The organism is Nonlabens sp., assembly GCF_039941875.1.
In the GTDB taxonomy this organism is placed as follows: domain Bacteria; phylum Bacteroidota; class Bacteroidia; order Flavobacteriales; family Flavobacteriaceae; genus Nonlabens.
Genome location: NZ_JBDVDQ010000001.1, coordinates 1 through 57,671 on the forward strand (window position 1 = coordinate 1; position 57,671 = coordinate 57,671).

General features: G+C 34.3%; 54 protein-coding genes and 1 pseudogene (1 of these 55 running past the window's edge). 13 read left to right on the plus strand and 42 right to left on the minus strand.

From position 1 onward, the window contains the following. The 8 genes and pseudogenes from ABJF08_RS00005 to ABJF08_RS00040 form a co-directional block, all read right to left on the minus strand. Positions 1–385: pseudogene (locus tag ABJF08_RS00005) on the minus strand (IS3 family transposase); the annotation flags it as partial. Positions 386–759: 374 nt separating this feature from the next. Then, positions 760–1,161 (minus strand): hypothetical protein, encoded by a 402-nt coding sequence (locus ABJF08_RS00010; protein WP_348113999.1) that lies wholly within the window; start codon positions 1,159–1,161, stop codon positions 760–762. A gap of 116 nt (positions 1,162–1,277) precedes the next feature. Continuing rightward, the gene (gene purL, locus ABJF08_RS00015) at positions 1,278–4,919 is read right to left on the minus strand and encodes a phosphoribosylformylglycinamidine synthase (RefSeq protein WP_348114000.1); all 3,642 of its coding nucleotides are present in this window, start codon (positions 4,917–4,919) and stop codon (positions 1,278–1,280) included. Between the two features lie 117 nt (positions 4,920–5,036). Then, on the minus strand, positions 5,037–6,359 hold the full coding sequence (locus tag ABJF08_RS00020) for an acyloxyacyl hydrolase (RefSeq protein WP_348114001.1): 1,323 nt from the start codon (positions 6,357–6,359) through the stop codon (positions 5,037–5,039). Between the two features lie 106 nt (positions 6,360–6,465). Next, entirely contained in the window at positions 6,466–6,888 is a 423-nt protein-coding gene (locus tag ABJF08_RS00025) for a response regulator (protein WP_348114002.1), read from the minus strand. A 157-nt stretch (positions 6,889–7,045) separates the two neighbouring features. Further along, positions 7,046–11,029 carry a chemotaxis protein CheB gene (locus tag ABJF08_RS00030; RefSeq protein ID WP_348114003.1) on the minus strand — a complete coding sequence of 1,328 codons (3,984 nt, stop codon included), beginning with the start codon at positions 11,027–11,029 and terminating at the stop codon, positions 7,046–7,048. A gap of 338 nt (positions 11,030–11,367) precedes the next feature. Then, the gene (locus ABJF08_RS00035) at positions 11,368–12,459 is read right to left on the minus strand and encodes an endonuclease (RefSeq protein ID WP_348114004.1); all 1,092 of its coding nucleotides are present in this window, start codon (positions 12,457–12,459) and stop codon (positions 11,368–11,370) included. A gap of 62 nt (positions 12,460–12,521) precedes the next feature. Beyond that, positions 12,522–13,730, minus strand: a complete 1,209-nt coding sequence (locus ABJF08_RS00040) for an RsmB/NOP family class I SAM-dependent RNA methyltransferase (RefSeq protein ID WP_348114005.1) — start codon at positions 13,728–13,730, stop codon at positions 12,522–12,524. A gap of 137 nt (positions 13,731–13,867) precedes the next feature. Here ABJF08_RS00040 and ABJF08_RS00045 point away from each other — a divergent pair, with 137 nt between their 5' ends. Further along, positions 13,868–14,950, plus strand: coding sequence for an exo-alpha-sialidase (locus tag ABJF08_RS00045; RefSeq protein WP_348114006.1), 1,083 nt, complete (start codon positions 13,868–13,870; stop codon positions 14,948–14,950). Positions 14,951–15,260: 310 nt separating this feature from the next. Here the strand turns inward: ABJF08_RS00045 and ABJF08_RS00050 are convergent, their stop codons facing one another. From ABJF08_RS00050 to ABJF08_RS00095, 10 genes are all read right to left on the minus strand, one after another. Beyond that, positions 15,261–17,462, minus strand: a complete 2,202-nt coding sequence (locus ABJF08_RS00050; RefSeq protein WP_348114007.1) for a radical SAM protein — start codon at positions 17,460–17,462, stop codon at positions 15,261–15,263. A gap of 83 nt (positions 17,463–17,545) precedes the next feature. Then, positions 17,546–18,493 (minus strand): tRNA-dihydrouridine synthase family protein, encoded by a 948-nt coding sequence (locus ABJF08_RS00055; RefSeq protein ID WP_348114008.1) that lies wholly within the window; start codon positions 18,491–18,493, stop codon positions 17,546–17,548. Positions 18,494–18,597: 104 nt separating this feature from the next. Further along, positions 18,598–19,479, minus strand: a complete 882-nt coding sequence (locus ABJF08_RS00060; RefSeq protein ID WP_348114009.1) for a substrate-binding domain-containing protein — start codon at positions 19,477–19,479, stop codon at positions 18,598–18,600. A gap of 25 nt (positions 19,480–19,504) precedes the next feature. Beyond that, positions 19,505–21,556, minus strand: a complete 2,052-nt coding sequence (ppk1, locus tag ABJF08_RS00065; RefSeq protein ID WP_348114010.1) for a polyphosphate kinase 1 — start codon at positions 21,554–21,556, stop codon at positions 19,505–19,507. Positions 21,557–21,712: 156 nt separating this feature from the next. After that, on the minus strand, positions 21,713–22,150 hold the full coding sequence (locus ABJF08_RS00070) for a hypothetical protein (RefSeq protein ID WP_348114011.1): 438 nt from the start codon (positions 22,148–22,150) through the stop codon (positions 21,713–21,715). 210 nt (positions 22,151–22,360) lie between these two features. Further along, positions 22,361–23,227, minus strand: coding sequence for a nucleoside phosphorylase (locus ABJF08_RS00075; protein ID WP_348114012.1), 867 nt, complete (start codon positions 23,225–23,227; stop codon positions 22,361–22,363). A 1-nt stretch (position 23,228) separates the two neighbouring features. Further along, positions 23,229–23,627: a Rid family detoxifying hydrolase gene (locus tag ABJF08_RS00080; protein WP_104515945.1), complete on the minus strand. Its 399-nt coding sequence runs from the start codon at positions 23,625–23,627 to the stop codon at positions 23,229–23,231. Positions 23,628–23,765: 138 nt separating this feature from the next. Beyond that, the gene (locus ABJF08_RS00085; RefSeq protein WP_348114013.1) at positions 23,766–24,902 is read right to left on the minus strand and encodes a peptidylprolyl isomerase; all 1,137 of its coding nucleotides are present in this window, start codon (positions 24,900–24,902) and stop codon (positions 23,766–23,768) included. 72 nt (positions 24,903–24,974) lie between these two features. After that, positions 24,975–25,541, minus strand: a complete 567-nt coding sequence (gldI, locus tag ABJF08_RS00090) for a gliding motility-associated peptidyl-prolyl isomerase GldI (protein WP_348114014.1) — start codon at positions 25,539–25,541, stop codon at positions 24,975–24,977. Further along, complete coding sequence (locus ABJF08_RS00095; RefSeq protein ID WP_348114015.1) at positions 25,510–26,535, minus strand: bifunctional oligoribonuclease/PAP phosphatase NrnA; 1,026 nt, start codon at positions 26,533–26,535, stop codon at positions 25,510–25,512. Before ABJF08_RS00095 ends, gldI begins: the two co-directional genes overlap by 32 nt. Before the next feature lie 139 nt (positions 26,536–26,674). On the opposite strand from ABJF08_RS00095, the gene ABJF08_RS00100 reads away from it, so the two are divergent. Beyond that, positions 26,675–27,094 carry a nucleoside-diphosphate kinase gene (locus ABJF08_RS00100; protein ID WP_348114016.1) on the plus strand — a complete coding sequence of 140 codons (420 nt, stop codon included), beginning with the start codon at positions 26,675–26,677 and terminating at the stop codon, positions 27,092–27,094. A gap of 112 nt (positions 27,095–27,206) precedes the next feature. Here the strand turns inward: ABJF08_RS00100 and ABJF08_RS00105 are convergent, their stop codons facing one another. The 4 genes from ABJF08_RS00105 to ABJF08_RS00120 form a co-directional block, all read right to left on the minus strand. Then, on the minus strand, positions 27,207–27,788 hold the full coding sequence (locus ABJF08_RS00105) for a Maf family nucleotide pyrophosphatase (RefSeq protein ID WP_348114017.1): 582 nt from the start codon (positions 27,786–27,788) through the stop codon (positions 27,207–27,209). A 5-nt stretch (positions 27,789–27,793) separates the two neighbouring features. Continuing rightward, complete coding sequence (locus ABJF08_RS00110; RefSeq protein WP_348114018.1) at positions 27,794–28,714, minus strand: geranylgeranylglycerol-phosphate geranylgeranyltransferase; 921 nt, start codon at positions 28,712–28,714, stop codon at positions 27,794–27,796. 116 nt (positions 28,715–28,830) lie between these two features. Next, entirely contained in the window at positions 28,831–29,364 is a 534-nt protein-coding gene (locus ABJF08_RS00115; protein WP_348114019.1) for an HAD hydrolase family protein, read from the minus strand. Then, complete coding sequence (locus ABJF08_RS00120) at positions 29,354–30,112, minus strand: DUF2520 domain-containing protein (protein WP_348114020.1); 759 nt, start codon at positions 30,110–30,112, stop codon at positions 29,354–29,356. The genes ABJF08_RS00115 and ABJF08_RS00120 overlap by 11 nt, the downstream gene beginning before the upstream one ends. Before the next feature lie 87 nt (positions 30,113–30,199). Here ABJF08_RS00120 and ccsA point away from each other — a divergent pair, with 87 nt between their 5' ends. Further along, on the plus strand, positions 30,200–33,529 hold the full coding sequence (gene ccsA, locus ABJF08_RS00125; protein WP_348114021.1) for a cytochrome c biogenesis protein CcsA: 3,330 nt from the start codon (positions 30,200–30,202) through the stop codon (positions 33,527–33,529). Positions 33,530–33,567: 38 nt separating this feature from the next. Here the strand turns inward: ccsA and ABJF08_RS00130 are convergent, their stop codons facing one another. The 8 genes from ABJF08_RS00130 to ABJF08_RS00165 all read right to left on the minus strand — a co-directional run bounded on the left by ABJF08_RS00130 (position 33,568) and on the right by ABJF08_RS00165 (position 40,355). Next, positions 33,568–34,287 carry a hypothetical protein gene (locus ABJF08_RS00130; RefSeq protein ID WP_348114022.1) on the minus strand — a complete coding sequence of 240 codons (720 nt, stop codon included), beginning with the start codon at positions 34,285–34,287 and terminating at the stop codon, positions 33,568–33,570. A gap of 27 nt (positions 34,288–34,314) precedes the next feature. Then, positions 34,315–34,815 (minus strand): DUF1456 family protein, encoded by a 501-nt coding sequence (locus ABJF08_RS00135; RefSeq protein WP_348114023.1) that lies wholly within the window; start codon positions 34,813–34,815, stop codon positions 34,315–34,317. Positions 34,816–34,936: 121 nt separating this feature from the next. Next, positions 34,937–35,440: a DUF6787 family protein gene (locus ABJF08_RS00140; RefSeq protein WP_348114024.1), complete on the minus strand. Its 504-nt coding sequence runs from the start codon at positions 35,438–35,440 to the stop codon at positions 34,937–34,939. A gap of 14 nt (positions 35,441–35,454) precedes the next feature. Then, positions 35,455–35,868, minus strand: a complete 414-nt coding sequence (locus tag ABJF08_RS00145) for a DUF6146 family protein (protein ID WP_348114025.1) — start codon at positions 35,866–35,868, stop codon at positions 35,455–35,457. 152 nt (positions 35,869–36,020) lie between these two features. Then, positions 36,021–36,677: a DUF937 domain-containing protein gene (locus ABJF08_RS00150; RefSeq protein ID WP_348114026.1), complete on the minus strand. Its 657-nt coding sequence runs from the start codon at positions 36,675–36,677 to the stop codon at positions 36,021–36,023. A gap of 395 nt (positions 36,678–37,072) precedes the next feature. Next, positions 37,073–38,026, minus strand: coding sequence for an NAD(P)-dependent oxidoreductase (locus tag ABJF08_RS00155; protein ID WP_348114027.1), 954 nt, complete (start codon positions 38,024–38,026; stop codon positions 37,073–37,075). 73 nt (positions 38,027–38,099) lie between these two features. Further along, positions 38,100–39,161 (minus strand): 3-phosphoserine/phosphohydroxythreonine transaminase, encoded by a 1,062-nt coding sequence (serC, locus tag ABJF08_RS00160; protein WP_348114028.1) that lies wholly within the window; start codon positions 39,159–39,161, stop codon positions 38,100–38,102. A 75-nt stretch (positions 39,162–39,236) separates the two neighbouring features. Next, complete coding sequence (locus ABJF08_RS00165; RefSeq protein WP_348114029.1) at positions 39,237–40,355, minus strand: acyl-CoA reductase; 1,119 nt, start codon at positions 40,353–40,355, stop codon at positions 39,237–39,239. 35 nt (positions 40,356–40,390) lie between these two features. Here ABJF08_RS00165 and ABJF08_RS00170 point away from each other — a divergent pair, with 35 nt between their 5' ends. From ABJF08_RS00170 to ABJF08_RS00185, 4 genes are all read left to right on the plus strand, one after another. Beyond that, positions 40,391–40,741: a 4Fe-4S dicluster domain-containing protein gene (locus tag ABJF08_RS00170; protein ID WP_348114030.1), complete on the plus strand. Its 351-nt coding sequence runs from the start codon at positions 40,391–40,393 to the stop codon at positions 40,739–40,741. 125 nt (positions 40,742–40,866) lie between these two features. Beyond that, positions 40,867–41,583 carry a DUF6503 family protein gene (locus ABJF08_RS00175; protein WP_348114031.1) on the plus strand — a complete coding sequence of 239 codons (717 nt, stop codon included), beginning with the start codon at positions 40,867–40,869 and terminating at the stop codon, positions 41,581–41,583. Between the two features lie 68 nt (positions 41,584–41,651). Continuing rightward, positions 41,652–42,362, plus strand: coding sequence for a hypothetical protein (locus tag ABJF08_RS00180; protein ID WP_348114032.1), 711 nt, complete (start codon positions 41,652–41,654; stop codon positions 42,360–42,362). After that, a complete protein-coding gene (locus tag ABJF08_RS00185) occupies positions 42,346–43,137 on the plus strand; it encodes an outer membrane beta-barrel protein (RefSeq protein WP_348114033.1) in 792 nt (263 codons plus the stop codon). Before ABJF08_RS00180 ends, ABJF08_RS00185 begins: the two co-directional genes overlap by 17 nt. Here ABJF08_RS00185 and ABJF08_RS00190 read toward each other — a convergent pair. From ABJF08_RS00190 to udk, 6 genes are all read right to left on the minus strand, one after another. Next, positions 43,134–44,252 carry an OmpA family protein gene (locus ABJF08_RS00190; RefSeq protein ID WP_348114034.1) on the minus strand — a complete coding sequence of 373 codons (1,119 nt, stop codon included), beginning with the start codon at positions 44,250–44,252 and terminating at the stop codon, positions 43,134–43,136. The genes ABJF08_RS00185 and ABJF08_RS00190 overlap by 4 nt on opposite strands. Positions 44,253–44,434: 182 nt before the next feature. After that, the gene (gene scpA, locus ABJF08_RS00195; protein WP_348114035.1) at positions 44,435–46,561 is read right to left on the minus strand and encodes a methylmalonyl-CoA mutase; all 2,127 of its coding nucleotides are present in this window, start codon (positions 46,559–46,561) and stop codon (positions 44,435–44,437) included. Then, positions 46,561–46,995, minus strand: coding sequence for a hypothetical protein (locus tag ABJF08_RS00200; protein ID WP_348114036.1), 435 nt, complete (start codon positions 46,993–46,995; stop codon positions 46,561–46,563). The genes scpA and ABJF08_RS00200 overlap by 1 nt, the downstream gene beginning before the upstream one ends. Positions 46,996–47,048: 53 nt before the next feature. Next, the gene (locus ABJF08_RS00205; RefSeq protein ID WP_348114037.1) at positions 47,049–48,428 is read right to left on the minus strand and encodes a methylmalonyl-CoA mutase subunit beta; all 1,380 of its coding nucleotides are present in this window, start codon (positions 48,426–48,428) and stop codon (positions 47,049–47,051) included. Beyond that, a complete protein-coding gene (locus ABJF08_RS00210) occupies positions 48,421–48,756 on the minus strand; it encodes a septum formation initiator family protein (protein ID WP_348114038.1) in 336 nt (111 codons plus the stop codon). Before ABJF08_RS00210 ends, ABJF08_RS00205 begins: the two co-directional genes overlap by 8 nt. 18 nt (positions 48,757–48,774) lie before the next feature. Continuing rightward, positions 48,775–49,383, minus strand: coding sequence for a uridine kinase (udk, locus tag ABJF08_RS00215; protein WP_348114039.1), 609 nt, complete (start codon positions 49,381–49,383; stop codon positions 48,775–48,777). Positions 49,384–49,555: 172 nt separating this feature from the next. On the opposite strand from udk, the gene ung reads away from it, so the two are divergent. The 3 genes from ung (at position 49,556) to ABJF08_RS00230 (ending at position 51,486) form a co-directional block, all read left to right on the plus strand. Beyond that, complete coding sequence (ung, locus tag ABJF08_RS00220; protein ID WP_348114040.1) at positions 49,556–50,221, plus strand: uracil-DNA glycosylase; 666 nt, start codon at positions 49,556–49,558, stop codon at positions 50,219–50,221. Between the two features lie 198 nt (positions 50,222–50,419). Beyond that, entirely contained in the window at positions 50,420–50,647 is a 228-nt protein-coding gene (locus ABJF08_RS00225) for a hypothetical protein (RefSeq protein ID WP_348114041.1), read from the plus strand. 308 nt (positions 50,648–50,955) lie between these two features. Further along, positions 50,956–51,486, plus strand: coding sequence for a methyltransferase (locus tag ABJF08_RS00230; protein ID WP_348114068.1), 531 nt, complete (start codon positions 50,956–50,958; stop codon positions 51,484–51,486). A gap of 106 nt (positions 51,487–51,592) precedes the next feature. On the opposite strand, the gene ABJF08_RS00235 is transcribed toward ABJF08_RS00230, so the two are convergent. Next, the gene (locus ABJF08_RS00235) at positions 51,593–51,727 is read right to left on the minus strand and encodes a hypothetical protein (protein WP_348114042.1); all 135 of its coding nucleotides are present in this window, start codon (positions 51,725–51,727) and stop codon (positions 51,593–51,595) included. 313 nt (positions 51,728–52,040) lie between these two features. Between ABJF08_RS00235 and ABJF08_RS00240 the strand changes: the two genes are divergently transcribed. Together ABJF08_RS00240 and ABJF08_RS00245 are read left to right on the plus strand one after the other, a co-directional pair. Then, positions 52,041–53,189: an MFS transporter gene (locus tag ABJF08_RS00240; RefSeq protein ID WP_348114043.1), complete on the plus strand. Its 1,149-nt coding sequence runs from the start codon at positions 52,041–52,043 to the stop codon at positions 53,187–53,189. A 39-nt stretch (positions 53,190–53,228) separates the two neighbouring features. Then, positions 53,229–53,990, plus strand: a complete 762-nt coding sequence (locus ABJF08_RS00245; protein WP_348114044.1) for a helix-turn-helix domain-containing protein — start codon at positions 53,229–53,231, stop codon at positions 53,988–53,990. Between the two features lie 109 nt (positions 53,991–54,099). Here the strand turns inward: ABJF08_RS00245 and ABJF08_RS00250 are convergent, their stop codons facing one another. Further along, complete coding sequence (locus ABJF08_RS00250) at positions 54,100–54,963, minus strand: RNA polymerase sigma factor RpoD/SigA (RefSeq protein WP_015363810.1); 864 nt, start codon at positions 54,961–54,963, stop codon at positions 54,100–54,102. A 330-nt stretch (positions 54,964–55,293) separates the two neighbouring features. Between ABJF08_RS00250 and ABJF08_RS00255 the strand changes: the two genes are divergently transcribed. Then, positions 55,294–55,977, plus strand: coding sequence for a DUF2490 domain-containing protein (locus ABJF08_RS00255; protein ID WP_348114045.1), 684 nt, complete (start codon positions 55,294–55,296; stop codon positions 55,975–55,977). Positions 55,978–56,064: 87 nt separating this feature from the next. Here ABJF08_RS00255 and ABJF08_RS00260 read toward each other — a convergent pair whose 3' ends face one another. The 4 genes from ABJF08_RS00260 to ABJF08_RS00275 form a co-directional block, all read right to left on the minus strand. After that, positions 56,065–56,490, minus strand: a complete 426-nt coding sequence (locus tag ABJF08_RS00260) for a hypothetical protein (protein WP_348114046.1) — start codon at positions 56,488–56,490, stop codon at positions 56,065–56,067. Further along, complete coding sequence (locus tag ABJF08_RS00265) at positions 56,487–56,867, minus strand: hypothetical protein (RefSeq protein WP_348114047.1); 381 nt, start codon at positions 56,865–56,867, stop codon at positions 56,487–56,489. The genes ABJF08_RS00260 and ABJF08_RS00265 overlap by 4 nt, the downstream gene beginning before the upstream one ends. Next, entirely contained in the window at positions 56,852–57,235 is a 384-nt protein-coding gene (locus tag ABJF08_RS00270; protein WP_348114048.1) for an alkyl hydroperoxide reductase, read from the minus strand. The genes ABJF08_RS00265 and ABJF08_RS00270 overlap by 16 nt, the downstream gene beginning before the upstream one ends. Before the next feature lie 130 nt (positions 57,236–57,365). After that, positions 57,366–57,671, minus strand: the 3' portion of a protein-coding gene (locus ABJF08_RS00275; RefSeq protein WP_348114049.1) for a GTP cyclohydrolase. It continues 813 nt past the right edge of the window; the window shows 306 of its 1,119 coding nt (coding positions 814–1,119); its start codon lies off the right edge, out of view — the gene reads right to left on this strand; it ends in the stop codon at positions 57,366–57,368.

Below are 57,671 nucleotides of genomic sequence, written 5' to 3' on the forward strand. Positions count from 1 at the left end.
AATTTTTTCTGATCTCAATGTCGTATTCTTTTTCTGCCATATCAACAAGCATATCAAAAATAATTACTTTCTTATCTGCTCGTTCTACTAGATGTTCTGCTCTTGCTTTCTGCTTTTCAAGCAACTTGACTTTTGCTTCTAATTCGATAATTTTTTGTTCAGGTGTTTTAGACATGCTTACAACGGATAGATTTTCCCAATCAAAGGTACCATATTTACGAAGCCATGAGGTAATTGTTGATCTTGCTTGAATACCATATTTTAAATGAGCATTCAATCTATCGAGTTGTCCTGATTCAATTTCTTCTACCACTTGAAGTTTAAAAGAAAGCGAGTAGTCTTTTTGGGTACGCTTTACATAACTAATGTTTATAGGTGTTTCCATTACACTAAAATTTTAGTGTATCGCTATTCTAGGACGAGACACATCAGTAATAGAAAAAACCACTGCGAGAGCAGTGGTTTTTTTTGTGTTTATAATTTCGCTTTCGCGAAAGCGTAATCCGGTTATTTTATCACGACAGTATATTTAATTTTTAAAAACAAAACTTAGTTGCTTTAGTAAAAAAGTTCTAGAATCAATGAATCGATTTTATGAGCCTAGATAATAATGTGTCAAATTGAAAAAGAGGTAACGTTATTTTTTATTTTAGGTGTTTATTGGGCGTATGTTTTGTTAGTCTGACTATGATAAACCCTATTTTATTATCCTTTATTTAGCTTTATAATATTATGAAAAGGATGATTTTTTGCTCTTTTTTAATTAACATAAGAATTAATTATTCCAAAAAAAACAAGCAACTTTAAGATGTGCCAAAAGGAAACCAAAATTGCAGTTATAATTCCAATTGGTTTAACAACAATATCTACATAGTCAGAAATTTTTTCTGCTATATTTTTTCTTTTATAAATTTCATGTTGAAATGTATAACCTCCATTTTCTAAATAAATTATTCCCTTATATTTAATTCCGTAAAAAGCCTCGGTTGTATGTTCATAAACATAACCGTCATCTAATAACATTTTAAACATCATATATGATTCCGATTTCTCAAAATTTAGATTAGCTTTTTCAACAATTCGATCAGGCCTATTCGGTATGTCTCCAATATTTTCAGACATATATTTTAAAATCGAATCTAATTTTTGATGTTTGTTCATTCCTTAAATACGTTCTAACTGGTGATATCTGTACGAATATAAAACAAATAAGACCAAAAAAACGGATAAGTCCCTACTTAAAAGCGACTTATCCGTTTACCAATAAATGTAAAATATTACTTTTTATCCAACCACACACGAGCATTAACAAATGCTTCTAACCATGGTGTTGCTTCGTCATTTTTACGGTCTGTAGGGTAGTGTGCCCAGTTCCATGAGAATGTAGATCGCTCTAGGTGTGGCATCATTACTAGGTGACGTCCATCTTCACTATTCAGCATCGCTGCGTTATAGTCAGATCCATTAGGATTTGCTGGATAACCTTCATAAGCATAGGTTGCAGGGATTTGGTAATCGCTGCGGTCCATTGGCAACTGGAATTTACCTTCTCCGTGTGCTGCCCATATTCCTAGTTTGCTACCTTCTAAAGATTGTAGCATAATTGAATTGTTATTGGCAATCTCTACACTTGTAAAGTTACACTCAAACTTACCAGAATCATTATGTAACATCTTAGGCTTTACATCATGATCAGGATTAATTAATCCTAGTTCTACAAATAACTGGCAACCGTTACAAACACCTATACTCATGGTATCTGGTCTAGCAAAGAAGTTCTTTAATGCCGTATTTGCTTTTTCATTATATAAGAATGCTCCAGCCCAACCTTTGGCACTTCCCAATACATCACTGTTAGAGAATCCACCTACTGCGGCTATAAATTGAACATCTTCTAGAGTTTCACGACCAGCGATAAGGTCCGTCATGTGTACGTCTATAACTTCAAATCCTGCTAGGTGCATGGCACGTGCCATTTCTCTTTCAGAATTACTTCCTTTTTCACGTATTACAGCAGCTTTTACTCGTTTTTGAGGTAATTCTGGTAATTTTCCTGTGAAATGATCAGGGAATGTAAATTCTAACGGCTGATTTTTATAGTTAGCAAAACGCTCGTCTGCTTTACCATTAAAAGATTGTTTTCTATCTAATAAGTGAGAAGTTTGATACCACTCATCTCTCAATGCGTTGATATCTAATTCTAGGTCATTTATTGTTAAAAATGGTTGATCTGTTGCTTCTCCTAGGTGGTAGTATTCAACATCTGCAGCTAGTAAGGCACTTTCTACAGAGGTATCTGTTACTTGTAAAATCACACCTGTATTTTCTGCAAATAATACTTTTACAAGATCTTCATTTACGTTTTCTAGGTCGATATCCATTCCCACGTTTTGAGAAGGGAAACACATTTCTAATAAACTAGTTATAAGTCCACCGCTAGCAATATCATGTCCTGCAAGTACTTTTCCTTCTTTTATTAGATTTTGGATGGTTGTCCACGCTTTCGCGAAAGCGAAACTATCAACAATATCTGGACATTCTGTACCTATTTTATTCTGAGTTTGAGCAAAGCTAGAACCACCTAATTTATGGTCGTCACCACTCAAATTAATATAATAAATAGGTGCTGAGGTGTTGCGCTGTAAAACTGGCTCTACTATATTACTAATGTTATCGCAAGAACCAACGGTACTTATAATAACCGTTCCAGGAGCAAGAACATCCATATCTGGATATTTTTGTTTCATAGAAAGACTGTCTTTACCTGTAGGAATATTGATGCCTAGATCTATGGCAAATTTACTTACCGCTTCTACAGCAGCATATAAACGAGCGTCTTCTCCAGGGTTATTACATGGCCACATCCAGTTTGCACTTAAACTTACACCTTTAAGTCCTTTTTCTAAAGGAGCAAAAACTAGGTTAGTTAGCGACTCGGCAATGGCGTTGCGAGAACCAGCCTCTGCATCGATTAATGCAGCAACAGGAGCGTGACCTATAGTGGTTGCAACTCCATTTTTACCGTTATAATCCATAGCCATTACACCTACGTTATTTAACGGTAGTTGTAATTCTCCACAAGTCTGTTGTTTTGCAACGCGACCTGTAACGCATCGATCTACTTTATTAGTTAACCAGTCTTTACAAGCTACGGCTTCTAGTTGTAATACTTGAGAGATGTATGTTTTAATATCGCTTGCGTTGTAAGTAACGGCAGCATACTTGCGCTCTATGGTTTTATCGTCCATGATAGTTTTAGGACTAGAACCGAACATGTCTTCTAGAGCAAGATCCATAGGACTGCGTCCATCTTTCTCGCTGAAAGTGAATTTATTATCGCCAGTTACTTTACCGACTTTATATAAAGGAGCGCGCTCACGAGCCGCTATTTCTTCTAGTATAGGAGTGTCGGTTGCATCCATAACCAGTCCCATACGTTCTTGTGATTCGTTACCTATCAACTCCTTACGAGATAGAGTAGGATCTCCAGATGGTAATTTATCAGTATCGATAATACCGCCAGTTTCTTCTACTAGTTCTGACAGACAATTTAAGTGTCCACCTGCACCATGATCGTGAATAGATTTTATAGGATTGTCCTCACTTTCTACCAGTCCACGTATTGCATTTGCAGCACGTTTTTGCATTTCTGGATTAGAACGTTGTACGGCATTTAATTCTAGACCAGAGTCTAGTGCGCCAGTGTCTGCACTACTTACGGCAGCACCACCCATTCCTATTCTATAATTATCTCCACCCATAACGATAATGTCATCGCCAGCGTCTGGAGTTTTCTTTAAAGCTTGTTCTTTTTTTCCATAACCTATACCACCAGCTTGCATGATTACTTTATCAAAACCTAGATTTTGATCACCTTCTTGATGCTCAAAAGTCAATACAGAACCTGTGATTAATGGCTGACCAAATTTATTTCCAAAATCGCTCGCACCATTTGACGCTTTGATAAGGATATCCATAGGTGTCTGATACAACCACTTGCGTGCGTCAAAACCATTTTCCCATGGGCGTTCTTCATTTAATCTAGAGTAACTAGTCATGTAAACTGCCGTACCAGCTAGAGGTAAAGAACCCTGTCCACCTGCTAGTCTATCACGTATTTCTCCACCAGATCCTGTTGCAGCACCATTAAACGGCTCTACGGTAGTAGGGAAGTTGTGTGTTTCTGCCTTAAGTGATATTACAGAGTCGAATAAACTCGTCTGATATACATCTGGCTTGTTCGCTGTTTTAGGGGCAAATTGCTCTGCCTGTGGTCCTTCTACAAATGCTACGTTATCAGAATAAGCACTAACTATATCGTTAGGGTTTTGTTTTGAAGTTTCCTTAATTAATTTAAATAAGGAAGTAGGCATCTCTTCACCATCAATAATAAAAGTACCGTTGAATATCTTGTGACGACAGTGCTCAGAATTTACTTGTGAGAAACCAAATACCTCACTGTCCGTTAATTTACGATCTAGTTTTTCTGAAAGAGCTATAAGATAATCGATCTCATCGTCGCTCAATGAAAGTCCTTCTTGCATGTTGTACGCAGCGATGTCGTCTATTTCTAGAACACCTTGTGCTTGTACATTTACATCATATTGAGACTGGTCTAGACCATCAAATTTTTGAAGTAACATTTTATCATAAGAGGAGTCTTCTTCACATTTGTGAAATTCTTCTATACGTAAAATACCTTTAATCTCCATGTTTTGAGTGATTTCTACAGCATTTGTAGACCATGGAGTAATGGTAGTCGCACGAGGTCCTGTAAAATGACCAGATAAAGTACTGGCATCTAATTTAGGAGCATCGGCAAAAAGCCATTGTAATTTAAGATCATCTTCTGTAGAGATCGGTGCTTGGGTTTGAACTGCGTAAACTGACTTGGACGGATTTCCGTAAAAATGGATCATTTGAGCGCTTTTTTGGGCTGCTGCAAAGATACTTTTTTAGTATGATATTTGTTACTGTTACGCTTGCGCGAAAACGTATTTATTAACGGACTTATTTACAATTTAATGGTATTAGTTTTATCTAATAAATTCATAAACATAACCTAATCGCAATTCAGTAAAATCTGCCTGACCATAGTTAGCATTAATATGTGCACCTATGTAGAAATTATGATTTTTAAAATCATTGGTTCCTAATGGGTAATAATTTATACCTACACGAGAATTGATTAGATGTCTCATTTTATATCTGGTATCTAAATCGGCAAATTGCCATCCATCAGGGAATTCTCTCGGAGGATTATCCCAACCTTCATTAATAGAATAATCTATTTTATAAGCTGGTTTATATAGATTTGCTCCTATAGCTAGTTCTATGCCTATATAGTTCAATAATAATTCTCCTTTAAGATAAACGCCTATGTTGGTCGCGTTAGAAAAAGCTTTTCCTTTCATATCAGAAAATCGCTGGTTTTCCCTGACTAGATATTCACCATCGTTGATATAATCATAATAATGCTGGTAGAATCTGTAAAAAGCTCCTATTCCTAATTTCCAAGTTCTGTTGTATGTTTTACCGTATTCAACACCTACTGTATAGACTTCTTTCTTACGATTAAAATAAGGAAGATCACTGAAGACTTGAAATCCTATACCTTGGTAAATCGATAGATAAGATGTTTTTATATGTGATGAAGTAGTAGATTCTGGATGTAAAACTACCTTTTTAGGTAGGTAAGTAGCATTTATAGAAACTAAAAAGGAATTAAATCCATTATTAGGCAAACTGGTATGACCGTTAGAATGGTGCACAACACTTAAACCTGTGCTGTAATTCCATTTTTCAGTTTTAAGTAATTGATAATTTAATAGAGCTCTAAATGTCCAGGTTACATCAGTACTTATAGCGTGATTTAAAGAATTATTTACAGCGTCATATTTTTGAGTAAAATAAGAAGCGCCAAGACCTAGGTAAGTATGTAATCTGTTATTATTAAAGCTCTTAAACTTTATAAAGGGTAAAATAGAGTAGGAGCTACCTAAAATTTCATTGTTACCATAATTAGAATAACCTAGGCTTATTCCAGTTTCTGGAAACTGTAATCTTTGATGCCACTTAATTTCAGGATTATCTTTCTGTTGTGAAACATGAAACCAAAGTTGGGATTGTAAAGCGCGATCAGGAAACTCTTTATTAGAAGGCAGGCTTTGACCTAAAGCGATTTCTGCACCATAGGAATACTTTTGTGCCGTAATCGAAAAGCAAGATATACAGAAGATTAAAAGTGTAAAACGTTGTACCTGGCTCATTAAATTTATTAATGCTGCTAAAATACATTTTAATAGAATAGGGATAGGTTGAAATTCCGCTTTCGCGAAAGCAAGATAAAAACAACACATAAAAAAAGCCGCTTATTACAGCGGCCTTAAAATCTTGTTTCTATAATACGTATTAATTCACAATCACTTTAAAAGTTTTGTATACAAAGCAAACTAGAGCCGCTGCCTAATTTTCAAGTTGATTGTAATGAACGATAATTTTTTCTAATTCTTTATTTGTAAGTGGCTTTTCAATAAATCCATAAATCAAATCATTTTCAATTGCTTTAATTTTATCCTTTGTCCACGTACTTGTAGTTAAGAAAACAACGATTACGTCACATCTATTTTCTTTAGGTAGTTTTGAATATTCTTCTAAGAATTCAAATCCATCCATTTTGGGCATATTGATATCTAAAAAAATGATGTTAGGTTTTACAATGTCCTGTCCTTTAAATTTATTTTGTTTTTTTAAAAAATCCAATGCCTCTAAGCCATTAAACGCTTCAAATATATCCGCTTTAATATTAGCTTTTTCTATTATTTTTTTATTGTAAAAATTAGTAGACGGGCTGTCGTCTACTAATAAAATGCAATCGATTTTTTTCATAAAATTATAGCGCCTTAAATATTCTGATTAAACAATCACAATTGTTCATGCTTATCGATTTAAAAATCAAAAATAAACGATTTAAAGCATTTTTCACAGCTTAAATAATAAACGATATTCTTTAATTTTAAACTGTTATAAGTGACGCATTAATTATTTAATCGTTGTTTTTTATTTTTTTAGGTAAGTAAAAAATAAAGTCAGAGCCTTTATTAAGTTTTGATTTCACTTTAATTGTACCATTATGGTTATCTATAATTCTTTTACAGTTAGCTAAACCTATACCAGTACCTTCATATTCTTCTTGGCTATGAAGTCTTTTAAATACATCGAATATAATAATCTGGTATTTTTCATCTATTCCTATACCATTATCACTGATAGTGAACTCATAATTATCGCCAGATGATTTGTGAGAAATATGAATTAATGGTGATTTTTCTCCTCTATATTTAAGACCATTTGCAATTAAATTTTGAAATAATTGTCTTATTTGTGATTTATCACAAATCACTTCAGGGAGTTTATCAACATTAATTAAAGCTTTGTTATCATCAGCAGCAGTTTTTAAATCTTTTAAAACATTGTGCACAACATCATTGAGGTTTACTTTTTCAAAATTTAATGATTTGTCATCTAGTTGAGAATATATTAATAGATCATTAGTTAACGTAATCATTCTACTAGAAGCTTGTTCTATAAAATCTAAGTATTGAAAAGCATTTGGATCTAAAATGTCACTATACTCTTCCTTGAAGAGGTCGGTAAAACTAGTAATTGTTCTTAGTGGTTCTTTAAGATCATGAGAAGCTAAGTAAGCAAATCTTTCTAACTCGATATTAAGATTTTCCATTTTCTTTTGAGAAACTTTATTACTATCTATATTTAGAATAGTTCCTATCATTTTAATCTTACTGTTTACTTCTTTTTGAACTTGGGCATTAATTTTAAACCATTTTGTTCCATTATTTTTTGTTTTAAATAAAACTTCTTGAACGAAGGGTTGTCCATTATCAATATGTTCCTGAATTTTTTCTTGAAAATCCGATCGTTGATCTGGTTCAATTAATTGAACAAGTGAACTGAATGAAGGTTGATACGTTTTTTTAGAAATCCCTAGTTCATTATAAATTACATCTGACCACCATAATTTATCCTCTCTAATGTCCATCCATTCCCATAGACCAGAATTAGTGCTCTCTAGAGCGAGTCTATAACGTTGCTCTCCATCTCTTACCTTTTGTTCCATCTTTTTAAGTTTGGTAGTTATTATAGCTACACCTATAATGGAAATAACATTACCCTCTTCGTCTCGTTCGTGAACTTTATCTGTGCTTAGAAGCCATATTTTCTGGTTGGTTTCCTTGTGAACAATTCGGTATTCTATTTGAAGCTCTTCTTCACCTTTAAGAGATTTGATTTTATCATGATGTTCTATTACTGCGTGGAGATCTTCTGGATCAATTATTTTTGAAAGTACATTTGCTCCTAGGTCAATAATTTCTTGTTCATCGTATCCAGCATAATTCCATATACTAGAACTGGAATATATATTTTTCTCGTTTATTACATCATAAATGTATAAGATCGCTGGGTTTGATTTGTTTAAATAAGTTAAGAATGTATTTAATTTCTCTTTTTCATAAATTGCATTTTTCAAATTATGAATATTAATAAAATTAATTACTACACCTTGAATACTATCTCGCTGATTGCGATAAGGAAAAATCTGTAAATGAAACCAGATTTCTTCTTTGTTTTTAATTTCACATTGAAAAGGTTGTAATGTTTTTATAACCTGTGCTGAGTGTTTTATTAAGTCTTCTCCTCCTATGGTACCAGAAAAGTCTGTAATAGATCTACCTATATCTTCTTGCTGTAATTTAAAATGATCTGTAACAGATGGTGTAAATTTTCTAATATGAAATTTTCTGTCTAGAAATATTGTTCCTACATTGATGTTTTGCATCAAGTTTTCAATATCTGCGTTTAGTTCAAAAAGTTCTTCATTTTTTGCTTGTAACTCAGCATTTACGGTATGTAACTCTTCATTTAAAGACTGTAATTCTTCATTAGTACTTTGTAATTCTTCATTTGAGGCAAGCATTTCTTCGTTAGTAGCTTGCATTTCTTCATTTGAAGTTTCTAATTCTTCAATGGTAGACTGTAAATTTTCGCGAGTTTCATTTAAAGCTTCTTTAAGTTCTAAAACCTGATCAACGTTAGAGACTATTTGTTTTTGCTCAATTAAGGTAATCTCATTTTTCTTAGGTAAATTTAACTCTATTATCGTTACTAAGAAACAGCGATTTTTTAGAGAAACCATATCAATACTGTTCACGACCAGCTTTATGTTGATCAGTTCTTCATCTTTCAGAAATTTAATAAATTTTTCTATCTTTTTCTCTGAATTATGACTTATCAATCTAATAGCCGAGTTTACTGGTATATTCAACTCATCTGGTAACATTTTAAGTAGATTATTAGAATAACCTTCTTCAGGATACTGAATGTATTTTTTAAGTTTTCCTGTAGCATGTAAAATTTCAAAATTATCATCAACACAAACACTAACGGCGTTCATTTCCGTCATTATGAATTTATTAATGGATTTTGATATTTTATCATCTAGTGAGCTACCAGATGTTTTAAATTGAAAATTATTTTTGTCTTTAGAATTAATTCTCCAAAAATCATTTGTCTTATTCTTGAGAATGAGTCGCTCTGGTTGTATATTTTTATAAATTTTAAATTTAGAACTAGTCTCTTCAAAGTTTCTACTGAGATTCCCTAAGTTTTCTGAACTACCTAGGAATAAATAGCCATATTGATTTAGGGCATAATGAAGACTGGATAATACCTCTTGTTGGATATGATTCTCCATATAAATAAGCATGTTTCTACAGGAAATAAAATCCATCTTATTAAACGGCGGATTATGAAGAATATCATGTTTTGAAAATATAATGCTTTTCCTAATTTTAGGAATTACATGATATTTGTTATCTCTTTTTATGAAGTAAGATTTTAAAAAATGTAGAGGTATTTCGGCCTCAATGTTTTCTCCATAGATTCCTTTCGTAGCCACGTCTAATCCACGCTGATCTAAATCTGTTGCAAATATTTTAAATGCTACATTTAAATTATTTTCATCAATATAATTTTGTAGTAAAATAGCCATGGAATAAGCCTCTTCTCCTGTAGAGCAGGCAACAGTCCATATTTTTAAGATCTTTTTAGGGTCGTTATTTTCAAATAGATTTGGAATTATCTTACTTTTTATAATATCAAAAGCACCTTGGTCTCTAAAAAATTTAGTAACACCTATTAAATATTCATTAGCAAGTAAGAATTTTTCTTCTGGATTATTATGGAGGTAATCAATATAATCTTCAACAGTTTCATTTTTAGTAATGCTTATTCTTTTTGCTGTTCTTCTCAGTAAAGTAGGCTTCTTGTAAGAAATAAAATCATAGTTGGTATAATTTTTTATAAGTCTTAAAATCCTACCAAGAGATTCAAGATTGTTTTGATCTCCTGTTGCTTTAGGATAAGGATAATGTGGGTTTGATACAAATTGGATTAATTCATTAACCATTTCATTAGGTGGTAGAATATAGTCAGCAAGTCCTTCTGAGATAGCACTTTTAGGCATACCATCAAAGCTAGATGATTCTGGACTTTGAACAAAAACAGTCCCGCCCACTTCTTTAATAGACTTTGCACCCTTAGTCCCGTCAGATCCAGTACCTGAAAGAATAATGGCGAAAGCTCTTTCTCTTTGATCTATTGCAAGTGAGTTAAAAAATATGTCAATTGAAAAATTAACACGGTTAGAAGGCTGTCTATTGGTTAGTTCTAGCTGACCATTTTTGATTTGAATATTTTTTGACCCAGGCATTAGGTATACGTTATTGGGTAAAACAACGTCACCATCAGAGGCTTCCTTAACTTTTAACTCGGTATGTCTAGAAAGTAATTCTGGCATTAAACTTTTATAATGTGGAGATAAATGCTGCACGATTACAAATGCAAATTTGGTATGATTTGGACAATTATCAAGAAATTGTTCTAAAGCTTTAAGACCACCTGCTGAGCTACCTATACCTACAATAAAAAAAGAATCCTCTGTTTGAGTCATACAATGAACTTAGTTAATGTTAAAAAGAAATAAACCTGAAAATCAAAGTTAAATATTTACAAAAGTAAGTTTAAATATAAACTTAAAAACATCTAATTCACGTTTAAGTTTCTTTTTATAAGTTAAATTACACTGTTGTCATGTTAGAATAGAAAGATTAGTTAAATAATGGTAGTTGATTAAAACAATTATATTACAATTAATTTAAAAGATTAGAAAAGTGCACCACTAAGGATAGGGTTTCTATATATTCCGCTTTCGCGAAAGCGAGATAAAAACAACTCATAAAAAAAGCCGCTTATTACAGCGGCTTTAAAATCTTGTTTCTACAATAAGTATTAATTCACAATCACCTTAAAAGATCTAGATTGATCACCGTTACTTAAACGGACTATAAATATTCCAGTAGAGTTGATTCTAAACTGGTTATTGTCTAGTTGTATTTTTAACAGTCTTCCAGATATATCATAAACTGATATATTTTCAATAGCTATTCCTGAATCTTTAATATAAAATGTACCGGTAGATGGGTTAGGATAGATAGAGATATTAGATAAAAGTACGTCTTCATTACTCGCCGTAGCAGTCCAGATCATATTCACATACTGTGGATTATCTATGTATGGATTTCTATTACCTTGATATACATAAATATCATTATTTCGGTCTATTTCTTTTTGACTTACAGGGTCTGCATTGTGCCATGAAAGTAAAAGGTCTACATACCATTGCTCATAATACTGACCTTGAGAGCCATTTCTAGGATCATTTACAGCTGTGTGGCTGTCCCAAGCACTATCATTATATTCATTTTCATATCTAGTAGCAAAGTAAAGTAACATTCTAGCGATGTCTCCTTTAAACTCGTCTATAGGTTCAAATACAGTAGTTGAAAAACCAGCAGTTGTATTAGGACCTACTTTACTACCATTGCGAGATGTAAATGTAGGGCTGTTAACCTCTCCAAAAGGGAAGCTGCTTCTACGTCCGTTTACCTGACCATCTGTAGGTATTACATGATGTGCATCAGTACGCATAGGAGTTCTACTATTAAATCTACCCTGTGGAAAAACGTGTTCACGATTATAACAAAAACCTTCATTACTACTCACATTACCACATCTATCGGTAAAAGTAAAGTTATAAGGATCTGTTCCCGTAGGATTTTCAGAATACATATCTACTATGGTAGTCGTTTGGTCTGTGATACCTTCTCCTTGATTAGGATAATAGGTATCGTTATCAGACGTGTCGTATAAATTAAAAAGTGCACCGTAGCCTTGATCTGTATGACCATTTTCTATAATGTTGCGCAACTCAGACTTTAATGGGTAGCCAGTAAGTCCACTAGCGCTATTGTAATAACCTGCAGGTATTTGTGCAAAACCCACTGCAGAAAGTAATAGTAATAACAGGGTAAAGTTTTTCATATATAAATAATTCTGTATGGTAATAGTATAAGGGGATAACTGTCCTCTACAGTAAAATAAATTTATTTCTTTTTCATTCTTGCCATAAAGAAACCATCAAAGCCATCTCTATGTGCATAAAGAGTTTGAGAATCTTCTAATTCAAAATCTGCACCAGCTTCTGACTTTAAGAACGTATCAACTTGCACCTCATTTTCTGAAGGAAAAATAGAACAAGTAGCATACACCATAGTACCGCCAGATTTTACCACACGGCTATAAGACTGTAAAATCTCTTGCTGTGTAGCTTTAATTTTATCAATAAATTCTGGTTGCAACTTCCATTTAGCATCTGGATTACGTCTTAAAACACCTAGACCGCTACATGGCGCATCAATAAGAAGACCATCTATTTTACCAGCCAGCTTCTTAATGGTTTTAGTAGATTCTAATAAACGAGTTTCTATGTTGTGCACACCAGCGCGGCGTGTACGTCTTTTTAGTTCGTTTAATTTGCTTTGATAGATATCAGTAGCGATAATTTGCCCTTTATTTTCCATCATAGCCGCTAGATGTAGTGTTTTACCACCTGCACCTGCACACGCATCCATGATACGCTGTCCTGGCTTAGGATCTAAATAAGATGCGATCAATTGAGAACCAGCATCTTGTACTTCAAATAAACCGTCAGTAAATAACTTAGTACGGAAAACGTTTGCACGCTCATTAAGAATTAACGCATCAGGAAAACGCTCGTTAGTAGTAGTCATTACCTCTTCGGCAACTAACTTTTCTTTTAGAGAAGCTACGTCAGTTTTAAGAGTGTTTGCTCTCAATACTACAGACGCTTGCTTGTTAAGCGCAGTAATTTCTTGATCCCATAAACTACCTAATTCTTCTACACCCATTTCATCCATCCAGTCAGGAATAGACTCACGCATCTTGCGATTCTTTCTTACTTCGTCCAGTTTACCTCTTATACGTCTTACTGGTGTGTTGTAATATTCATCCCATGCAGGAAGATCATAACCTTTTAAAACTATCCAGACACTAGTTAGTCTCCATAGGTCTTCTTGTTTAAATGGCTCATTTACATTTGCAATAGAAGCGTATAATCTCTTGTATCTTACGATGTCGTAAGTAGTTTCTGCAATGAATCCTCTATCTCTAGAACCCCAACGTGTATCACGCTTTAGGATTTTTTGAATAGCTTGGTCGGCATACTTGCCGTCGTTGAATATATTGTGCAAAGCATCTACAGTAGCTTGCACTAAGTTATGGTGAAATCTCATTTTGCAAAAGTACAGCTATTCCTCAGTAAGTTATAGAATGAGAGCTTGTTTTTTAAATGATTTTTAATTGTTATCTCGCTTTCGCGAAAGCGGAATTTTAAATATCCTATTTATTAATTCTGACTTATTTTTACATCATGAAAAAATTACTATTTATGGCTTTGATTTTATTGATCACAGCCTGTAAAAACGATTCCCAAAAGGAAGAAATTAAAGAAGTTAAAACCCTAACACGTACAGATGTAACGCTGCAATTAGAGACCATTTCTAATGACTCAATAAGTGTGAGAGCGTTAGATTATGGTGATGGAGAGTACTGGTTCTCTGGTAGTAATGGGCAGTACGGTAGGATAGATGCTGCTACAAATGCGGTTACAAATTCTAGGGTTACTTTAAATGAAGATGAGAAAATAGAATTTAGATCCATCGCGGTAACACCTCAATATACGTATATATTAAGTGCTGGTAACCCTGCGTTGATTTATAAAATAACTCAAGCAAATGACGAAGTAAAATTAGTTTACACAGAATTTGAAGAGCGTGTTTTTTATGATAGTATGAAATTCTGGAATGATGAAGAAGGAATAGCCTTTGGTGATGCTACAGAAGACTGCCTGTCGGTTATAAAGACATTTGATGGTGGCGATACTTGGGCAAAATGTAAATGTACCTATCTACCAGAATTCATTAAAGACGAGGCGGCATTTGCAGCAAGTAATTCAAATATCGCTATTTATGAAGATAATGTATGGCTAGCAACAGGTGGTGCGGCAGCACGTATTTTACATAGTCCAGATAGAGGTTCTACCTGGGAGGAGTATTCTACACCTATGATAGCAGGTAGTGAAATGACCGGTATTTATGCTATAGATTTTATAGATGCCAAAAATGGTGTTATGATAGGAGGTGACTGGAATAAGAAAGAAGATAATATGTACAACAAAGCAATTACTCGCGATGGAGGTAAAAGCTGGAAACTTATGGATAACGGTAACGGTCCTGGTTATAGCAGTGACATCATTTTTGTTCCAGAAACAGATGGTAAAGAGATTCTTGCAGTAGGTTCTCAAGGAATATGGTGGAGTGGTACAGAAGGAGATTCATGGAAAAAACTATCTAACGAAGGTTTTTATACCGTTAAGATGATCAATAAGACTCAAGGCTACCTAGCAGGTAATAATGAGATAGCTAGTTTTACCCTAACATTACCAGCTATATAGTGGTGAGAAACATAATTAATCGATGAAACGCGCTTTTAGTTTCTTGTTAAAATACTGTAAATAAGATATTTAACTTTTAATCGATAAAAAGATCACTTAAAAGTGTTTTTATTTTTCTAAAATCTAAAAGTATCTACTACTTTTGACACGGTTTAAGTAAATAAGCAAGAAGTTATAAAGACAAGTTGTTTATTAAAAATAAAGCGGTGGAGACTGCTTAAAAAAGAGAGGAGGAGTCCTCTCTTTTTTTTGCGCTAAACTGAAATGATGATTTATCTTCTATTTTTTTTTAGAATAGTCTTCTATAGTTTTAAAGAACTAATAATCCATTGGCTCTCAAAGTTTCTATTTCGTCTCCATACCAGAAAGGCTCAAAGGCATTAAAGAAAGATTCATAAGAAGCTTTTACTTGAGAAAAGGTCTGTATTTTGAGACTAGGATCCCATAACTCAAGTTGATCCAGTAACCAGTTTGCAAGGTTTTCTGGTAATTCTATATGAAAAGACGTCGATTTATCATGAAATATAAGATCTAGATAAGTAACTTTTACACCTTTTTTTATTTTAGTAAAGGAACCAACTAATGGAAAAGTACCTAACCAAACGATTTTAGAATTAGACTTCATCGCTTTAAAATTTTCTTTATTGAGGCAGTCTTCAATATAGAAAGGAGCGATAGAAGTGTTAGGTATTTTAAAGTCGAACCATTCTTGTAAGGAAAGGTCAAAACCGATACCGTGCATATAATTAAATAACGATTTCTTTAAACCTTCACTAAATTTAGTGTGGTCTATACCTGTAGAATCGGCAAATTGTACATCGTTATTGGCAAACGTGATTTCTTTTAAATGAGGTGTTACTCCATAATCTTGTGTATTCATACCTACGGGACTATGTGCAGTAAGTGCAAATTGATGCCAGAAACCACTTTGTATAATACCTAATTCAAATAACTGCCTAGTCATTTCTAGACTGTCTACAGTTTCTTGAACTGTTTGTGTAGGGTAGCCGTACATCAAATAGGAGTGAACCATGATTCCAGAAGCGGTAAAATTTCTAGTTACTTGGGCTACTTGCTCTACAGTTACACCTTTGTCTATAAGTTTCAATAATCGATCTGATGCTACTTCTAGACCTCCCGAAACAGCAATACAGCCAGATGCTTTTAATAAATGACAAAGATCTTGTGTAAAGTTTTTCTCAAAACGTATGTTGGTCCACCAGGTTACGGTAAGTTTTCTTTTAAGAATTTCTAACGCTACAGACCTCATTAAAGCTGGTGGTGCAGCCTCATCCACAAAGTGAAAACCTCGCTCACCAGTTTGCTCTATTAATTGCTCCATGCGATCTACAAGAACGTTGGCCGCAACTGGTTCATAAAGCGCTATGTAATCTAGGGAAATGTCACAAAATGTGCATTTACCCCAGTAACAACCATGTGCCATAGTCAGTTTATTCCAGCGTCCATCGCTCCATAAACTGTGCATAGGGTTTGCCACTTCTATAACAGATATATACTGGTCTAATAATAGGTCACTATAATCTGGTGTACCTACTTGTAACTGTTTGTAATCTGGTTGAGTAGCATTATTTTTATAAACTACGGTATCATTTTCAAGAACAAAGGTTCTTTTTAATTTTATATCTTGACTAGACTTTTCAGGATGATTTAATACATAATCAGTTACCAATTCTAAAGGTAACTCACCGTCATCGAGACATATAAAATCTACAAATTCAAAAACACGCGCATCTTTTAAAGATCTTAATTCTGTATTAGGAAAACCACCACCCATAGCTATTTTAATATGAGGGAAATGTTTTTTAATATGCTGACAGGATCGCAAGCCGCTGTATAAATTACCAGGAAATGGTATGGAAACTACGACTAGTTTAGGTTGTGTTTCTTTTAATTGTGCGTCTAATATTGCAACTGTAACCTCATCTATATAAGATAATGGCTCTACAAGTGCGTTGTATAACTGGTCAAAGCTATTGGCACTCATTCCTAAACGCTCTGCATAGCGACTGAAACCAAAGTTGTCATCTATACACTCTTTTATAAAATCAGAAAGGTCTTCTAAATACAAAGTGGCTAGATGTTTTGCCTTGTCCTGTAATCCCATATTACCAAACGCCCAATCTAGATCGTCTACTTGATCAAAACGAGATGCTTGTGGTAAGAAATTTTCAATACATATTTGTCTTGCAAACGTATCATTATGCCCTTGTAAAAAAGAAATAATTTCATCAAGTGGTTGTATATAATGATCTTTTAAGGCATAAATACGCTGACTGTTCTCGCTTAGAATACTACCCTTATCTATAGCATATTCAAATAATTGCGTCATTCCTTTTTTTGAAAAAAGCTCTAAAATGACTTCTATCCCTAAATCCATTTGATAGGAGGTAATCTCCTTAGTATTTAAAAAACCTTTTATATAAGCCGTTGCTGGATACGGTGTATTCAGTTGGGTAAAAGGAGGCGTGAAAAGGAGTAGATCTTTTTGCATGGATAGATATAGAATGCAAATTTAAGGTTTGTGTTTGTTCCGCTTTCGCGAAAGCGGAATTCTTATTCTAAAACTTATAAAAGTTAAGACACTGTTTTCAGGTTATCATTAGCCGCTTGTTGATAGGCGCGAGGGTTATTTGCTTTTTTAATGGCTTTAAAAGCTTTTTGCGGATTAGGAAATGTCAACGCCCAATACTCCCAAAAACCTTGCATTTTCATCTTTATAGGCGTCGGGCCTTGTAAAAAATCATCATACTGCTGGTAAATAGTGTCATGGAATTCTCTAAAGATTTCCCATCGATTTTCTGGATATACCTCGGTATCAGCTTTAATCATACTGGGTAAAAAAGGATCGGCTATGAGGCCGCGACCTATCATCCAGTGATCTATTTTAGGAAATTGCTCTTGCATGGCTCTAAAACCAGCGACACTAGTTATATCTCCATTGTAATAGAGTTTGTGTTTTGAAGTATCTAGACACTTTTGAAACGACTCGAGATCTACACCACCTTTATATAATTGCTTGCCTATACGAGCGTGTATAGCGATATTCTTGATAGGATATTTTTCTAAAATAGGAAAGGTACCTAAAATCTCTGTAGGTTCTAGGTATCCCATTCTCATTTTCATCGAGACTATTACATCTGTTTCTGCATGAACACGTTCTAGTATGTGATCTATTTTTTCTGGATCACAAATAAGTCCAGAACCCATACCTTTCTTAGTCACCATAGGATAAGGGCAACCTAGATTCCAGTTCAATTCTTTATAACCTAATGACCTTATGTATTCTACAGCGATAAGAAACTCGTCTGCACTGTTAGTCATAACTTGAGGAATCAAATCTGGAACCTTATTATTTTCTAACTGCAAGTCACGCTGGTATTTACTACTTATTACCGGCTTATTATTAAACCTAATATAGGGAGCGTAATAAGTATCGATACCACCAAAGTATTTGTGTATTGCATTACGGAATCTAAACTCTGTAAAACCTTGTAATGGAGAAGAAAGTAGGGTAAATGACATGTGTTATAATTGCAGCGCAAAGTTAATGCTTGCGCAAGTAGAAAATATAGCTTTCTACTATTATTAAATTAGCTCGCATTGCACAACTAAGACACTTATATTATTTATTCCTCTTCGTCTATTTTAGGCAGGTTGTAGACTAAATCTTCTAGAGCCACCTTTTTTTCTATAATCCCTACTGCAGTAAATTCTTCTATAATAGTATCTACGGTACTTTTCCATAGCTGGTCATCACTAAATTCTGTACGCAGTAGCCATTGCTGCACATCACCTACTTGTAGGTCGTAATGTGATGCAATAGTGCGATCTATACTAGGTATGTGTTTAAAGTCTGAGGTGTAGGTGTTTATAATATGAAGCATTTTTGCAAGAGCTTCTTCCTTTTCTTTGATGCAATTTTCTGTTGCAGCGATTACAAAACTAGGCCATGGTGTGGCTATAGTTTCTAGGCGTTTAAAGATACCTTGATCTACTATGGGTTGCGTCATATAACGTTCCCATAGAAATAGTTGCGCTTTATTTGCACTTAATGCTTCTACAGCACCATCGAGTGTGTTTATTAACTCGAACTGTATATCTTCTGGATCCCAACCATGTCTTTTGGCTAGTAGATAACTCATTAAATGTGAACCACTACCGTAACGGCTTATGGCTATTTTACCATCTTCTAGTTGCTCGGTTCTATCGGCTTCTATTGCTCCAGGGGCATGAACGCCCCAAAGTAGAGGTGATGACACATACACTTGTAAAATACGTGACTTATTACCTCCTATGATATCTTTTACGATTCCATCGGTTAGAATACAGGCTACGTCTAGTTGTTCTTCACGTAATAGCTTGCTCATGCGGCCAGTTCCTTCTGGTACGTCCTGCCATTGTAGATCTATTCCCGCTTTCGCGAAAGCGTTATCCTCAATAGCTAGGTGCCACGGCAAATTAAAATGCTCTGGTACACCGCCTATTTTTATGGTTATCTTTTTTTCCATAGCTTACAAAGATAGCACAGAAGCGTTAACTATGCTTTTGTTCTAAGTATTTATAAATTTCTTCTTGTGAGCGAATTTTCTTATCTCCATCCTTGGCTTGCACCATTGGGTTATTTTCTTCTGGTGTATGTATACGTGCTTTTACATTATCACTTAATTGAAGGTCTAGAATATCATCAAGCTCTGCATAGATATCTGGATCATTGATAGGTGTTAGAACCTCTATTCTACGATCTAGATTGCGACTCATCCAGTCTGCACTACCAGTGTACATAATAGGATCTCCGGCATTGTGAAATTTATATATGCGACCGTGTTCTAAAAATCTATCGACTATAGAAGTGATTTCTATATTCTCACTTATACCTTTAAGTTGAGGCACAAGACTAGAAAAACCTCGCACTATAAGACGTATGTGTACACCAGCCTGACTGGCCTGGTACAATAGATTGATCATACCACGATCTTCTAGCTGATTCATCTTTGCTGTTATATAGCCACCTTTACCGTTTTTAGAATGGTCTATCTCTTGACGTATTAGTGATTCAAAAGTACTTCTAGTAGTAAATGGACTGATGAGTAGACTGCTTGCACGTGGTATAATTAAATCACCTTGCAAGACTTTAAAGGTTCTAAGAAGATCTTTAGTAATTTTTTTATCTGCCGTAAATAAACCGTGATCACAATAGTTTTTAGAAGTTTTGGCATTAAAATTACCGGTACCTATATACGCATACCTCTTTTTCTTATCATTTTCTCTACGTAAGATAAGCAGCACTTTGCTATGTACCTTTATACGCGGATAACTATAAATAACACGAGCGCCGTGTTTTTCAAATATGCGTCCCCATTTGATGTTGTTTTCTTCATCAAATCTTGCTTTGGCCTCTACAAAAACAGTTACTTTTTTACCGTTTTTAAGTGCCCTTAATAACGCGTCAGTAAGTGCAGACTCATTTGCTACACGATATAATGAGATTTTTATTTCTTCTACATGTTCGTCTTGTGATGCCTGATCTATAAAACGCTGCACATAATCAAAGGACATGAATGGAAAATGCACTAATTGATCTTTTTTTCTAATCACGTCAAAGTAAGAATTAGCACTCTCTAACTCTTTATGTTTAATAGTTTTTAAAGGTTGCGCCTCTAATCCTTTATTTTCAGTAGGGTTAGGAAAACCAAAGAAATCATGAAAATTATGATATTTACCACCAGCGACCATATCTATTTTACCTAAACCAAGACTTTTTCTTATGTTTTTTCTCACATCTTTAGGCATGCGCTCATCGTATAGTAAGCGTGTAGCCTGTCCCACATCTCTTTGTGATAAAGATTCATGAATTAAATCTGCTAGAGTGCCATCTAGTTCTTGATCCAAATACAATTCTGCATCTCTAGATAATTTAATAGAGTAGGAGCCTGTAACTTTCTTATCAGGGAAAATGTCTTCGATGTTAGCTTTTATAATGTCATCTAAAAAGGCTATAAAATGTTGATCGTTGTCTTTTTTGACTTCTATGAAACGATCGTATTCAGTAGAAGGAATGTTTACAATACCGTATTTTTTTTCATTTTCAAAAGGTACTAGAAAATATAAATGCTGGTTCTCTAAAAATATATCACTAGTTTTTGATGCTTCTACAATATCAGTGTGTATTTTCTGTCTAAGATGTGTACGGTAATATTCCTTTACTAACTCTATATAACTCTCCTTAATTGTTTTGTAACCAAGTAAATGAATGTTGTTATCCTTTAATTCAGGAACTATATGATCAAAGAAAATTGTACCTAATTCTTCCTGTTGAGATTTTACTTTAACTAGTAATTGTTTTACAAATTTAGATGGACGTAATGCTAGCTTTTTTCTAATGCTTTTATCCACTCGTTTGAGTTGACGCATTTGAGAAACTCTTACTCTAAAATACTCATCTAAATTTGATGAGAAAATAGCGATAAATTTAAGACGCTCATAAAGAGGGTTACTTTTATCTGCAGCTTCTTGTAGCACACGGTCATTAAAACTTAACCAGTTGATATCTCTATGCTGGTAAGGATATTCTTGATGTTTCTCCATCTGTTAAATTTACACAAATCAAACAGTGCATTTTATCAAACTAGCGTTAAAAAATGGCAAGTATTACTTAAGCAGACATTGTTTAATAATTATTTAAGTAAGCTTTGAGAATGTATGATAATGAAAGACGCCAAGATGTTAGAAATATATGACAGACTAGTTATTAATTGTTTGTTTTATAGATCTATAAGAAATTACAAAATTTACCCATTGCTTACTTAAATATCTGATAGATTTAGACTCTTTACCGCTTAAAAATGCATTTAATTCATTAAAAGGTAGTATAACACCTATAATTTTACTGTTTGATAAGTCTATAATAATAGGGCTAAATGGAATATCTCCATCAGTCCAAGGAATTTTAAAAATGATTAATTCAAATCTACCTTTTTTTATTTTTTTATGGATTTGAAGCTCATAATTTTTATCTATCTTTTTTAACTTTTTAATTAGTTCTATTGAAACAGGTAGATGATTAATAGTTTTATTTTTTGGTGACCACAATAGATTACTAATTACATTTTCGTTTCCAGTTTCTAATTTAGAAATTAAGTTGTCATAATTTATTTTATATTTTCTGTTGAATATATTCATTATGTAAGAGGTTGGGATTGACGAAAATGATAAATGACTAAATTTTAATTATCTATTTGCATAAAGGTAACTATTCAAATTTTAGTATTAAGTAAAATATAGATGTATAGCTATAAATAAAAAAACACCATTCCATTAACTTTTATATAGTTAACAGAATGGTCTTTTTTACGACTAGACATCTAGTTACAGTCACTAATACAACAGCTATTACGCGACGATACTATCTAAGGTGAATTTAATTAGTTTTTCTACTAACTCTTTAGGTTTTGTAGAAAACTCACCAGTGGCTCTATTTGCTAGTATCGCGTTTAATGACACAGCTCTATGGCCTAATAATTTTGACATGGCATAGATACCAGCGGTTTCCATTTCTAGATTAGTTATTTTATGTCCTTCAAAATTGAAATCTGCTATGTGTTGATTTAAATCTTGTTCTGCAGGTTGTAATCTTATTTTACGACTTTGTGGACCATAAAAACCTACGTTAGTAATGGTATTTCCATTAATCATCTCTACAGTTTGAAATTTCTTTGCAAGGTCTGCATCGCAGTTTACTATGTAAGGAGTAGAGTGTAATTTTGATCGTGGAATTTGTTGGGTAACCGCTTTCGCAAAAGCGAGATCGCCACCATCACTTTCATACCAGTGCATTAAACTATCAAAACCTATCCCACGTTGTGATAATAAAAAGCTGTCTATAGGAATGTCACTTTGTACGGCACCACTGGTACCAATACGTATAATGTCTAGAGATTTAAGTTCTTCTTTTATTTCTCTAGTTTTAAAATCTACATTTACTAACGCATCTAACTCGTTAAAGACGATGTCTATATTATCAGTTCCTATACCGGTAGAAACCACGCTGATGCGTCTGTTTTTATAAACACCAGTATGCGTGTGAAACTCACGTTTTCCTATTTTTAACTCTATAACGTCAAAGTATTTTGATACTTCAGCAACACGTTCTGGATCACCTACTGTGATTACAGTGTCTGCTAGTTGATGTGGTTTCAGATTTAAATGATAGATACTACCATCTGGGTTTATGATAAGTTCTGAATCTGCTATTGGCATATTAAAAATCGTGTTTTGCGATGAGTGAAATTTCTACATTCACATATTTAGGCAAGTTGGCTACTTCTACAGTTTCTCGAGCAGGAGCCGTTTCTTCTTTAAAGTAACTTCCATAAACTTCATTAACCGTAGCAAAGTTGCCCATGTCGCTTAAAAAAATACTTGTTTTAAGTACGTTTTCAAAAGTCATGTCTACCTGTTTAAGCAGGCTCTCTAGATGTTTCATTACTAGATGAGTTTCTTCTTTAAGATCATCTATTTTAAGTTCTCCAGTGGCAGGGTCTATCGCAATCTGACCGCTTGTGTATAATGTCTTTTCAAAATCATTACTGTAATATACAGCCTGATTATAGGGACCTATAGGCTTAGGAGCAAGGTCTGTGTAGATAATTTTTTTCATGATACTAATTTAATACTTATTAAAGATCTTCTCGAAACTGTCTAAGAAGTTTTTATTTAAGAATATGTTAAATGAAAAAGCGCGTTGTGTAAAACAACGCGCTTTCTATAGAATATAGAATTTAAGATTCTATATGATTTATTTAGTGATCTTCATTTCAAAAACAAGATCTGTGTTAGGAGGTATAACACCACCAGCACCACGCTCACCATAAGCAAGGTCAGACGGAATGAAAGCAACGATCTCGTCACCATAATTCATAGATAACATAGCATCTTTAAATCCTTGAACCATACCTACAGAAGAACTGTATTGAACTGGCATAGGAGCATAAGCATTCATTTGTGCTTTTCTCTCGTTTACGTTGTCAAATTTTTGAGCTATTTCTAGAACAGAAGAGTCAAACAAAGTACCGTCCATAAAGAAACCGCTATAATCCATCATTACAGAAACACCTTCAGCTGGTTTTTCACCGCTTCCTGCATTTTTTACATAGACCATTACATCACTATTAGGTAATTTAGTCGCTTTAAGTTTAAGAGCAGCAAGATCAGTTGCTTTTGCAGCTTTATTAGCTGGTGCAGCGGCTTTTCTTTCAGCAGCTATTTTTGCAGCTTCTGCTTTTTTAGCTTCTGCAGCGCTTAATGCATCTTCAAATGTTTTTACAGCATCCCATTTTCTAGCATCTTTACCTTTACGTATGATGGAGATTTTTTGCATGATCATGTCTTCTACAGGCTTCTGTCCATTTACTGGAGTAGTCGCGATAGAATCAACTACCTCAAGACCTTTTACCACTTTACCGAACACGTTATAACGCATATCTAGTCCAGGGTTTTCTTTGTGCATGATAAAGAACTGGCTTCCGTTAGTATCTGGTCCAGCATTTGCCATAGAAAGGATACCTTTAGAATCGTGCTTTAAAGAATCGCTTACCTCTTGATCAAATTTATAACCTACATCACCACTTCCAGTACCAGAAATATCTCCACCTTGTATCATGAAGTCTTTAATTACTCTGTGAAAAATAAGACCGTCATAAAATGGTTTTCCTTTAAGAGAATCGTTCACTAATGGGTGTTTACCTTCAGCTAGAGCAACAAAGTTAGCACTGGAGATAGGAGCGTCCTTGTAATACAATTCTGCAAACATGGTTCCTTTATTCGTTTGAATTTCGGCATAGATACCATCCTCAACGTCTGGATATTTGTCTTCACAAGAAGATGCCATAAATATTAGGGCAAGTATTGCAAGTAGTCCGTGGATTTTTTTCATTTTACTAATTTATTATTTGTTTAAAATTATTTTGGATTTTGCTTTCGCGAAAGCGGAACACGTATCCCACTCTTAGTTTTCTACATTTATACCTAATAACCTTACACGACTTTTAAAAGGTGTGTTAGGTCCTATTAGATTTTGATCTCCATAATAGCCATAAGCTGCGTAAGATGGGAAATATACGATCATCTCCTCATCGGTTTGCATTAATTTTAACGCTTCTCTCATGCCTCTAAAAACGCCATATTCTTGTTCTAGGCTCTTTGTAATGGGAGATAGGTCTTCCTTATTATAGATTACTTCTCCATTTAAAGAGGTAACATCGTATTCAAAAGTAACACGATCGCCAAATTTAGGTTGAATACCGCTTACAGAATCTTTTTTAGTAAACATATAATAAAACCCAGTAGAACCACGCTGAAATTCTTGATCTAGATCCTTAATAATGGTTTCTATCGCTTCCTCTTCGGCAGCGTATAGTTTTTTATTAATTTCAATAGATTCTTGTATGGTAGAACTAGTCGTGTTAGTAATAGGTTTTCTAGCCTCTACCTTTTTACTACAACTGTAAAAGGAAACTAGAAGGACACCTACTAAAACCGTTTTATATAACAACTTCATGGAGCTCTTTTTCATAAGAGGGCAAGATACTAATTAATTTTTTCACTGTATCTTCCATGGAAAGATCAGATTTACCACCGGCTGCATTTTTATGGCCGCCACCTTCCCAGTTATCTCGCGCTAGTTGATTTACATCAAAATCACCCTTAGATCTCAAAGATGTTTTTATGATAGACTCGCTTTTTTTCTCGATTAATATTTGTGCAAACACGATACCGTCTAGGCTTAACGCATAGTTTACAAAACCTTCTGTATCACCTTTCTTAAAATTATTATCGTCCAGTTCTTTTTGAGTAAGTGTAATAAATGCGGTGCGGTATTTTTCTAATATTACCATGTTATTGAGTGCAACACCTAACAACTTCATTCTAGAAGGTGTATTAACATCATAAATTTTACGATTTATACCTTCACTATTAGCACCTTTATCTACCAGATTTGCAGCAACACGTAGAGTGGTAGAAGTGGTAGATCGGTATTTGAAACTACCAGTATCTGTTAATATACCGGTGTACATGGCAGTAGCCATGGCAGGTGTTATCTTTTCAGTATCGCCTAGCATTTCTAGAAAGTGATAAATCATCTCGCAAGTAGAACTCATTGCGGTATCACTATACATATAAGTAGCAAAATCATCTGGTTGCTGGTGATGGTCTATCATCACAAAGGTAGATTTTACCTCGCTAAGAATGGTTTCCATATCTCCTGCACGGTGAAAAGCGTTGTGATCTAAGTTAAAAATAAGATCGGCCTCTCTTATAAGTACATCTGCTTTTTTACCTTCTTGTTCATAATTAACAAATAATTCACTGTATTCCATCCATTTTAAAAAGGTAGGAAAATCGTTAGGACTTATCATGGTAACTTTGTGACCTAGCTGGATTAAATAACCGTAAAGCGCAGTAACTGAACCTACAGCGTCACCATCTGGGTTTTTATGTGGTACAATAACAATATTTCTAGGAGAGGAAAGCTCTTTTTTCAGGCCTTCTATTTGGTCTTTATTCATAGGGTAACAAAAGTAAAGTTTTCTCAGGCTTTAACAAGCATAATGATCATTAAGCTAGAGGACTGTTTTATTTTTTATTTAGGAGGTATAATTTTATGTCAAAGTATTACTTTTGCAGCGCATTTTAAAAAATATAAAAATGGCTACTAATAGAACATTTACAATGATTAAGCCTGATGGCGTTCAAGACGGTCACACAGGTGCTATACTTGATAAGATTACAGCAAGCGGTTTTAGAATCGTTGCTTTGAAAAAAACTCAAATGACTGTTGCAGATGCACAGGCATTTTATGAAGTACACAGTGAGCGTCCATTTTATGGTGAATTAGTAGAATTCATGAGCCGCGGTCCTATAGTAGCTGCAGTTCTTGAAAAAGAAAATGCTGTTGCAGATTTCCGTACATTAATAGGTGCTACAAATCCTGCTGATGCTGCTGAAGGTACTATCAGAAAAATGTTTGCAAAAAGTATGGGTGAAAACGCTGTTCACGGTAGTGATAGTGATGAGAACGCTGCTATAGAGAGTGCATTCCACTTCTCTGGTCGTGAAATGTTCTAAGAAACAGATTCTTTATAGTAGTTTACTACTTTAAATTATATAGAAAAGCCACTTCATAAGAAGTGGCTTTTTTTATTGGTTATTTTTTATCGCTTTCGCGAAAGCGAAACAATTAAAACTCTTTTAAAAATTTATACACCTTAGGTAGTGGCAATCCCATAACGTTATAATAACAACCTTCTAAACGTGTAACGGCTGCATACCCTAACCAGTCTTGAACTCCATAAGCGCCAGCTTTATCAAAGGGTTTATAATTAGCAACGTAGTAGTCTATTTCTTCTTCACTAAGTGTTGCAAAATGAACCTTAGTAACATCATAAATAACATGCTGACGTTGTGATGTGGTAAAGCAGACAGATGTGTAAACTTCATGAAAATTCCCACTCATAGAGGCTAACATCTCTTTAGCATGTGTAGCACTTTTAGGCTTTTCTAATGGTGCATCATTAAACCATACTATGGTGTCACTAGTTATTAATAATTCGTTTTCCTTTAAATCATTTTTAAAGGCGCTAGCTTTTAGAATAGATAGATAATCTGTGATTTCATGACCTTTTAAACGATCACTGTAAACCTCTTCTACAGGCCTGGTTTCTATTTTAAAATCTATGTCTAGACCTTTTAAAAGTTCCTGTCTACGTGGTGATTGAGACGCGAGGATGATCTCTATATCTTTAAATTTATTTGCTAGCATAGCTGTTAATTAAAATAATAATTGATTCTAAAAATACCTATTGATAGAACACCTAGAAGTAAAACGACCTTGAGTATAGTAGAAAGTATGTGGAATTCTTTTTGAGACGCTGCTGTCCATAATTTTATCATGACATACATTAATGGTCCCATAATTAAGAATATAAAATAATAAGTAGCGATTTCATTTAAGTAAATGTATTCATAAACGTACCAGCCTAATAGTACTAGAATAGCTATAATAAAAATAGAGGTAAACCTCGCTGCACGTGTTCTACCTAGAGCGATGGCTAGGGTGTATCTGCCGCCAGCTTTGTCTCCATTTACATCTTCACAATCCTTAACCCATTCTCTAACTAGATTGATTAAAAATGCCATTAAAGCAAATTCTAATAAACGTGCCATGATAAATCTAAAAGCAACTTGTGTCTCTGGAGTGATGACAGGAAACATTTCAAAAACTCCTGTGATTAATAGAACTAATGCAACTAATATAGAGATCACTACGTTGCCGACTAGTAACATAGATTTAAGTGAGCTCGCATAGAGATGGAGTACAAAAGCGATTCCTATAAATATACTAGATAGTACAGGTTTACCTAAACTGTTAGATAATACAAAACCACAAATAACCGCAGCAATGGTAAGAGCAAAGTACAAATTATAGGCGCTCTTTTCTGAGATGCTTTTTGTTACTAGTAACTTTTCTGGTTTATTGACTCTGTCTATTTCTACGTCATGAATATCATTAATCACATTGCCACTAGCGGTAAGTAGAGCAGTAGCACATATTAATAAAAGCAATTGCCACCAGTTTAATGCAGGTACAACATTAGATGGTATGAGCATGCCGTATATTATGACTAATTGTGTTATGACAGTCATCAATACGTTGGGCCAGCGTATAATTTTAAGGAAAATAGTCATTTTTAAAAGAAGGAAAATTATAAAGCTATTAAAGTAAAACGAAGCGATTGCGATTTACGGCATAATCACGATGTCAACTTGTATATTTGAATTTGATCTTTTAAAGTCCAGTTTAATTAAGTAGACTTAACGCTTTTGCCATCTTGTACGTTCCATTTGCCTTGTACTTTCATGACTTGTTCTATAATGTCGCGTACACAACTATCGCCACCATTTTTATGAGATATGTACTGACTTACTGCTTTTACTTCAGGAATTGCGTCTTGTGGACAGCATCCTACACCAGCAAATTCTAGTGCTGGAACGTCCGGCATGTCATCACCCATGTAGACTATGTTCTCTGGTTTTAAATTATGTTTTGTAACATATTCATGTAGTTGCACCATCTTATCACTAGCATTTAGAAAAACGTCTGTAATACCCAGACCTACTAGTCTCGATTTAACACCTTCATTTCTACCGCCTGTAATAATACATACGTTGTAACCATTATTAAGAGCAGTTTTCATCGCATAACCATCTCTTGCGTTCATGGTACGTAAAAGTTCTCCAGATTCAGAAATAAGCATGCGACCATCTGTAAGAACGCCGTCTACGTCTAGAATAAAAGTGGTGATATCGTGTAATAATTCTTTATAGCTAGTTGCCATGTGTTTTTTGTATGGAGTTAGTAATAGATCGGTACATATCTCGATCTTCATTTTCAAGCATTTCTAGGTGCTTTTCTATAGTTTTTATGTCGTTTCTCATCGCCGGTCCGGTTTGTGCCTTTTGAGGAGATAAATCAATAGCTTTTGCTAGTGTCTCTTGCATTAATGCATTGAGCAATTGAGTGTCCATGTCTGCATCTTGCATTATTTCGTCAGCCTTGGTATAACAGTGATTTACAAAGTTGTTCATGTAAACAGCCGCTAGATGGAGCTTTTTACGTTGATTAGAATTGATTTGTTCTCGCTTTCGCGAAAGCGTAACAGCCACCTGCTCTAACACATCATTTACAGCCTCACTGTTAGATTCTAAACATAAAGTAATGTCGCCAAAGTTAGGTTTTCTGATCTTACTAAAGCTTTGTGGTAGATAAAAAACGCCGTGATGTTCATGTTTTTCTAATGCTGTAATAGAAACACTACCGCTGGTATGTACGATAATAGCTTGTGAGGTAGGTAATTGATTTGCCGTTGCTTCTATAGAGTCATCAGGTACTGCGAGTATAATAAGATCGCAAGCGGGCAAATTTTCTATTTGAGAAAACAGAGGAGCGTTGATATCTGATAGTTTTTTTTGCCCTCTGTTATAATATCCTGTAAGAGAAATTTTATCTGTTAAAGCAGCTTTTTCAAAGGCATGACATAAGTGCATTCCTACATTACCGGTTCCTATAATAATAATCTTAATCATAATGTAAAAATACGTACTTCAAAGCGACTCACAATACATGGTGTTGCGGCTTTTGTGAAGTATCTTTGCAGCCTGTAAAAAAGTCCTATGAAAGATAGATTAATTGCCTTACTTTTTGGTACTCGTACAATGACATTTTTGCTGCTCGCATTTGCAGCAAGTATGGCGGCGGGAACGTTTATAGAAAACTCTTATGATACACCTACGTCTAAGCTTTGGGTGTACAATGAATGGTGGTTTTCATTAATCATGTTCTGGTTGATGATCAACTTTATAGGTAATATAAAACGTTATGATTTATTACAGTGGAAAAAGTGGGCGACGCTTACTTTACACTTATCGTGGGTTCTTATAATTATCGGAGCAGGAATAACACGTTACATTTCTTTTGAGGGAATGATGTTGATACGTGAAGGACAAACTTCCAACAGTTTTCTAAGTGATGAGACCTATTTCAGTGCGATAATCCAAGGCGAAGATGATAAAGGTAATCCTATGCAACGTAGTGTGAAAGAAGGATTATTAGTCTCACAATATGATTACAAGACTTCTAGAGATTTTGATTTTTACGATAAGAATATAAAAGTAACCATAGACAGCATGATTTATGATGCTGTAGAGGGTTTGAAACCTGGAGATGAGAATAGCGATCGTTATTTAAAGATCGTAGAAGCAGGTGAAGGAACTCGACATGATCATTTAATTAAGGATGGAGAAGAGGCCAGTATTCACAACGTACTCTTTGGTGTGAATATAGATCCTGAGGTGGCTGCTCAAAAAGGACTTATTAATATCACAGAAAACTGGAACGGTTATACGATACAGACGCCTTATGGTGGAGATTACTTGCGTATGGCAGACCAACTGGAAGGAGAGGTTTTCGGAGATTCTATACAAGAATTAAAATTAAGATCTCTTTATAGCCTCGCAGGAATGCAATTTGTAATTCCTGAGCCTGTAACACAAGGTGAGGTAGGAATAATTAAAAGCCCTGAACCTACTAAGGCAAAGGCGCATGGTATTCTCGCTACAGTAACTAGTGGTGAAGAATCACAAAAAATAGAATTACTAGGTGGAAAAGGAATTATATCTGATTATGTAGATATAGATATTAATGGTCTTAAGTTATATCTTAAATATGGCTCTATTGAAAGAGAAATCCCTTTTGGTATTCAATTAAATGATTTTATTGCTAGTAAACAACCAGGTACAGAAAAATCATATTCTGCATTTGCTAGTGAAGTTACTGTTATAGATTCTATGGGAAAAACACCAGAGCGCATTTATATGAATCACGTATTAGATAAAGAAGGTTATCGATTTTTTCAAGCAGGTTTTGATCCAGATGAGTTAGGTACTCATTTATCTGTTAATCATGATTTCTGGGGTAAAACGATTACTTATATAGGTTACTTTTTACTTTATTTAGGTCTTATGGCATTGCTTTTTGATCCTAATACTAGATTTGGAGAGTTGAGAAGATTAATTAACCGTGTTAAAAAACGTAAGGCAAAACAACTGGCAATGATTGCTATGTTATTTTCTATCAGCATAGCTGGTGCGCAAGTACAGGAAGAAGATCATACCGGACATAATCATGCTGCAGGAGAGCATTCTACAGCTATAGATAGTAGAGAAGGTGTAAGTACAAATCAGGACGATGCTGTTGTTGATACCACGGAACCTGAAATAGATCTGGCAGAAACTAAATTACCGCCTATACCTTTGAAACTAGCAGATAGTATTATCGTTGCTAATATGGTACCACTTGCACAAGCAGAACGTTTCGGTAGAATAGTCGTGCAGGATAATGGTCGTATGAAGCCTATGTCTACCTTATCTAGTGAGATATTACGTAAGATTTCAAAGAGAGATTTTTATGAAGCTAAAGTAGGGGACAGCGTTGTGAGGTTAACACCAGAGCAAACGATGATAAGTATGATACAATTTAGAGATCTATGGTTTGACGTACCGTTGATTAAATTGAATTATAAAAATGATTCTTTAAAGACCATTATAGGCGTGGATAAAAGTACCGGTTATGCTCGTGGTATGGACTTTATAAGAAGAGAAGATAATACTATAGGAAGTTATAAAATAAGCCCTTATCTAGACGAAGCAAATGCAGCAGACGTAAAGTCGAGCATACATCAAGGTTTTATAGATATTAATTATGCTGTAGGGTTACTAGACCAAGTCTTAACAGGTTCTATTTTTAAAATATTTCCTAAATATCAGGCAGAAAATAATAAGTGGTATGCTTCTGTAGATGCAGAAGAAGCAGGTTTTAATGATGAGCAGAAACGTTTTGTAAGAGATTTTCTTGGTGCATATAGTACTCTATTAATAAGAGGAAATGCAGATGGAAATTATGTTAATGCAAATGCAGCTCTCAACAGTTTAATGGAGTTTCAAAAAGTTTATGGTGCAGACATAATTCCAACCGAGGATAAGATCGAAGCAGAGATCCTTTACAACAAATTCAATGTTTTTAAGAGTTTGTATAAATGGTATGCATGGTTCGGTGTGATGATGTTGATACTTCTAATAGTAGAGATCATTAAACCGATGAGAGAGATAAGATGGACCATTCAGTTTCATAAATGGGTCATTTTTGGATTATTCTTAGTACATACAGCTGCGTTAATCACAAGATGGTACTTAAGTGGTCATGCTCCATGGTCAGATGCTTATGAATCGTTAATTTATGTGGCTTGGGCAACGATGTCCTTTGGACTCATGTTCGGTAGAAAAAGTCATATGACTATAGCTAGTACGGCATTTGTAGTGGCTATAATTCTATGGGTAGCACAGTTAAACTGGTTAGACCCATCCATAGGTAATTTACAGCCTGTTCTAGATTCTTATTGGTTAATGATTCATGTATCTATAATCGTGGGTAGTTATGGACCATTTGCACTAGGAATGATTTTAGGTCTAGTAACTATGATTCTTATGATATTCTCTACAGAGAAGAATAAGAAGATTATGGATCTTAATATCAAGGAACTTACATACATTAATGAAGTGGCTCTTACCGTAGGACTCATAATGCTTACCATAGGTAACTTCTTAGGTGGTATGTGGGCAAATGAATCTTGGGGACGTTACTGGGGCTGGGACCCTAAAGAAACTTGGGCATTGATAACTATATTTATCTATGCATTTGTATTACACTTAAGACTTGTTCCAGGTTTAAAGAGTAGATGGACTTTTAGTTTATGGTCTGTTCTAGCATTTGCTAGTGTATTGATGACTTATTTTGGTGTAAACTTTTACTTATCAGGATTACACAGTTATGCGAGTGGAGATCAAATTATTTCTTACAAATTTGCATTGATATCGCTATCAGTAATTTTAGTTCTAGCGGCTATTGCTAGGTATAGAGAAAATAAAATTTACGGTAAGAAGAAGTAGTGTAATAACTACTCTATAAATCAAAGCTCTATGCAGAATTACTTTTCTGTATAGAGCTTTAATTTTTTAATAGAATCTCTACCCATGCTATAGTTAGCAATCGCTTTTACTATCATACCACAACCTACTATAATCGCACCGTAAAATATTAATGAGATGTTAGTAGCTAGAGTAGTAGATATACCGATGAAAGCTAATAGCAAACCTAATAAGATCATTATATTTCTCTTTGACTTCATTTTTTTAAGAATCGAGTCTAATACTTCTATAACTTTAACTTTATAAGAATGAGGAATTTGTAGATTACGATCATGAATTCCTGCAAACAGACCTAGAAACTCTTCTTTAGAAAACTGATCTGTATTATGATGGTCTTCTTTGTTTTTTAAGAATATATCAATTATGGATGTAAATTGATTAAGTAAATCTTCATCATTTAAATGAAGTTGTTTTCTTGAGGTTTCTAAACTGTGCTTTTTCTGTTGTTCAAAAGTAGATTCTTCTCTCAGTCTAGCTTGCTCGTCTGCATAGAGTTCGTCTAGGAGAGAGCTTTTCTCATCAACAGATTTGTGTTTAGCAGCATGGTCATATTCTTTTATTTCGTTCCATTGATTTTCATCTAGGGATCGTTTTTCTAGAGTACTCTGTGCAGCATTCCACGCAACCTGAGTATACTTTTCTTTATCTCTGGTAAGAATGTTAATCAATTCTCGATCAGAGAAATCGGCATATAGTTTAAGAAGCTGTTCTTTGGTCATAGAAATGATTTAGAAACAATGATAAACTTATTTCTTAGGCGGTAAACTTCTCAACATTTCTTTATGGCGTTGGTTTTTACGCTGTATCTGGAAACCTTTTAAGAATTTACGTAAATACTGGTCGTTTAAATATTTGAACTTAGGGTGTGTTCTTTTTCTAAAGAAGGCACTCAATTCTGTTTCACTTATCACTACGTCTGCCTTTTTCCAGATGTAAAGTAATTCTTTAGATGTGAAGTTAAAGGCAATTTTAAGTTTACGTAGGATAATAGTGTTGTCTAATTCTGTCTCAGCAACAGGAATTTTGCCATCTTTTTTACCTCTGTGATTAACGATAAGTCCATTAAGAAATACAGCTAGATTTTCATCTACGACTACATCAAAGTCCTCGTCTTCTTCCTTTTTAAGCCAGTTGCTTATTTCTGCTCTAGAAACAGGTTCACCACCTTTGGCATATATATCTATCATAGCGTCATCACTCAAGTTTAGAGTAAATCTCAATCTTCTTAATATATCGTTGTTATCCATTTCTTTTATTTCTAGACTAGTTTAAGGCTACAAAGGTACGATTATGATTGCCTTTAAGAATATTTTATTGGGTTTGTTCCACTTTTGCGTAAGCAGAAATCAAATAATAATACTTTTACTTTTATAATTTAATACCAAATCTAGATAACATCTTCTTTTCAAATTTCCAAAAGAATGCAAACTGTCCAAATAACCATCCCATCGCTACTAATAAAACTTGATAGATAGGGAAGAGTATAAGTACACGCAACGGCCAGAATAGCCATCCAGACATAGAATCTCTGCTCAAACCTATATACTCCATAAATGGTCCTGAAATGCGAGCAGATAAGGAACCTGTAATGGCAAATACTATGAATAGCGCTATTAATTCCCATCTGTAAGTCACTTCCCATCTGGTTCTTAATTTTGAAAACAACCACATCGTTATTTTATAAAATATATAAGCTAGAATTAAAGTAACCAATAGTGTAAAGCCATACTCATAGGTAATGTCTTCAAATGTGGTAGGTAGTATGCGTACTGCAATAAAATAGCCACATGCTAGTAAACCTATTATTCCTAAAAGGATGAATATGAATTGCCAGTTTTGGGTAATTTCCCAATTCTTTTTTAGTTTTTGCATATTGCAAAAATAAGTTACTTCAACTTCTGATTATATTTTTGTTCAAAGAAAAGGAAGTAGTTATAGAGTAAATAATTTACCTCATAGCCATAATCAGTCCTGCGATTATAATCTATGGCAAATGGGTAAAGATGATTTCCATATTTTATAGGGTTTCTAGATCTAATATTATAAGTTGTAACCTTAAATCCATTACTTATTTCCATGGTAGACTGTGAGTAGTACCCTCTAGGTGGTTGTGTGCCTAACCAAGAATTAAATCCAGGTTCTATAATTATAATCTCATATTCTAGACTATCGTTTACTATATGTATGGTATCATTTTTAACCTGATTATTAGAAACTGTTTTTTTATCCATTCCTGTGTCCATAGAGCTGCATCCTACGATAGCTACTATCATAAAAATGCTGTATATAAATGTTTTCATAGGATAAAAGTAGGGTTCATATTCACTTTTTAATAGTTAGAATGAGTTAACACGGTAACTGGATGAGTGAAAATTGTGTGTAAAATTAAATGTACAAAAAAAGCGATCACTAAAGGAGTGATCGCTTTTATATTAATAAGGTATTGTGATTCTTATTTGAATAAACCGCCTAAAATACCACCTATACCACCACTTTGTTTTTTATCACCACCTAGAACCATTCCAGCAACGTCATCGATAATGCTACCATCACCGTCTGCATCTAGAATTTTTTCAATAAAGCTTTGATCTCCTGCAGCAGCACCAGACTGACCACCTAGAACAGAACCTATAAGATCACCTATTCCATTAGATCCAGAAGGAGTTGCTTGAGATTGATTTTGTTTTGCAAGTACACCCATAACTACAGGAGCAGCCATTTTAATAATCTGACTTACAGATCCCATGTCCATACCACTAGTTTGTGATAAAGCACTTTCCACTTGAGTTTGTTTAGAACCTAAAACGTGATTTAATATTCCAGCACCGTCAGATTCTAATTGCTCAGGACTACCTGCACCGTCACCAAAAATACCACCTAACATATCCATAACACCACCCCCACTATGACGTGGGTCGTTTAATGCATTGTTAAGAGATTCTGCACCTTCAGGAGTAGCAGCATTACGTTGCATAGCTCCTAAAATAAGAGGCATAGCCTGAGATAATAGACCAGAAGTTTGGTCTGCTGAATTTCCTGTTTTTTGAGAAAGTCCTTGAATTAACGTTTTTCCGGTATCAGATTGTAGTAAGTCTAGTATTGATGACATAAGTTATTGTATATTTTAATTATAGCACAATTTACATAATTTTATTGGTACTATTAAAATGGGTTAGATTTTAGTTTCGCTTTCGCGAAAGCGCAATTATTACCGACCAATAACCTTAATTAATCGGTATAATGCGTACTTATAGTTCTTACCATTTGTGGATTTCTAAGGACAGCACGATCAAAATCACGCAAAGACATGTTGATTTTCTTACTTTATTAATCTTCTTAGTTTATTTTTAATATGCTTATCTGAACATTATTAGGGCATGATAGTCATATAAGAGTCAGATATAATAGACTCTACTGAGTATTTTAAGATTTAACTTTTTGATCAATAAAAAACCGCAATCGATTAGATTGCGGTTTCAAAAAGTATGATTTATCTAAGATTTGTTATCCCAGTATTTCAATAATCTGATCAGCCAGCTCCGTTCCTATGCGGTCTTGTGCCTCGTTAGTCGCAGCACCTATGTGCGGACTAAGAGATAATTTAGAATTCATAAGAAGTACAACCTCTGGCTGTGGTTCTTTTTCAAAAACATCTAGTGCGGCAAAAGAAATATGTTCTGACTCTAATGCATTTACTAGAGCAACTTCGTCTAGAACACCACCACGAGCTGCGTTTACTATAGCGGCTCCTTTTTTCATTTGTGCTAATTCTTCTGTTCCTATCACATAATCCTTTTGAGCAGGAACGTGAATAGTAACAAAGTCTGCAGTTTTAAGAAGTTCATCTTTTTCTACAAGAGGAATTTCTACCTGTACTGTCTGTCCATCAAAAAGATCCCAAGATATGGTAGGAGCCTTGTCTGCAAAGCTATCATGAGCAACTACTTTCATACCTACACCAGCTGCTATTTTAGCAACCTCTTGTCCTATGCGACCTATACCTATAATACCTAGAGTTTTACCTCGTAGTTCAGATCCTTTTGCATACGTCTTTTTAAGACCTTTGAAATTGGTTTCTCCTTCTAGTGGCATGTTACGGTTTGCATCATAAAGAAAACGAACACCACCATATAAGTGACCAAAAACCAACTCGGCCACACTGGCGCTACTTGCCGCAGGCGTGTTAATCACCTTAAGTCCTTTTTCACGAGCATAAGCAACATCTATGTTATCCATACCGACACCACCACGTCCTATAATCTTAAGACTTGGGCAGTTATCAATTAACTCTTTACGTGCCGTTGTTGCAGATCTTACTAAAAGTACTGCTATTTCATTTTTGTTAATATATGCTTCTAATTGTCCTTGTGCGACATTAGTAGTAATTACCTCGTGACCAGCTGCGGTTAATTTATCAATTCCGCTTTGTGAGACACCGTCGTTTGCTAGTATTTTCATTTTTTTAAATTTTATTTCTGTTTCATTATTTGAATATTATTAATGAAACCATTGAAATTAAAGTTGCAATTAATTAAGCGTTCTTTTCTAAATTTTTCATCACTTCTACTAGAGTTTGTACACTCTCTAGAGTTAATGCGTTATACATACTTGCACGATATCCACCTACAGATCTGTGACCATTTAATCCATTGATTCCAGCTTCTTTCCACATGGCATCAAATGCTGCAGTATGTGCACTATCATTTAAAACAAAAGTGGCATTCATTGCAGACCTGTCTTCCTTCTCTGTGACAAAACCATTGAACAATGGATTGCGATCTATTTCATTATAGATTAATGCCGCCTTCTGATTGTTTAATTTTTCTATAGCATCTATACCACCGTTTTCTTTTAACCATTCTAGTGTAAGCATGCTTACATAGATAGGAAATACAGGAGGTGTATTGAACATAGAATCTTTTGAGATATGAGTTCTATAGTCCAGCATAGAAGGGATTTGTCTAGAGACTTTACCTAAAATATCTTCTTTTACAACGATTAAAGTAGTTCCTGCTGGACCCATATTTTTTTGAGCACCTGCATAAATCAAATCGTATTTTTCAAAATCACGTTGTCTTGAAAAAATATCACTACTCATATCACAAATTAATGGTACAGACACGTCTGGAGTGTATTGCATTTGTGTACCAAAAATAGTGTTGTTGGTCTGAAAGTGAAAGTAATCCACATCTTCTGAGATTACATAGCCTTTAGGAATATGGTTATAATTATCTGCTTTTGAAGAAGCTACTTCTACAACCTCACCAAACATTTTTGCTTCTTTAATAGCCTTATCTGCCCAAGTACCTGTGTTTAAGTAAGCTGCTTTTTTCTCTAAAAGGTTATAAGCAACCATTAAAAACTGCATGCTTGCTCCACCACCTAAGAATAATGCTTTATAACCTTTGCCAGTTAAACCTAAGTGTTCCAGCGCTAGGGATTGAGCTTTTTCCATGACCGCAACAAAATCTTTACTACGGTGGGAAATTTCTAGGATACTTAAATCGTTGAAATTAAGAACAGCTGCCGCTGCTTTTTTAAAAACTTCTTGTGGCAGTATGCATGGTCCTGCGCTAAAATTGTGCTTAAGCATTGTGTGTCATCTTTTGAATGAATTACAAAAATGCAAAATAGAACGCCAAATTATGTTATATAATCGATAAGGTTTTTAAGATAATGTCAACAAAAATTGAATCGTATCCACACCGTCTGCATAGTCTTGTAATCCAGGTGTTTGTGTAGTGCCGAATTCTACTATTTGCGGCGTGGTCATTTCTCCTAATACACTGCTTACAGTGCTAGCTGCTTGTCCAGATGCTACAACACATTGCAACTTATCTGCATTTTCTTGAAATTCTGTCGCTAGGCTATCTAAATTATCATAATAACTATAGCCTAAACTAGCAATAGGAGAGGAGTAGCTGTCATTTTCTTCTTTGATTAATAAAAACTCGTTATCTAATAAATCAAACTCACTCATTAAATAAACGGCTTTGTTATAGTCGTAGTTATTTAAGTATTTTTCATTTTTAATAAGTTCTTTTCTAACGAACATGCCATTAAAAAACAGATCAAAATTATATCCTTTTGGTACTTTTAAATGGCTGACACTTCTACAACCCAAACCAAAGTAAAGAAACACATCTTTACTCAACGCCTCCATTTGTTCTAGTGTTTCATTTCCTGTTAAAACGGCAACACTATTTCTGTTTTTACGTATAATATTGGGCTTTTTACCAAAATAATGCTCAAAGTATCGAGCCGTATTGTTACTTCCAGTAGCGATTACCGCATCATAATTCTCTAATTTACCATTTGCATAGGAATATGATTCCGTTAATTCAGAGCAGAAAGAAGTAGCGATTTCTAGTAGTAAAGGAGTGAGTACGTCATCATTACTAGAGTTTTTAATCATCGCATGATGGCCTGAAATAATGACACATAAAACATCGTGAAAACCTACTAGAGGTAAGTTACCAGCCGTAATAAGTGCTATATTTTTAGCATTTACATTATCTAGTTGATACGCTTTTGTCCAGTTAGTTAGGTTCTCCACAGTTAAAGCATCTGCCCATTGTTGTACAGAAAAATGTAAGGTGTCTTCTGTAAACCAAGAGTTCTTACGTTCTGCTAGTTCCAGTCTTTGTTTTATGATGTCTTGCCAGCTCGCACCTGAGTCTGTGAGAGACTCTAGTGTACCTTTTAGGTAAGAAGATAGTTGAGATCCCGCTTTCGCGAAAGCGGAAATACGATCATTTAACGTGGTATTTATTGACAATGTGTTCACAAGGCACTATTTTTGCACAAAAGTAAAGAAAAGCTATGGCAATCATCATAACAGACGAATGTATTAATTGTGGAGCGTGTGAACCTGAGTGTCCTAACACGGCAATTTATGAAGCAGCAGATGACTGGCGCTATGCTGACGGTACAGATTTAGATGGAAATGTTGTTTTACCCAACGGTAAAGAAGTGGATTCTAATGAGACGCAAGAACCAGTTAGTGACGAGTTTTATTATATAGTCCCAGATAAATGTACGGAGTGTGTTGGTTTTCATGAAGAGCCTCAATGTGCTGCGGTATGTCCTGTAGACTGTTGTGTGCCAGATGATGACGTGGTAGAGACTAAAGAAGAATTGCTAGGTAAGCAGGCGTTTATGCATAAAGACTAATTTCTATTTAAAACTATAAATACAATTTTTAAAACTCTCAAGAGCCATCGCTTTTGGGAGTTTTTTGTTTTTAGGGATGTATAGAGCAATTGGTTATTAGCTATATTAGCTTAAAATTTATAGCTATGAAATATCTTTTCTTACTTTTATTTATAGGTGCTTTTTTTAATGGTTTTGCACAAGAAATGACAGGACATCAACTACTGGATAGAGCAATCAAAGTTCATGACCCTAATGGCAATTGGAATAGTTTTAAAGGAAATTTACAGGTTACTATGTCTACTCCAGATAAACCTGCTCGTGTGAGTGATATTATAATAGACTTGCCTGCACAAAAATTTAGTGTAGCTGCTTCTCGTGATAGTGTAATGACTGTCTACACGGTAGATAAAGAAAATGCCTCGGTAAATAAAAAGGATTTAAGATCTCCTAAAACTGTCATGGTAAGTACAGAAGAAGATGTGCAACGCGCTACTTTTATGAAGAATTACTATACGTATCTCTACGGTTTACCGATGAAATTAAAGGATGAAGGTTCTATAGTTGCAAATGATATCGAGAAAAAAGTCTTTAAGGGGAAAGAATATTTGGTTTTAAAAGTTACTTATCTACCTGGTACAGGTGGTGATGTGTGGTATTTTTACTTTGACCCAACCAGTTATAAAATGGAAGTGTATCAATTTTTTAGAACAGATAAAAATGGATTCGTACTTCCAGAATCTGGAGAGTATATATTGTTGTCTGATAGTTATTTAATTAATGGAATACACATGCCTAAAGTGCGTAAATGGTATTATAATAAAGATGATAAATTTTTAGGTGCAGACGTGATTACAAAATAGTAGTATTTTCTTTTCAAATTATAAGCAACCTTTTGAAGATTTCTACATCTATGTAAAAACCAACCTAGATGAAGAAGTTATACCTTCTACTGTTACCTATTATTCTAGTTTCTTGTGAGGCCAGACTAGACGACGATACACGAGCATTTTTTAAAACAAGAATAGTTGATTCTGATGGGTTACCTCTGGTAAACGCTTCGGTAGAAGTCACGACTTATAGGTCTTATGATTTCTTTTTAATTGATGGAGAGAATCTAGTAAAAACTTCAGCGCCTGACAGAGATTTTTTACTAGGTAAAGGAACAACAGATGAGAATGGAGAAGTTTCTTTTACCATGTTATTTGATACTGCCTATAGATATTATGTTCATATAAAAGGAGTTGATGATTCTAGTAAAATACTAGCTGTAGCAAGTGATAGTTTTAATCAAGATCTTACTCTAGATATTCCATTAATTACTATGACAGATATTGCAGATGTGGAATTAGAGTTTATCAATACATCTGGTACGACGAGTGTTTATGAGGTAACCGTTAATTACTTTGCGATTTATTGTGATGAATTGTACGAGAATAACTCATTTGTAAGAGATGAAAATTGTGAGTTAGAAGACGAGATTATGGATGTAGTAAATCAAACAACAGATGATGGTTTATTTGAATTTAGAGCATTTTATCCATCTGTTTTGGATGTAAATTACAGAGATGCCTCTGGAAATGAAGTGAATGAACAATTTACTATTAACAATCCTACAGAGCGCTATGAGATCAATTATTAATATAACGATAGTTGCTGTCATCGCTTTATGTAGTAGCTATGTAAGTGGTCAAGAAGATGAAATAAAGGCTATAAATAGTCTGCCAGATCGTGTATTTGCAGTAGATTTTTATTTGCAGCGCGCTTTACCTAGTGGCGATAACTTTGTAGGTAACGGTCTATCTAACGGTACAGGCTACGGAATAAGAATGCAATATGATATTTATAAAAACATTTATGCTGGAGGCGCACTGACTCAAGATTTTTTTAGTGTAAAAGATACAGATGCAATAGGAGAGTTTAATAGAGCTACTAAGTTTAATGCTTATCTATTCCTAGGTTATGATTATCAATTAAATGACGACTGGAATATCACTGCAGATCTAGGTTATGGATACAGTCAAAATAAGAATAGACAAAGCACAGAGCAAGGTGGTGGTAAATTTAAAGATACCGGCAATGTATTTAGAATAACGACTAGTATAGAATATAACTTATTTAGTGCTACATCATTGTATTTAAGCCCAAGTTATGAATCTATTTCCTATAACATAAAAAGTGCACCTGCGTTAGGAGATACTTTTGATAAAGGTAAATTTATAAATCTAGCTTTAGGTATTCGTTTTAACGTTAGAGATTATAGAAATGTACCTCTTAAAGATGCCGATAATCAAGAACTTATTGATTTGCAAAAAAGAGATCGTGATGATTTAAGTATATCAGAGAGAAGAAAACTTTATTTTTTAAAGAAAAGAGAAGCAAGAAGATTGCGCCGTGAGAGAAGAAGGAATAATTAATTACTCAATATAAACTCCACACGTCTATTTTTTGCTTGTGCATCTTCTGGCTCATTAGGATCGATGAGTTGTGATTCTCCATAGCCTCTGTAGTTGATTCTGTCTTTTGATACTCCTTTATTAATAAGGTAGTCTGCAACGCTTTTTGCTCTGTCTTCTGACAGTTTTTGATTATAGGCAGCGCTTCCTAAATAGTCGGTATGACCATTTATAGTTACTTTTAAATCAGAATATGATTTTAAATATGTTACTAGCTCATCTAGTTCTTGAGTAGTTTTCTCAATCAATGTTGCTTTATCAAAATCAAAAAGAACTGATTTTAAGGTGTAAATTGAATTGAGTTTAAATGTAGATTCTTCTAACGGTATTTCTTTAATTACAGTCTTCGGCTTTTCAATTTCTATCGGTTGATCCATTCTTATTAATTGAACCTGATCTATATAATAATAGGCTTTTCTGATTTTAGGAATAAATCGTTGCTTCTTGATATCAGTTTGTTTATTTGACCTAAAATTACCTATGGTTAGATGGCTAGCAGCCTCTGTTGCAGTAAATTCTTCTGAGAGTTCTATCCAGTTCTCTTTGTCGTTGAGATAATCGCCATTAGAAAGTTCTATTTTGAATAGTTTAGTTTTTTTATTGCGTATTCGTTTTCTACTTATATGGAACGTTCCCCACGATTTAATTTTAGAATCTGAAAATAATATTTGTAAGTCTTTTAACGCCATGTCAGAATTGTCAGCAAGAGATACTTGAAAGGAAATCTTATAGGTAGACCCTACAACTAAGGGTTCTGATAGCTCACCTTGAATATATTCTCTATAATCGTCTATACCATAAAAGTAGCAACCTGCGTAGTTGCTTCCATTAAACGGTAATTGATTTCCTTGATAATTATCTGATGCTTGCACGTCTTTGAAGTCGGCACAGTCATTAAAAAGATCACTTGAACCACTCGTAGGAACGTTCCAAAATTTTACATTTTTATTAAATTTTTCAAGATCATTTGCGCAGGTTACCGTTTCTTCAAAACTACCGTTTAGGACTAGGTTTTGTGAGAAGCAAATGTTAGCTATTAAGAAAATAAATAGGGCAGAAGCGAGGCTAGGTTTCAAGATATAAAGGTTGGTTACTTTTATAAAGCAGTTTTTAAACAAATATTGTTTAAAGCTACTATTTAATATCTAGAATTTATTAAACTGACTTATAAGAATGCAAAAAGCTAAGCAGAATACTTGGCTTTTCAGTTATTTAATAATTAGTGATTTTAAAATCTTAACTAAATGTTCTAATTGAACTATTCTTCCGGTAATAACAATCCTAAAATATCGATGGCAGCCTCGCTAATTTTAGTTCCAGGACCGAAGACTGCAGCAACTCCTGAGTCAAATAGAAACTGATAATCCTTGCGTGGTATAACGCCACCTACCACGATCATGATGTCCTCACGGTCGTATTTTTTAAGTTCTTCCATAACCTGCGGCACAAGTGTTTTGTGACCTGCAGCTAGTGATGAAACTCCTAAAACATGCACATCGTTTTCTACGGCTTGTTTGGCAGCTTCGGCAGGTGTTTGAAATAATGGACCTATATCTACGTCAAAACCTACGTCTGCATACCCAGTAGCGACTACTTTGGCACCTCGATCGTGTCCGTCTTGTCCCATTTTTGCGATCATGATTCTAGGTCTACGTCCTTCGATTTTTGCAAATTGGTCTGCTAGTTGTTGCGCTTTCGCGAAAGCGGAATCATTCATAATCTCTTTCTTATATACTCCTTGTACACTTTTTATAGTCGCTCTATAACGACCGTAAACCTCTTCTAAAGCATCTGAAATTTCGCCTAGTGTAGCTCGTTCTCTTGCCGCATCGACAGCAAGTTCTAGTAGGTTACCTTTTTTAGTTCTAGCACAATCTGTCAGTGCTTTTAAAGCTTTTTCAACTTTTTGAGTATCTCTAGTTGCTTTAATATCAGTTAATCTGTCGATTTGCTCAATACGTACTGCGGCATTATCTACCTCTAGAGTGTCTATGTTATCTTCGTCAGGACTAGGATATTTATTCACACCTACAATGGTGTCTATTCCAGAGTCGATGCGGGCTTGTTTCTTTGCAGCGGCTTCTTCTATGCGCATTTTAGGAATTCCGGCCTCGATGGCTTTAGTCATACCGCCCAGTTCTTCTACTTCTTCAATAAGTTCCCAAGCCTTATCGGCAATTTGATCTGTAAGAGATTCTACATAATAAGAACCAGCCCATGGATCTACGGTTTTTGTAATACCAGTTTCTTCTTGTAAAAATAACTGTGTATTTCTAGCAATACGTGCAGAGAAATCTGTAGGTAAAGCAATAGCCTCGTCTAGCGCATTAGTATGTAAACTCTGTGTACCACCGAATGCGGCTGCACTTGCCTCAATAGCAGTTCTCGCCACGTTATTAAACGGATCTTGCTCTGTGAGTGACCAGCCAGATGTCTGACAGTGTGTTCTTAAAGCAAGAGATTTGGCGTTTTTAGGGTTGAACTGTTTGATCATTTTTGCCCAAAGCATACGTGCTGCACGCATTTTGGCAATTTCCATAAAGTGATTCATTCCTATTGCCCAAAAGAAAGATAGGCGAGGCGCAAAGGTGTCGATATCCATTCCTGCTGCTAGTCCTTTGCGTACATATTCTAGACCATCTGCAAGTGTGTAAGCGAGTTCTATATCGCTAGTCGCACCAGCTTCATACATATGATAACCAGATATAGAAATCGAGTTGAATTTAGGCATGTGCTGACTGGTATATTCAAATATATCTGAGATAATTTGCATACTAGGCGTAGGCGGATAGATATAGGTATTACGCACCATGAATTCTTTAAGAATATCATTCTGTATCGTACCACTCAATAGTTTTTGATCCACACCTTGTTCCATTGCGGCAACGATGTAAAATGCCATAATAGGTAAAACCGCACCATTCATGGTCATAGAAACAGACATTTTATCTAATGGAATAGAGTCAAAAAGGATTTTCATATCCTCAACACTATCTATGGCTACACCTGCTTTTCCTACATCACCTACCACACGATCGTGATCACTGTCATAACCTCTATGCGTTGCTAGGTCAAAGGCTACAGAAAGTCCCTTCTGACCAGCGGCAAGATTACGTTTATAAAAAGCATTAGACTCTGTTGCACTAGAAAAACCAGCATACTGTCTTACCGTCCATGGACGACGCACGTACATAGTAGAGTAGGGACCACGTAAGTTGGGTGCTATACCAGCTATAAAATCGAGATGTTCCAGATTTTCAACATCTTCTTTAGTGTACTCTTTTTTTATAGAAATACCTTCAGACGTTTCATAAACAGCGGTTTCTGATCGCTTTGTATGAAAATCGTAATTGGGTTTTATGTTGGAGATATTTTTTCTTTTCATTATTGGATCTTTTTAAGGATGGCAATAGTCTTTGTACTTGATTTAGAATTACTTTGTTTGATTGAAAACTGATTTGCATCTCCTTCAACAATAGTATATTGCGCCAAAGGTTGATCTTTACTAGTTTCCTGACCTAAGAAATTTACATAGAAATATAATTGGTCATTTTCTAACTTAAATGTTCTAGGTGTGGGCCATATACCTATCTCACTTTCGTGTTTTAGAATTTGATTCTCCGTAAAAGTCCATTTATCATCCTTTCTAAAAAAGTTAACTACCGAAAAATTATTTTTATTGACCCAAATACTTTCAGGTTCTTTATCCCATGCCTGTGTTGTTACTTCTTCTACGACCCAAGTTCCAACAATAGTGTCTTCATTCAAAAGATCAGAACAAGAAGTGAGGATTAAAAAAATAGCAAACATTATTATCATAAGGGTAGAATTAATTCTACTCTTATAAATGGATATAGAATCCGTACATCTCATTACAGCTTTGCTATTTCAGATTTCTCAAGCTCTTCAGTAATACGCTTGGTAATAATGGGTTGTATTAAAGTCTTGCGAGGTTCTATTTTTCTAAATGGTAAAATCTCATATTCTTTTTGCAATGGTAATGCTGCATTAGGATGTTTATTAGCTCCTATAAGAACTCGTTTTCCTGTATTGAAATCTTCTTGTTCTTGTTGTGCACTTTCTTTGATTTTGCGCTGTATAGTACCATCAAAAAGGGACTGTGTAAAACCACCTGCGTTCTCGATATCCTTAAATATTTCAAGTGCCTTTTCTACCAGTTGCTTGGTAATGGTGTCTATGTAATAAGAACCGTCTGCTGCATTTCCTATTTGATTGAGATAAGCCTCGTCTTTTAGAATTCTCAACTGATTGCGAGCAATACGGTCACCAAATTCATTTTCTTTATTAAAAAACGAGTCATACGGAATGTTACAAAGCGTGTCTGCACCACCTAAAATGGCACTCATACACTCTGTTGTAGTGCGCAACATATTTACATTATAATCCATTAAGGATTTATTGCGCAGACTAGGTGTTGCGGTAATATAACAGCCTAAATCGATTGCGTAAACATCTCCCAAAGTTTTGGTTAAAATGCGATAGGCACGATATTTTGCGATCTCAAAAAAGTAATTGCTACCTATAACCGTGTCTATGTTGATTCTTTTTCCCGCTTTCGCGAAAGCGGATAACGTACGACCTTCATTTAAATGATTTAAATACTCGTTAAGATGAGCTGTAAAATAAGCCAATTCTTGAGTAATGCTAGCACCAGCCTGTTGATAGGTAGAAGTGTTAATTGTGATGTTTGAGAAATAACCATCAAACTTATCGAGAAATGTGTCTAAGTTTTTATAGTCGTGATTTTTATTCTTAAACCAGTTTCCATCACTCGCTAGTTGATGTATAATATCTATGTGAACATAAGCACGTGGTGAAATTTGATGAATAGATTTTATATAATCTAGATCAAAAAAATGAGTGTGAATCTGTAAACCTACTTTAGGTAGGTCTCTTAATAAAAGAGTAGGATCTATGCTTGCGTTAGGGATGATGAATATAATTCCTTCACCACCACGATTTAAAATGTCTAGTGCTTTTTTATTTGCAGCTACAGCATTACCGGCATATACTTTTTGAGATATGTACCAGTCGTTAGTCTGTGTAGAACGATTAGTAATATTAATATGTGGTGCGCTCTCGCTATGATAAAACGGTTTTATATGAATACCTTCTCTAGTTGCGGTAATAAGAGTGTCGTTATAGTCTGCACCTTTAAGGTCCATCTGGATTTTCTGTTTCCACTGTGCTTCAGAAACAGCATCAAAATCTTTAAAAAGTTCTTTACTCATTTTCTTCAGTTTTTACAGAATCTGCGTGTTGAATGATAAATACTTCTTCATGTTCACGCTTCATTAAATAACGTTCTCTAGCATATTTTTCTAACCCTAAACTATCTTGTAGTGAAGCTATTTTTGCTTTGTCACGAGCGATACCCTTCCTATAGAACTCGGCATTTTCTTGCTTTTCAGCAAGTTGTTGGTCTATTTCTCTATGTGATGTCAACCATGCGTTGGCATCTAGAAAACATATCCAGATGACAAAAAAGATGGTGATGAGTGTGTATTTATTGCTAAAAAATATCCACCACGGATTAGTCTTTAATTGTTTCAATCCCATAACTGGAAATTTAAGAAATTATCCCAGCTTTTGATCTATAATAGTACGCAAGATCTTAACACCTACGGTATTAAATCTGTTTGTAGGGATAATCACGTCTGCATATGCTTTTGTGATTTCTATAAATTGTTGATGCATAGGTTTTAACGTAGTCTGGTAACGTTCTAAAACCTCATTAAGATCACGACCACGGTCTGCAATATCACGTTTTAATCTTCTAATTAATCGCTCATCGCTATCACAGTCTATGTATACTTTTATATCAAATAACTTGCGTATGCGTGGCATAGTAAGAATTAGAATACCTTCTACGATAACTACTTTACTAGGTTCGGTCTTTACCGTCTCACCAGTGCGGTTGTGTTCTACAAAGCTATAAACAGGTTGGTCTATAGTATTGCCTTTTTTTAATTCAAGTAAGTGTTTTTCTAAAAGATCAAAGTCTATGCTTTCTGGATGATCAAAATTGATTTGCGTACGTTCTTCATAAGTAAGATCGCTAGTATCTTTATAATAAGAATCTTGAGATATTACGGTTACTTCGTGATCAGGGTATTCATGAACCATTTGTTCTACCACTGTAGTTTTACCGCTACCTGTTCCACCGGCAATTCCTAATATAAGCATGAGATATTTTTGTTTTTGCAAAAGTACGGATTTAGGTTTGAGTTTTTAGGTTTTGATTTATAGAGCTTTTTATTTAGTTTTTCTATTCTTAATACCTTTAGAAAGGAACTTATTCAATAGTCTATGTGTAATTTTTTGTCAGGTATTTCTAACTTTACAAAAAAAAGAATTGATGAAAACGCAAATGGAGTCCGGCTGGAAACAGGTTTTGATAGATGAGTTAAGCAAACCTTATTATGAAGAATTGACCAGTTTTGTGAGTAAAGCTTATAAAGAAAAGGTTTGTTATCCTCCAGAGAATAAGATTTTTGCGGCTCTCAATCGTACTTCTTTTGATGAGATAAAAGTGGTTATAATAGGTCAAGACCCATATCACGGTGCTGGACAAGGTAATGGACTTTGCTTTTCAGTCTCTGATGGTGTAAAACATCCACCGAGTTTGATCAATATTTTTAAGGAGATATCCACAGATTTAAATCAACCATATCCAGATTCTGGTAATTTAGAACGCTGGGCAGATCAAGGTGTGTTGCTTTTAAACGCAGTACTTACCGTAGAAGAAAGTAAAGCAGGAAGTCACCAAAAAAAGGGCTGGGAAAAATTTACAGATGCTATTATCAAAAAAATCTCTCAAGAACGTAAAGATGTTGTGTTTCTATTATGGGGTGGATTTGCAAAAGGAAAAGCAAAACTTATTGATAAGAAAGCGCATCTTATATTAGAAAGTGGTCATCCATCACCATTAAGTGCAAACCGAGGATATTGGTTTGGGAATGGACACTTTTCAAAGACTAATGAATATTTAAAAGCAAAAGGAATGGAGCCTATTACATGGTAAAATTTGGTACTTAAATAATAGTGCACCAACTATTACAAATGATCTAGTCCTACAGCTATGAGAAACGGCTATACAAGTTTTTAATAGACTACTTTTACCTTCATACATACGACTCAATAACAAAGCAATCTTTTACTTTTTAATGTGAGCTTCTTTGTTTATTTCATAATGTAAAATTCTATAAATCAAATCTATATAATGATCAACGATATTCAATTAAACAAGCCAGAAGCTATAGATGTAACAGAAAGACCTGCATTTTATAATGCAGATTCTAATCTAGTCACTACTATGAACAACTTAGAAGAGGGCAAAGTAGTTTTAATAAGATCATTTTACAGTAACGGTTTAAACTTACTTAAGGAATTACATATACATCTTAGGAAGAAGTTACTTAATAAAACATACCAAGAGCAGCAAGTATAACGTGATACCTATCGCAAATTATCGAACCTAATTTTATTAGAAATAGTAGATAATAAGTTAGAGGTTGCAAAAGCACCATCCATAGGTTGGTTAGAAAAACTGTATCCAGAGGTTCAAAATTTTCATTTGACTCTGCCACAAGTACAAGGACTTAACAGCTCAAGGCAGTGGTATAAAAAAGGAATCTCAATACCTGTATTGCGCAATAAAATACATCCTTTTATGGAGTTTATTTTCCAACAAGATTTGAGCATTTAGAAGTTTTTGATAATTATTTAAAACGTTACGAAGGACCTAAAAAAGCTGCAATAGATGTAGGTGTAGGGTCTAGAGTTTTATCGTTACAAATGGTAAAGCATGGTTTTCAAAAAGTATACGGTACAGATGTAAACCCTAACGCTATAGTAGATCTTACTGAATTCATGGGAGAGACTAAACTATCGCGTAAGATAGAATTAGATTACGCACCACTTTTTGGGAAATTTGATAAACCAGTAGAACTTATTGTTTTTAATCCGCCGTGGTTACCAGCAGATAAAGATGTAGATGGTGTCGATGAAGCTATTTATTATCCAGAAGAAATGTTTCCAGCATTTTTTGAGGCTGCAAAGGAGCGTCTGTTGCCAGATGGTAAGTTAGTTATTATATTTTTTAACCTAGCTCAAATTACCAAGGTAACTACAGAGCACCCTATAGAGAATGAAATAGCAAATAACGATAGATTTGAACTAGAGAGAATCTTTAAAAAGAGAGTTAATTCAGCTTCAGAAAAAACAAAACGCAATCCACACTGGAGAGATTTAGAAGAAGTAGAGCTTTGGGAGCTGAAGCTTAAATAGATTCTTTAAATTAAATAAGCTATTTAATCCTGCGCTGTTCTTCTTCAGTGCGAGTGAAATACCAATAAATTACATAAAATATACTAAAAACGCCTGCTATAAATGCCTATAGTAGGCTTCTATTTCTGGTCCAAGAGCATACGACTGCCATAGAAGAGAAAATGGCTGTACCTGTAGATATTCCTGTAGAATAGTTAGTGGTGGTTATAGTTTCATGTATAGTTGTAAGTAACAATGTCATAATTGTTTTTTTTTCTTTTTTAATAGGAATGAATTAACGTCTCCATGTTAGGATGACTTATAGGTGAAATGAGTCATTTCTATAACAAACTTATTCAAATATATTCTAATGGTTTTTTATTTGAGCGATCTTATTAAGTTTTTGGATCTAAAACTATAAATGTAATCTAGATGGTTAAATGTTTTAAGTTTTCGCAATAGCGATATAAAAATTACTGCTTTTAATTTAAGGTATATTTTATAATTTCCATTTTTGCATAATATTTTAGAAAACAGGAACAACAGTTGCTAATTAAAAGATTGAATTTTGTAAAATGAATAATATATCTAAATTAGGAATTTTTACCATTCTTCTAGTCAGTAGTTTAACCATTATGGTAGGTACGGCTATAGCACCATCTTTATCTGGGATTATTAAAAATACAGATTTTAGCTTTTCACCCAGTTGGTTGATTACTTTACCATCCTTAGGAGTAGTAGTATTTGCACCGTTTATAGGCGGTATTTTAAAGAAATCAGGCAAATTCAATTTACTAATCATGGGATTAATACCCTATGCTGTATTAGGTGTCTTGGGGGCATTTATAAAGAACGATTATTTATTGATAATAGATAGGTTTCTTTTAGGAGGTGCAACAGTAATGGTACAAGTGTCTGTAACTGCATTTATTGCAGAGCTGTTTACTGGAGAAACGCGACTCAAAATGGTTTCTTGGCAAGTGATGTCTATAGAGTTAGGTGGTGTTGTATTTCTTGCTTTAGGAGGTGTATTAGGTGAGATAAATTGGCAATTCCCGTTTTATATTTATCTATTAGGTTTAGTTTGTTTTTTACTAGTTATAAAGTTTTTACCTAAGTCCAAAACAGTAATAGAAACAGAAGTGAGTGATGAACTTACTAAAATCCAAAATAAACTAGAAGTAAATGTCATACTTATGGCCACGTTACTTGCAATGATGTTGTTTTTTATAGGTTTTGTAACGATACCATTATACTTACCTAAATTTTTCAATTTTGATCAATCAGAGACAGGTTATTTAATGGCTTTTATTTCTTTTATAGCTATAATCACAGCTAGTCAAATGCCTAAAATGGTGCGCGCTTTAGGAGACGGTAAGACGGTAGCTCTAGGATTTATATTTTTTATGTTAGGATACTTCACTCTTTCTGTTGCGTTAAGCACACCTGTTTTAATTATTGCAGCATTATTGGTAGGTATAGGTTTTGGTTTTACCATTCCATTATTGAGTAATATGATAATAGATGCAAGTGATAAAAGCAATCAAGGAAAAAATTTAAGTTTACTATCGATGGCCATATTTGGAGGACAGTTTTTATCTACGTTTATTGAATACATCTCTGATGATTACAAATCGATTTATGGAATTACCGCAGCTCTTGCGTTTATAATAGCATTGGTACTTTTTTATCTTTTTCAAAAAATCACCAAGAATAGAATATAAAAGTTTTCTGCTTACTTTTGACTTATAGGTTGAGAGTAGATGAATAGCGTACAACAGAAGAATAAATTTCAAATCATAGAAAATTTTAAGATAGAGACTAGTATTTTATCTGATAACTCAATGGGAATTTATGTCAAGTTGATCTCAAATCATAAGATGGATATTCATTTTAAACCTTTAAATGAAACTTTCAAAAGTGAAGCTTTTAATGAGAACTCTGGTATTCTCATTAATTTTAAACGTGACTTAATAGACGAAGATGATATCGAGTATGCCTTAGATGTCATGTCTCTTTTTAATAAGTACCCTCAATTTCAACTGACCGCGATAGATGAAGTTTTAAAAGTAAATAATTTAATAAACTTACTTAAGGAAGAATATAATAGAGATGGAGCGTCTTATATTATGATTAAAACCTTACTTAAAGTACTGATTTTACATTTTATACGTTACCAAAACAATGAATTTTTAAAACAAGACTTAAATCAAAAGCGCGTTTTTCAATTTCTAGAGTTAATGGAAATACATTATCTAAACGAACAAAACCCAGAAGACTATGCGGTGCGTTTAGGTATAAGTCTAAAACGATTAAATCAAATACTACAAGAAAAACTGAGTTTAACAGCCAGACAGGTTATACTACAACGTATCATTACGGAAGCTAAAAGACTGTTGATCAAAGGAGAATTATCTGTAAAGGAGATCTCATACTTGCTATCCTTTGAATCTATAGGTAGTTTTTCAAGATTTTTTAAGAAGAATGTAGGTTATAGTCCTACTGCATTTAAAAGCGATAATTAAACTTTAATAGGAGTTGGTTAACTCGATATAATAATTTACATTATTAATATTTCATAAAAAAAGCACCACAATAAAGTGGTGCTTTTAATACTTATTTTAAGATAGAGGACTATCCTAAATATGATTTAAGGATCTTACTTCTTGAATTTTGACGTAATCTTTTGATACCTTTTTCTTTAATCTGGCGCACGCGCTCACGAGTTAAATCAAAAGTTTCACCGATTTCTTCTAGACTCATAGGTTGTTGATTACCGATACCGAAATAAAGGGAAATCACGTCTGCTTCTTTTTGAGAAAGAGTTTCTAATGCACGAGTTATCTCTAAAGTAAGAGATTCATGCAATAATTCTCTATCAGGGTTAGGTGACTCACCACTACGAACAACGTCGTAAAGGTTAGAAGTTTCACCTTCTTTAAGAGGCGCATCCATAGATACGTGACGACCTGCATTCTTAAGAGATTGTTTCACATCACTTACCGTCATGTCCAGTTCTTTTGCAAGTTCTTCTGGAGATGGAGGACGCTCATGCAATTGCTCAAGATGAGAAAAAGCCTTATTAATCTTGTTAATGGATCCAATCTTATTTAATGGAAGACGCACGATACGTGACTGCTCTGCTAGTGCTTGTAAGATGGACTGTCTAATCCACCATACCGCGTAGGAGATGAATTTAAAACCACGAGTCTCATCAAATCTTTTTGCAGCCTTTACGAGTCCGGCATTACCTTCATTAATAAGATCTGGAAGCTTAAGCCCTTGATTTTGATACTGTTTTGCAACAGATACCACAAAACGTAAGTTTGCAGTGGTCAACTTCTCAAGAGCTCTCTGATCACCTTTCTTAATGCGCTGTGCTAGTTCTACTTCTTCCTCTGCAGTGATTAGATCAATTTTAGAGATATCCTGTAGGTACTTATCAAGCGATTTTGATTCACGGTTTGTAACCTGTTTGGTGATTTTGAGTTGTCTCATTTAGATAATAAAGATTAAAAAATTAATGACCTGACAGCTTTTGTCAGATGATAATAGTATAGCAAAAATCATACCAAAAGTGTTTTTTATGACACCTTATCAGGCTAGTAATACTGTGACTTGTGCTGCAATTTTATTAGTCGTCACAAGTACATTTTTGTTACATAATTATATGGCTCTGGCATATAAAATATAACAAGTGAAGATCTTAACATCAGTACTGTAAGCACATGAAGGTGTAAATATTACATAAAATTAATGGCAGAATTTGTTAAAATAGTGGTTATTTAAAGCATAAAATTATATTTTGTCACTATTCAAAAAGATTCTATGAATTTAAGATACGTTCTATTAATTTTTATTCTGTCATGTTTTTACTGTCAGTCACAGACAGGAGTAAGTGAAACTGGTTTATGGACGCAGTACATTTATAAAAAAGCATTTAATGAAAAATGGGCTATAGCTGGGGATTTTCAATACCGCACGTATGAGGTAGGTAACGATTTTCAGCAGTTTATCGCACGAGCAGCAGTTTCTTACCAGCCTGCAAACACGGCGATAGACTTTCAAGCTGGTTATGGTTATTTTACGGGACAGCCATTCGGCGCAAGCGACACTTCTACTACAGAGCATAGATTACATCAGGATATGTGGTTTGCTAGTAATGTAAGCCATCGTTTTGAGCTTAAACATCGCTTGAGAATAGAAGAACGCTTTATAGAAGATCAGGATTTTAGAACGAGATTACGTTATACTTTATTTGTTAATGTGCCATTTAATAATAAAGCCATAGTTGATAAAACCTTATACCTCGCTCTATGGAATGAGATTTTTATTAATGGACAGACAGATACCGGATCTGATACTGTAGAATATTTTGATAGAAACTGGGCATTTGCTGGTTTGGGATACAAATTGAATTCAGCTCTTAAATTTCAGGCAGGTTATATGCGAGAGATAACACCTGGAATAAGTAAGGGGCAGGCAGTTCTTACCGTATTTCATAGCTTGTAACATGTTATTATTAGTAATAGGTGTTCCGCTTTCGCGAAAGCGGAATTATAACAATCTTATTGATTTAAAGAAGGCATGGTAACTAGATTAAATAGCTAGTATATTTATGAAGTTGAATAAAAATATACTACAGAATAAAACTACACGCACCCAATTGTATTTAACAAGTTTTGTCTGGATATCACGATCTGTACTGTTGTGTTCTATTTTTTCATGAAGCGAAATAAACACGAGCATGGTTAATAACCAGTTTGTGGCGATTAACAATAAATCTATGATTTCATAAAATGAATACGTTAGTTGTGTAATCATTAAATAAACAGAAATACTTAATTGTGCTAACATTAAAGGCGCGACTATAGAGGTAATTTTACGAGTGTATAAAGGATGCCATACAGATAATTTCTCACTTGTATAATGCAAGAAACTAGGGTAGATAATGATTTGTACCATCCATATAAGCACAACGAGACCAAAATCTATCAGTAATTTAGTGAGAATTATAGCATTCATATTTTTGTAATTTTATAAGCCCAATATATTAAAATAGGGTGGATGACTATTAGTCGCAACCAGCCTATCCATGAAGGTAAGCATAATTCTCCAGCACAACTGCCATTAAGTAAAAAGTAAACGTGTGAAATAATGAAAGCTAGTAGCATAGCGATGGTTAAATAACCTGCCATTTTTCTAGTTTTATAAAATACAGCCATGGTAGCTACTGTTAATTCTGCAGCACCTGCTATGTAGTTAATTAGTAGTTTATTACCTATCCAGTCAGGTATAACCTCTAGATAGATGTTTGGTTTCATAAAATGCATGATTCCTGCAACTAGATAAACAGCTATAAATGTGAACAGTGATAATTTATGTGTTATTTGAGTTGCCATTTATAATCGGTATGTACTTTTTTAAGTATTAAAAAGAATGGTATCCACCATATAAAGTCGTTAGTTAACAAGGTGTAAATAAATTCAAATGGTACTATGTCTTGTGCATAATTAAATATAAAGCCTAATGGGCCAAATATTTTACCTAAGAATCCTACAGCAACTATAGGCCAGTGTTTCATAGGATTATAACTAGCCCACCAATAGCCTAATCCATATACTCCTATAACCATTCCCATACCTTGCCATACCATAGGGTGGTTGAGAGGTTCCATGCCTACTATTTCAAAGAAATGATTAGGGAATAATACAACCCACGCTCCCCAAATAAGATTATAAATAGCAGCAAGTTTTAAGGTAAGTTTCATTTGTTCTTTATGTGGTAAGTCTGCAGTGATAGGATATCATTACAAACATTTTTACGACATTTTTTATCTATTAGAAATAGATGATTTAAGGAAACTTACCTTAAAATAGATAGATGTTTAAACGTGTTTTTTACAAGTCCTTGCGATATGTTCTTCTTCTTTTATGAAGTATAGGGTCGTAGTTTTTCCAAGATGCTTGGACCGCCATGTTATCTTCTAACTCTGGATTAGTCTCACATTTTGAAATACCATAATTCATGAAGTTCTGAGTGATATTTCTAAACATCATTGCAGTTACTCCTTTACCTTGATATTCTGGATCGATACCTATTAAATAGAATGCAGCCTCTGTATTTTTCTTTTTAGCTTTTAATAAATGTAAAAAACCAAATGGGAATAATTTTCCATTTGCTTTTTGAAGCGCCTTAGAAAAAGA

What these genes read in the sequence shown, in the direction of transcription:
- ABJF08_RS00010 (WP_348113999.1), bottom strand. Translation starts at nt 1,161, where the DNA reads ATGAACAAACATCAAAAATTAGATTCGATTTTAAAATATATGTCTGAA.
- purL (WP_348114000.1), bottom strand. Translation starts at nt 4,919, where the DNA reads ATGATCCATTTTTACGGAAATCCGTCCAAGTCAGTTTACGCAGTTCAA.
- ABJF08_RS00020 (WP_348114001.1), bottom strand. Translation starts at nt 6,359, where the DNA reads ATGTGTTGTTTTTATCTTGCTTTCGCGAAAGCGGAATTTCAACCTATC.
- ABJF08_RS00025 (WP_348114002.1), bottom strand. Translation starts at nt 6,888, where the DNA reads ATGAAAAAAATCGATTGCATTTTATTAGTAGACGACAGCCCGTCTACT.
- ABJF08_RS00030 (WP_348114003.1), bottom strand. Translation starts at nt 11,029, where the DNA reads ATGACTCAAACAGAGGATTCTTTTTTTATTGTAGGTATAGGTAGCTCA.
- ABJF08_RS00035 (WP_348114004.1), bottom strand. Translation starts at nt 12,459, where the DNA reads ATGAAAAACTTTACCCTGTTATTACTATTACTTTCTGCAGTGGGTTTT.
- ABJF08_RS00040 (WP_348114005.1), bottom strand. Translation starts at nt 13,730, where the DNA reads ATGAGATTTCACCATAACTTAGTGCAAGCTACTGTAGATGCTTTGCAC.
- ABJF08_RS00045 (WP_348114006.1), top strand. Translation starts at nt 13,868, where the DNA reads ATGAAAAAATTACTATTTATGGCTTTGATTTTATTGATCACAGCCTGT.
- ABJF08_RS00050 (WP_348114007.1), bottom strand. Translation starts at nt 17,462, where the DNA reads ATGCAAAAAGATCTACTCCTTTTCACGCCTCCTTTTACCCAACTGAAT.
- ABJF08_RS00055 (WP_348114008.1), bottom strand. Translation starts at nt 18,493, where the DNA reads ATGTCATTTACCCTACTTTCTTCTCCATTACAAGGTTTTACAGAGTTT.
- ABJF08_RS00060 (WP_348114009.1), bottom strand. Translation starts at nt 19,479, where the DNA reads ATGGAAAAAAAGATAACCATAAAAATAGGCGGTGTACCAGAGCATTTT.
- ppk1 (WP_348114010.1), bottom strand. Translation starts at nt 21,556, where the DNA reads ATGGAGAAACATCAAGAATATCCTTACCAGCATAGAGATATCAACTGG.
- ABJF08_RS00070 (WP_348114011.1), bottom strand. Translation starts at nt 22,150, where the DNA reads ATGAATATATTCAACAGAAAATATAAAATAAATTATGACAACTTAATT.
- ABJF08_RS00075 (WP_348114012.1), bottom strand. Translation starts at nt 23,227, where the DNA reads ATGCCAATAGCAGATTCAGAACTTATCATAAACCCAGATGGTAGTATC.
- ABJF08_RS00080 (WP_104515945.1), bottom strand. Translation starts at nt 23,627, where the DNA reads ATGAAAAAAATTATCTACACAGACCTTGCTCCTAAGCCTATAGGTCCC.
- ABJF08_RS00085 (WP_348114013.1), bottom strand. Translation starts at nt 24,902, where the DNA reads ATGAAAAAAATCCACGGACTACTTGCAATACTTGCCCTAATATTTATG.
- gldI (WP_348114014.1), bottom strand. Translation starts at nt 25,541, where the DNA reads ATGAAAAAGAGCTCCATGAAGTTGTTATATAAAACGGTTTTAGTAGGT.
- ABJF08_RS00095 (WP_348114015.1), bottom strand. Translation starts at nt 26,535, where the DNA reads ATGAATAAAGACCAAATAGAAGGCCTGAAAAAAGAGCTTTCCTCTCCT.
- ABJF08_RS00100 (WP_348114016.1), top strand. Translation starts at nt 26,675, where the DNA reads ATGGCTACTAATAGAACATTTACAATGATTAAGCCTGATGGCGTTCAA.
- ABJF08_RS00105 (WP_348114017.1), bottom strand. Translation starts at nt 27,788, where the DNA reads ATGCTAGCAAATAAATTTAAAGATATAGAGATCATCCTCGCGTCTCAA.
- ABJF08_RS00110 (WP_348114018.1), bottom strand. Translation starts at nt 28,714, where the DNA reads ATGACTATTTTCCTTAAAATTATACGCTGGCCCAACGTATTGATGACT.
- ABJF08_RS00115 (WP_348114019.1), bottom strand. Translation starts at nt 29,364, where the DNA reads ATGGCAACTAGCTATAAAGAATTATTACACGATATCACCACTTTTATT.
- ABJF08_RS00120 (WP_348114020.1), bottom strand. Translation starts at nt 30,112, where the DNA reads ATGATTAAGATTATTATTATAGGAACCGGTAATGTAGGAATGCACTTA.
- ccsA (WP_348114021.1), top strand. Translation starts at nt 30,200, where the DNA reads ATGAAAGATAGATTAATTGCCTTACTTTTTGGTACTCGTACAATGACA.
- ABJF08_RS00130 (WP_348114022.1), bottom strand. Translation starts at nt 34,287, where the DNA reads ATGACCAAAGAACAGCTTCTTAAACTATATGCCGATTTCTCTGATCGA.
- ABJF08_RS00135 (WP_348114023.1), bottom strand. Translation starts at nt 34,815, where the DNA reads ATGGATAACAACGATATATTAAGAAGATTGAGATTTACTCTAAACTTG.
- ABJF08_RS00140 (WP_348114024.1), bottom strand. Translation starts at nt 35,440, where the DNA reads ATGCAAAAACTAAAAAAGAATTGGGAAATTACCCAAAACTGGCAATTC.
- ABJF08_RS00145 (WP_348114025.1), bottom strand. Translation starts at nt 35,868, where the DNA reads ATGAAAACATTTATATACAGCATTTTTATGATAGTAGCTATCGTAGGA.
- ABJF08_RS00150 (WP_348114026.1), bottom strand. Translation starts at nt 36,677, where the DNA reads ATGTCATCAATACTAGACTTACTACAATCTGATACCGGAAAAACGTTA.
- ABJF08_RS00155 (WP_348114027.1), bottom strand. Translation starts at nt 38,026, where the DNA reads ATGAAAATACTAGCAAACGACGGTGTCTCACAAAGCGGAATTGATAAA.
- serC (WP_348114028.1), bottom strand. Translation starts at nt 39,161, where the DNA reads ATGCTTAAGCACAATTTTAGCGCAGGACCATGCATACTGCCACAAGAA.
- ABJF08_RS00170 (WP_348114030.1), top strand. Translation starts at nt 40,391, where the DNA reads ATGGCAATCATCATAACAGACGAATGTATTAATTGTGGAGCGTGTGAA.
- ABJF08_RS00175 (WP_348114031.1), top strand. Translation starts at nt 40,867, where the DNA reads ATGAAATATCTTTTCTTACTTTTATTTATAGGTGCTTTTTTTAATGGT.
- ABJF08_RS00180 (WP_348114032.1), top strand. Translation starts at nt 41,652, where the DNA reads ATGAAGAAGTTATACCTTCTACTGTTACCTATTATTCTAGTTTCTTGT.
- ABJF08_RS00185 (WP_348114033.1), top strand. Translation starts at nt 42,346, where the DNA reads ATGAGATCAATTATTAATATAACGATAGTTGCTGTCATCGCTTTATGT.
- scpA (WP_348114035.1), bottom strand. Translation starts at nt 46,561, where the DNA reads ATGAAAAGAAAAAATATCTCCAACATAAAACCCAATTACGATTTTCAT.
- ABJF08_RS00200 (WP_348114036.1), bottom strand. Translation starts at nt 46,995, where the DNA reads ATGATAATAATGTTTGCTATTTTTTTAATCCTCACTTCTTGTTCTGAT.
- ABJF08_RS00205 (WP_348114037.1), bottom strand. Translation starts at nt 48,428, where the DNA reads ATGAGTAAAGAACTTTTTAAAGATTTTGATGCTGTTTCTGAAGCACAG.
- ABJF08_RS00210 (WP_348114038.1), bottom strand. Translation starts at nt 48,756, where the DNA reads ATGGGATTGAAACAATTAAAGACTAATCCGTGGTGGATATTTTTTAGC.
- udk (WP_348114039.1), bottom strand. Translation starts at nt 49,383, where the DNA reads ATGCTTATATTAGGAATTGCCGGTGGAACAGGTAGCGGTAAAACTACA.
- ung (WP_348114040.1), top strand. Translation starts at nt 49,556, where the DNA reads ATGAAAACGCAAATGGAGTCCGGCTGGAAACAGGTTTTGATAGATGAG.
- ABJF08_RS00225 (WP_348114041.1), top strand. Translation starts at nt 50,420, where the DNA reads ATGATCAACGATATTCAATTAAACAAGCCAGAAGCTATAGATGTAACA.
- ABJF08_RS00235 (WP_348114042.1), bottom strand. Translation starts at nt 51,727, where the DNA reads ATGACATTGTTACTTACAACTATACATGAAACTATAACCACCACTAAC.
- ABJF08_RS00240 (WP_348114043.1), top strand. Translation starts at nt 52,041, where the DNA reads ATGAATAATATATCTAAATTAGGAATTTTTACCATTCTTCTAGTCAGT.
- ABJF08_RS00245 (WP_348114044.1), top strand. Translation starts at nt 53,229, where the DNA reads ATGAATAGCGTACAACAGAAGAATAAATTTCAAATCATAGAAAATTTT.
- ABJF08_RS00250 (WP_015363810.1), bottom strand. Translation starts at nt 54,963, where the DNA reads ATGAGACAACTCAAAATCACCAAACAGGTTACAAACCGTGAATCAAAA.
- ABJF08_RS00255 (WP_348114045.1), top strand. Translation starts at nt 55,294, where the DNA reads ATGAATTTAAGATACGTTCTATTAATTTTTATTCTGTCATGTTTTTAC.
- ABJF08_RS00260 (WP_348114046.1), bottom strand. Translation starts at nt 56,490, where the DNA reads ATGAATGCTATAATTCTCACTAAATTACTGATAGATTTTGGTCTCGTT.
- ABJF08_RS00265 (WP_348114047.1), bottom strand. Translation starts at nt 56,867, where the DNA reads ATGGCAACTCAAATAACACATAAATTATCACTGTTCACATTTATAGCT.
- ABJF08_RS00270 (WP_348114048.1), bottom strand. Translation starts at nt 57,235, where the DNA reads ATGAAACTTACCTTAAAACTTGCTGCTATTTATAATCTTATTTGGGGA.